Annotated in this window: 60 protein-coding genes and 2 pseudogenes (2 of these 62 cut by a window edge); 21 read left to right on the forward strand and 41 right to left on the reverse strand. The window is 51.9% G+C overall.

What is annotated here, in order from left to right:
- The 4 genes from M2403_RS15910 to M2403_RS15925 form a co-directional block, all read right to left on the reverse strand.
- A protein-coding gene (locus M2403_RS15910; protein WP_152326783.1) for a glycoside-pentoside-hexuronide (GPH):cation symporter crosses the window boundary here: on the reverse strand, positions 1-682 show its beginning. 698 nt of this gene lie to the left of the window's left edge; the window shows 682 of its 1,380 coding nt (coding positions 1-682); it begins with the start codon at positions 680-682; the stop codon falls past the left edge of the window.
- A 286-nt stretch (positions 683-968) separates the two neighbouring features.
- Complete coding sequence (locus tag M2403_RS15915) at positions 969-1,196, reverse strand: non-oxidative hydroxyarylic acid decarboxylases subunit D (RefSeq protein ID WP_152326782.1); 228 nt, start codon at positions 1,194-1,196, stop codon at positions 969-971.
- 29 nt (positions 1,197-1,225) lie between these two features.
- Positions 1,226-2,656, reverse strand: coding sequence for a non-oxidative hydroxyarylic acid decarboxylases subunit C (locus M2403_RS15920; protein WP_152326781.1), 1,431 nt, complete (start codon positions 2,654-2,656; stop codon positions 1,226-1,228).
- Between the two features lie 59 nt (positions 2,657-2,715).
- Positions 2,716-3,303 (reverse strand): non-oxidative hydroxyarylic acid decarboxylases subunit B, encoded by a 588-nt coding sequence (locus M2403_RS15925; RefSeq protein ID WP_152326780.1) that lies wholly within the window; start codon positions 3,301-3,303, stop codon positions 2,716-2,718.
- 156 nt (positions 3,304-3,459) lie between these two features.
- Here M2403_RS15925 and M2403_RS15930 point away from each other — a divergent pair, with 156 nt between their 5' ends.
- Positions 3,460-3,873 (forward strand): MarR family winged helix-turn-helix transcriptional regulator, encoded by a 414-nt coding sequence (locus M2403_RS15930; RefSeq protein ID WP_217153673.1) that lies wholly within the window; start codon positions 3,460-3,462, stop codon positions 3,871-3,873.
- Positions 3,874-3,884: 11 nt separating this feature from the next.
- On the forward strand, positions 3,885-4,418 hold the full coding sequence (gene idi / locus M2403_RS15935; RefSeq protein WP_165059818.1) for an isopentenyl-diphosphate Delta-isomerase: 534 nt from the start codon (positions 3,885-3,887) through the stop codon (positions 4,416-4,418).
- On the opposite strand, the gene M2403_RS15940 is transcribed toward idi, so the two are convergent.
- From M2403_RS15940 to M2403_RS15950, 3 genes are all read right to left on the reverse strand, one after another.
- A complete protein-coding gene (locus M2403_RS15940) occupies positions 4,371-4,907 on the reverse strand; it encodes an adenylate kinase (RefSeq protein WP_152326777.1) in 537 nt (178 codons plus the stop codon). The genes idi and M2403_RS15940 overlap by 48 nt on opposite strands.
- A 257-nt stretch (positions 4,908-5,164) precedes the next feature.
- A complete protein-coding gene (locus M2403_RS15945) occupies positions 5,165-5,440 on the reverse strand; it encodes a cupin domain-containing protein (protein ID WP_152326776.1) in 276 nt (91 codons plus the stop codon).
- A gap of 149 nt (positions 5,441-5,589) precedes the next feature.
- Entirely contained in the window at positions 5,590-6,447 is an 858-nt protein-coding gene (locus M2403_RS15950) for an SDR family oxidoreductase (RefSeq protein WP_208950521.1), read from the reverse strand.
- Positions 6,448-6,557: 110 nt separating this feature from the next.
- On the opposite strand from M2403_RS15950, the gene M2403_RS15955 reads away from it, so the two are divergent.
- From M2403_RS15955 to M2403_RS15965, 3 genes are all read left to right on the forward strand, one after another.
- Positions 6,558-6,977 (forward strand): helix-turn-helix domain-containing protein, encoded by a 420-nt coding sequence (locus tag M2403_RS15955; RefSeq protein ID WP_152326774.1) that lies wholly within the window; start codon positions 6,558-6,560, stop codon positions 6,975-6,977.
- A 114-nt stretch (positions 6,978-7,091) separates the two neighbouring features.
- Positions 7,092-7,658, forward strand: a complete 567-nt coding sequence (locus M2403_RS15960) for an antibiotic biosynthesis monooxygenase (protein WP_152326773.1) — start codon at positions 7,092-7,094, stop codon at positions 7,656-7,658.
- Positions 7,659-7,672: 14 nt separating this feature from the next.
- A complete protein-coding gene (locus M2403_RS15965; RefSeq protein ID WP_259230012.1) occupies positions 7,673-9,544 on the forward strand; it encodes an amidohydrolase in 1,872 nt (623 codons plus the stop codon).
- A 56-nt stretch (positions 9,545-9,600) separates the two neighbouring features.
- Here the strand turns inward: M2403_RS15965 and M2403_RS15970 are convergent, their stop codons facing one another.
- From M2403_RS15970 to M2403_RS15995, 6 genes are all read right to left on the reverse strand, one after another.
- On the reverse strand, positions 9,601-10,839 hold the full coding sequence (locus M2403_RS15970; RefSeq protein ID WP_152326771.1) for an MFS transporter: 1,239 nt from the start codon (positions 10,837-10,839) through the stop codon (positions 9,601-9,603).
- A gap of 62 nt (positions 10,840-10,901) precedes the next feature.
- Entirely contained in the window at positions 10,902-12,158 is a 1,257-nt protein-coding gene (locus M2403_RS15975; protein WP_152326770.1) for an acetyl-CoA carboxylase biotin carboxylase subunit family protein, read from the reverse strand.
- A 47-nt stretch (positions 12,159-12,205) separates the two neighbouring features.
- Entirely contained in the window at positions 12,206-12,937 is a 732-nt protein-coding gene (locus M2403_RS15980) for an SDR family NAD(P)-dependent oxidoreductase (protein WP_217153677.1), read from the reverse strand.
- Entirely contained in the window at positions 12,934-13,665 is a 732-nt protein-coding gene (hilB, locus tag M2403_RS15985; RefSeq protein ID WP_259230014.1) for a 3(1)-hydroxy-L-isoleucine 4-dioxygenase HilB, read from the reverse strand. The genes M2403_RS15980 and hilB overlap by 4 nt, the downstream gene beginning before the upstream one ends.
- 62 nt (positions 13,666-13,727) lie before the next feature.
- Positions 13,728-14,621, reverse strand: coding sequence for an L-isoleucine 3(1)-dioxygenase (gene hilA / locus M2403_RS15990; RefSeq protein ID WP_259230015.1), 894 nt, complete (start codon positions 14,619-14,621; stop codon positions 13,728-13,730).
- Positions 14,622-14,700: 79 nt separating this feature from the next.
- Positions 14,701-15,672, reverse strand: a complete 972-nt coding sequence (locus M2403_RS15995; RefSeq protein WP_152326766.1) for an amino acid ABC transporter substrate-binding protein — start codon at positions 15,670-15,672, stop codon at positions 14,701-14,703.
- 119 nt (positions 15,673-15,791) lie between these two features.
- Here M2403_RS15995 and M2403_RS16000 point away from each other — a divergent pair, with 119 nt between their 5' ends.
- Entirely contained in the window at positions 15,792-16,712 is a 921-nt protein-coding gene (locus tag M2403_RS16000; RefSeq protein ID WP_165059830.1) for a LysR family transcriptional regulator, read from the forward strand.
- A 138-nt stretch (positions 16,713-16,850) separates the two neighbouring features.
- Here the strand turns inward: M2403_RS16000 and cfa are convergent, their stop codons facing one another.
- From cfa to M2403_RS16020, 4 genes are read right to left on the reverse strand one after another with little or no spacing between them, the layout of a single operon-like run.
- Positions 16,851-17,993: a cyclopropane fatty acyl phospholipid synthase gene (gene cfa / locus M2403_RS16005; RefSeq protein ID WP_259230016.1), complete on the reverse strand. Its 1,143-nt coding sequence runs from the start codon at positions 17,991-17,993 to the stop codon at positions 16,851-16,853.
- Positions 17,994-18,024: 31 nt separating this feature from the next.
- Positions 18,025-18,369 (reverse strand): hypothetical protein, encoded by a 345-nt coding sequence (locus M2403_RS16010; RefSeq protein WP_259230019.1) that lies wholly within the window; start codon positions 18,367-18,369, stop codon positions 18,025-18,027.
- Between the two features lie 36 nt (positions 18,370-18,405).
- Positions 18,406-18,837, reverse strand: coding sequence for a PACE efflux transporter (locus M2403_RS16015; RefSeq protein WP_259230021.1), 432 nt, complete (start codon positions 18,835-18,837; stop codon positions 18,406-18,408).
- A 43-nt stretch (positions 18,838-18,880) separates the two neighbouring features.
- Positions 18,881-19,300: a hypothetical protein gene (locus M2403_RS16020; protein ID WP_259230023.1), complete on the reverse strand. Its 420-nt coding sequence runs from the start codon at positions 19,298-19,300 to the stop codon at positions 18,881-18,883.
- Between the two features lie 465 nt (positions 19,301-19,765).
- On the opposite strand from M2403_RS16020, the gene M2403_RS16025 reads away from it, so the two are divergent.
- Positions 19,766-20,557 carry an AraC family transcriptional regulator gene (locus M2403_RS16025; protein ID WP_259230025.1) on the forward strand — a complete coding sequence of 264 codons (792 nt, stop codon included), beginning with the start codon at positions 19,766-19,768 and terminating at the stop codon, positions 20,555-20,557.
- A gap of 146 nt (positions 20,558-20,703) precedes the next feature.
- On the opposite strand, the gene chbG is transcribed toward M2403_RS16025, so the two are convergent.
- The 6 genes from chbG to M2403_RS16055 all read right to left on the reverse strand — a co-directional run bounded on the left by chbG (position 20,704) and on the right by M2403_RS16055 (position 25,996).
- Positions 20,704-21,465: a chitin disaccharide deacetylase gene (gene chbG / locus M2403_RS16030; RefSeq protein ID WP_259230026.1), complete on the reverse strand. Its 762-nt coding sequence runs from the start codon at positions 21,463-21,465 to the stop codon at positions 20,704-20,706.
- Between the two features lie 47 nt (positions 21,466-21,512).
- Positions 21,513-22,856, reverse strand: a complete 1,344-nt coding sequence (locus M2403_RS16035; RefSeq protein ID WP_152326758.1) for a 6-phospho-beta-glucosidase — start codon at positions 22,854-22,856, stop codon at positions 21,513-21,515.
- A 76-nt stretch (positions 22,857-22,932) separates the two neighbouring features.
- Positions 22,933-23,769: a transcriptional regulator ChbR gene (gene chbR, locus M2403_RS16040; protein ID WP_259230027.1), complete on the reverse strand. Its 837-nt coding sequence runs from the start codon at positions 23,767-23,769 to the stop codon at positions 22,933-22,935.
- A gap of 14 nt (positions 23,770-23,783) precedes the next feature.
- Complete coding sequence (gene chbA, locus M2403_RS16045) at positions 23,784-24,131, reverse strand: PTS N,N'-diacetylchitobiose transporter subunit IIA (protein ID WP_152326756.1); 348 nt, start codon at positions 24,129-24,131, stop codon at positions 23,784-23,786.
- A 63-nt stretch (positions 24,132-24,194) separates the two neighbouring features.
- Positions 24,195-25,553: a PTS N,N'-diacetylchitobiose transporter subunit IIC gene (gene chbC / locus M2403_RS16050; protein ID WP_152326755.1), complete on the reverse strand. Its 1,359-nt coding sequence runs from the start codon at positions 25,551-25,553 to the stop codon at positions 24,195-24,197.
- A gap of 122 nt (positions 25,554-25,675) precedes the next feature.
- Positions 25,676-25,996, reverse strand: coding sequence for a PTS sugar transporter subunit IIB (locus tag M2403_RS16055; RefSeq protein ID WP_152326754.1), 321 nt, complete (start codon positions 25,994-25,996; stop codon positions 25,676-25,678).
- Positions 25,997-26,424: 428 nt separating this feature from the next.
- On the opposite strand from M2403_RS16055, the gene M2403_RS16060 reads away from it, so the two are divergent.
- The 4 genes from M2403_RS16060 to M2403_RS16075 all read left to right on the forward strand — a co-directional run bounded on the left by M2403_RS16060 (position 26,425) and on the right by M2403_RS16075 (position 31,838).
- Positions 26,425-27,447, forward strand: a complete 1,023-nt coding sequence (locus M2403_RS16060; RefSeq protein ID WP_152326753.1) for a LacI family DNA-binding transcriptional regulator — start codon at positions 26,425-26,427, stop codon at positions 27,445-27,447.
- A gap of 563 nt (positions 27,448-28,010) precedes the next feature.
- A complete protein-coding gene (locus tag M2403_RS16065) occupies positions 28,011-28,736 on the forward strand; it encodes a gluconate 2-dehydrogenase subunit 3 family protein (protein WP_152326752.1) in 726 nt (241 codons plus the stop codon).
- Positions 28,737-28,781: 45 nt separating this feature from the next.
- Positions 28,782-30,551: a GMC family oxidoreductase gene (locus M2403_RS16070; RefSeq protein WP_208950700.1), complete on the forward strand. Its 1,770-nt coding sequence runs from the start codon at positions 28,782-28,784 to the stop codon at positions 30,549-30,551.
- 15 nt (positions 30,552-30,566) lie between these two features.
- Positions 30,567-31,838 carry a cytochrome c gene (locus tag M2403_RS16075; protein WP_374101274.1) on the forward strand — a complete coding sequence of 424 codons (1,272 nt, stop codon included), beginning with the start codon at positions 30,567-30,569 and terminating at the stop codon, positions 31,836-31,838.
- A 55-nt stretch (positions 31,839-31,893) separates the two neighbouring features.
- Here the strand turns inward: M2403_RS16075 and M2403_RS16080 are convergent, their stop codons facing one another.
- Together M2403_RS16080 and M2403_RS16085 are read right to left on the reverse strand one after the other, a co-directional pair.
- Positions 31,894-32,283 carry a DUF4440 domain-containing protein gene (locus M2403_RS16080; RefSeq protein WP_208950702.1) on the reverse strand — a complete coding sequence of 130 codons (390 nt, stop codon included), beginning with the start codon at positions 32,281-32,283 and terminating at the stop codon, positions 31,894-31,896.
- A pseudogene (locus M2403_RS16085) lies at positions 32,280-32,606 on the reverse strand (MFS transporter); the annotation flags it as partial. The gene M2403_RS16080 and the pseudogene M2403_RS16085, both read right to left, overlap by 4 nt.
- Positions 32,607-32,623: 17 nt before the next feature.
- Between M2403_RS16085 and M2403_RS16090 the strand changes: the two are divergent.
- A pseudogene (locus M2403_RS16090) lies at positions 32,624-32,980 on the forward strand (LysR substrate-binding domain-containing protein); the annotation flags it as partial.
- Between the two features lie 15 nt (positions 32,981-32,995).
- On the opposite strand, the gene fic reads toward M2403_RS16090, so the two are convergent.
- Positions 32,996-34,096, reverse strand: a complete 1,101-nt coding sequence (gene fic, locus M2403_RS16095) for a protein adenylyltransferase Fic (RefSeq protein ID WP_259230041.1) — start codon at positions 34,094-34,096, stop codon at positions 32,996-32,998.
- 215 nt (positions 34,097-34,311) lie between these two features.
- On the opposite strand from fic, the gene M2403_RS16100 reads away from it, so the two are divergent.
- Positions 34,312-34,839: a GNAT family N-acetyltransferase gene (locus M2403_RS16100; RefSeq protein WP_259230043.1), complete on the forward strand. Its 528-nt coding sequence runs from the start codon at positions 34,312-34,314 to the stop codon at positions 34,837-34,839.
- 3 nt (positions 34,840-34,842) lie between these two features.
- On the opposite strand, the gene M2403_RS16105 is transcribed toward M2403_RS16100, so the two are convergent.
- The gene (locus M2403_RS16105) at positions 34,843-35,478 is read right to left on the reverse strand and encodes a Vat family streptogramin A O-acetyltransferase (RefSeq protein WP_259230045.1); all 636 of its coding nucleotides are present in this window, start codon (positions 35,476-35,478) and stop codon (positions 34,843-34,845) included.
- A 124-nt stretch (positions 35,479-35,602) separates the two neighbouring features.
- On the opposite strand from M2403_RS16105, the gene tehB reads away from it, so the two are divergent.
- Together tehB and M2403_RS16115 are read left to right on the forward strand one after the other, a co-directional pair.
- Positions 35,603-36,202, forward strand: coding sequence for a tellurite resistance methyltransferase TehB (gene tehB, locus M2403_RS16110; RefSeq protein ID WP_259230046.1), 600 nt, complete (start codon positions 35,603-35,605; stop codon positions 36,200-36,202).
- 248 nt (positions 36,203-36,450) lie between these two features.
- Positions 36,451-36,864 carry a hypothetical protein gene (locus M2403_RS16115; RefSeq protein WP_165059852.1) on the forward strand — a complete coding sequence of 138 codons (414 nt, stop codon included), beginning with the start codon at positions 36,451-36,453 and terminating at the stop codon, positions 36,862-36,864.
- Between the two features lie 504 nt (positions 36,865-37,368).
- Here M2403_RS16115 and M2403_RS16120 read toward each other — a convergent pair.
- The 7 genes from M2403_RS16120 to M2403_RS16150 form a co-directional block, all read right to left on the reverse strand.
- Positions 37,369-38,790 carry a gamma-aminobutyraldehyde dehydrogenase gene (locus M2403_RS16120; protein WP_259230175.1) on the reverse strand — a complete coding sequence of 474 codons (1,422 nt, stop codon included), beginning with the start codon at positions 38,788-38,790 and terminating at the stop codon, positions 37,369-37,371.
- Positions 38,791-38,802: 12 nt separating this feature from the next.
- Positions 38,803-39,609 carry an ABC transporter permease gene (locus M2403_RS16125; RefSeq protein WP_217153693.1) on the reverse strand — a complete coding sequence of 269 codons (807 nt, stop codon included), beginning with the start codon at positions 39,607-39,609 and terminating at the stop codon, positions 38,803-38,805.
- On the reverse strand, positions 39,599-40,531 hold the full coding sequence (locus tag M2403_RS16130) for an ABC transporter permease (RefSeq protein WP_193333166.1): 933 nt from the start codon (positions 40,529-40,531) through the stop codon (positions 39,599-39,601). Before M2403_RS16130 ends, M2403_RS16125 begins: the two co-directional genes overlap by 11 nt.
- A 15-nt stretch (positions 40,532-40,546) precedes the next feature.
- Positions 40,547-41,569: an ABC transporter ATP-binding protein gene (locus M2403_RS16135; protein ID WP_152326739.1), complete on the reverse strand. Its 1,023-nt coding sequence runs from the start codon at positions 41,567-41,569 to the stop codon at positions 40,547-40,549.
- Positions 41,570-41,595: 26 nt separating this feature from the next.
- Positions 41,596-42,735, reverse strand: a complete 1,140-nt coding sequence (gene ydcS / locus M2403_RS16140) for a putative ABC transporter substrate-binding protein YdcS (protein ID WP_259230050.1) — start codon at positions 42,733-42,735, stop codon at positions 41,596-41,598.
- 34 nt (positions 42,736-42,769) lie between these two features.
- The gene (locus M2403_RS16145) at positions 42,770-44,233 is read right to left on the reverse strand and encodes a gamma-aminobutyraldehyde dehydrogenase (protein WP_259230052.1); all 1,464 of its coding nucleotides are present in this window, start codon (positions 44,231-44,233) and stop codon (positions 42,770-42,772) included.
- A 147-nt stretch (positions 44,234-44,380) separates the two neighbouring features.
- Entirely contained in the window at positions 44,381-45,289 is a 909-nt protein-coding gene (locus tag M2403_RS16150; protein WP_152326736.1) for a LysR substrate-binding domain-containing protein, read from the reverse strand.
- A 206-nt stretch (positions 45,290-45,495) separates the two neighbouring features.
- On the opposite strand from M2403_RS16150, the gene M2403_RS16155 reads away from it, so the two are divergent.
- Together M2403_RS16155 and M2403_RS16160 are read left to right on the forward strand one after the other, a co-directional pair.
- The gene (locus M2403_RS16155; RefSeq protein WP_259230057.1) at positions 45,496-45,729 is read left to right on the forward strand and encodes a type II toxin-antitoxin system Phd/YefM family antitoxin; all 234 of its coding nucleotides are present in this window, start codon (positions 45,496-45,498) and stop codon (positions 45,727-45,729) included.
- A gap of 88 nt (positions 45,730-45,817) precedes the next feature.
- Positions 45,818-46,114 (forward strand): type II toxin-antitoxin system RelE/ParE family toxin, encoded by a 297-nt coding sequence (locus M2403_RS16160; RefSeq protein ID WP_259230059.1) that lies wholly within the window; start codon positions 45,818-45,820, stop codon positions 46,112-46,114.
- Positions 46,115-46,172: 58 nt separating this feature from the next.
- Here M2403_RS16160 and M2403_RS16165 read toward each other — a convergent pair whose 3' ends face one another.
- Positions 46,173-46,604 (reverse strand): OsmC family protein, encoded by a 432-nt coding sequence (locus M2403_RS16165; protein WP_152326735.1) that lies wholly within the window; start codon positions 46,602-46,604, stop codon positions 46,173-46,175.
- A gap of 145 nt (positions 46,605-46,749) precedes the next feature.
- Here M2403_RS16165 and M2403_RS16170 point away from each other — a divergent pair, with 145 nt between their 5' ends.
- Entirely contained in the window at positions 46,750-46,929 is a 180-nt protein-coding gene (locus M2403_RS16170; protein WP_152326734.1) for a DUF2158 domain-containing protein, read from the forward strand.
- 86 nt (positions 46,930-47,015) lie between these two features.
- On the opposite strand, the gene metQ is transcribed toward M2403_RS16170, so the two are convergent.
- From metQ to M2403_RS16185, 3 genes are all read right to left on the reverse strand, one after another.
- Positions 47,016-47,828, reverse strand: coding sequence for a methionine ABC transporter substrate-binding lipoprotein MetQ (gene metQ / locus M2403_RS16175; protein WP_217153697.1), 813 nt, complete (start codon positions 47,826-47,828; stop codon positions 47,016-47,018).
- A 291-nt stretch (positions 47,829-48,119) separates the two neighbouring features.
- Positions 48,120-48,329, reverse strand: a complete 210-nt coding sequence (locus M2403_RS16180; RefSeq protein WP_152326732.1) for a hypothetical protein — start codon at positions 48,327-48,329, stop codon at positions 48,120-48,122.
- 206 nt (positions 48,330-48,535) lie between these two features.
- Positions 48,536-49,747, reverse strand: a complete 1,212-nt coding sequence (locus M2403_RS16185) for an MFS transporter (protein ID WP_217153699.1) — start codon at positions 49,745-49,747, stop codon at positions 48,536-48,538.
- 433 nt (positions 49,748-50,180) lie between these two features.
- Between M2403_RS16185 and tssD the strand changes: the two genes are divergently transcribed.
- Genes tssD through M2403_RS16200 form a run of 3 tightly spaced genes read left to right on the forward strand, consistent with a single transcriptional unit; the run spans position 50,181 to position 51,445 of the window.
- On the forward strand, positions 50,181-50,666 hold the full coding sequence (gene tssD, locus M2403_RS16190) for a type VI secretion system tube protein TssD (protein WP_259230065.1): 486 nt from the start codon (positions 50,181-50,183) through the stop codon (positions 50,664-50,666).
- A 6-nt stretch (positions 50,667-50,672) separates the two neighbouring features.
- Complete coding sequence (locus M2403_RS16195) at positions 50,673-51,113, forward strand: STM2901 family protein (RefSeq protein WP_165059866.1); 441 nt, start codon at positions 50,673-50,675, stop codon at positions 51,111-51,113.
- A complete protein-coding gene (locus M2403_RS16200; RefSeq protein WP_165059868.1) occupies positions 51,107-51,445 on the forward strand; it encodes a DUF1493 family protein in 339 nt (112 codons plus the stop codon). The genes M2403_RS16195 and M2403_RS16200 overlap by 7 nt, the downstream gene beginning before the upstream one ends.
- 45 nt (positions 51,446-51,490) lie before the next feature.
- On the opposite strand, the gene M2403_RS16205 is transcribed toward M2403_RS16200, so the two are convergent.
- The 3 genes in view from M2403_RS16205 to M2403_RS16215 are tightly spaced (at most 2 nt apart) and all read right to left on the reverse strand, a layout consistent with a single transcriptional unit that may run on beyond the window.
- Positions 51,491-53,290: an ABC transporter ATP-binding protein gene (locus M2403_RS16205; protein WP_259230067.1), complete on the reverse strand. Its 1,800-nt coding sequence runs from the start codon at positions 53,288-53,290 to the stop codon at positions 51,491-51,493.
- Between the two features lie 2 nt (positions 53,291-53,292).
- Positions 53,293-54,210: an ABC transporter permease gene (locus tag M2403_RS16210; RefSeq protein WP_259230070.1), complete on the reverse strand. Its 918-nt coding sequence runs from the start codon at positions 54,208-54,210 to the stop codon at positions 53,293-53,295.
- Positions 54,210-55,114: the 3' portion of an ABC transporter permease gene (locus M2403_RS16215; RefSeq protein ID WP_259230071.1), read on the reverse strand. Its footprint extends 70 nt past the window's final position; 905 of the gene's 975 nt are visible here — the last part of the coding sequence; the start codon falls outside the window, past its right edge — the gene reads right to left on this strand; it ends in the stop codon at positions 54,210-54,212. The genes M2403_RS16210 and M2403_RS16215 overlap by 1 nt, the downstream gene beginning before the upstream one ends.

Genomic DNA, 55,114 nt, shown 5'->3' on the forward strand with positions numbered 1-55,114 from the left:
CGTTACGCACCAGGTCGCGCAGATCTGAGAGGAAATTCGCATGCGTCGGCGGCGCGCTGATACGTTCCTTTGTATTGAGAAAGCAGAGTAAAAACATGACCACAGCGATCGAGGCCATGATTGCCATTGCGCCGAAATACCCGTCGAGTTTATTGCCGCCGCCCATCATTTCTGCCAGCGGCATCATCAGGAATGTCGACATCGCGCCACCGAGCGTGGCGAGGAAAAAACGGTAAGACTGTAGCGAAATACGCTGGCTGTTATCCGGCGTAATGATCGCGCCCATCGAACAGTAAGGGATATTGATGGCGGTATACATCAGCATCATCACGCAGTACGTGACGCTGGCGTACACCATCTTGCCGGTCAGCGTGAGGGATTCCGGCACGGCATACACCAGTAAACAACTCGCGCCAAACGGGAGCGCCAGCCAGAGAATATAAGGTCTGAACTTGCCGAAACGCGTTTGCGTGCGGTCAGCGATCAGCCCCATCGCCGGGTCAACAATCGCATCGGCCACGCGGGCCACAAGGAACATAGTACCGACAAACACCGCCGGTAAACCCACCACATCGGTATAGTAAAACGTCAGGAAAATAATCACGTTATCCAGACCTATATGGCTCGCCATATCCCCCAGACCGTAACTGATTTTTTCTTTTACGGATAATTTCGCTGTCATTTTTCGTCCTGTCTTTTATCGGGTTAAACTCAAAAAGTCAGTCCGTCCGGTGGCCTGAGGACTTGTTATAAAGTGGTTAAAAGCGAGTCACAATTATGAGATATGATTAATTTCTTATGATTTTTAATTTATGTGATACCGGTAACATGCGGGGAATAATGAAGGTACCGCGCAGCGGCAAGTTTTCGCGGCAATAGCTGTTGTTCCTGAAACATAGCCAGCGAGCGACAGCGCCGGTTGTAAAAAGACGCGGAGATTCCAAAGAGGCCCCGTCCGGGGCCCAATACTATTCCCCTAAAAGCGGCGGCACCGACGGCACCATCGGTGCATTATCAATATCCGCTTGCGTCATCCGGAACGCCTCCGGGTAATGCTCCCGGCTGGTGCGCCGTAACGGCTCCGTTGACCGCCAGGTGTATAAACAACGCTGGCACTGATGCACCGTCCAGACCCCTTTCACCGGCGACACCGCCATCAGCTCGATATGCTCACCGGCACAACGTGGACAAATCATAATCACTCCTTAACTCAGTCAGTTAGTGCTCAGGCCTGACGGCCCGCCAGCAGGGAATTCAGTTTCACAACCCAGTCTTTGGTTTCTGGCAAATCACGTACCGGCTGGCTGTAATGCCCGCGGTTATCCGGCGCGACCGGCGTGGTAGCATCGATGATCAGTTTGTCGGTGATCCCCGCCGGAGACGAACCCGGATCCAGCTCCAGCACGGACATGTTCGGCAACTGAACCAGGTCACCCGCCGGATTCACTTTCGCGGAAAGCGCCCACATCACCTGCGGCAGGTTGAACGGATCGACATCCTCATCCACCATAATCACCATTTTCACGTAGCCCAGCCCGTGCGGCGTGGTCATGGCGCGTAAACCGACCGCGCGCGCAAAGCCGCCATAGCGTTTCTTGGTGGAGATGATCGCCAGCAGCCCGTGCGTGTACATGGCGTTAACGGCCTGAACTTCCGGGAATTCAGCTTTGAGTTGCTGATACAGCGGCACGCAGGTCGCCGGGCCCATCAGGTAATCGATTTCTGTCCACGGCATCCCGAGATACAGGGATTCAAATACCGGTTTGGTGCGGTACGACACTTTATCAATGCGCACCACGGTCATGTTGCGGCCACCGGAATAGTGCCCGGTGAACTCCCCGAACGGCCCTTCGATTTCACGTTTACGGCCTTCGATAACCCCTTCGAGGATCACTTCTGAACCCCACGGAACGTCGAAACCGGTCAGTGGCGCGGTGGCGATCGGGTACGGCGCCTGACGCAGCGCACCGGCCATTTCGTATTCAGACTGGTCGTATTTCAGCGGCGTTGCGCCCATCAGCGTAATGATCGGGTCGTTGCCAAGTGTGATAACAATCGGTAAATCTTCGCCGCGCTCTTCGGCTTTATGCAGATGCAGCGCGATATCGTGCATCGGCACCGGCTGGAGGCCGAGTTTGCGTTTGCCCTTCACTTCCATCCGGTAAATGCCGACATTTTGTTTGTCAAAACTGTCCGGGTCAGTCGGGTCGCGGGAAACGACGCAGGCTTTGTCGAGATAGAAACCACCGTCGCCGTCGTTCAGGCGGAAAAGCGGCAGGATGTCGAACAGGTTAATGTCTTCGCCATCGACGGTGTTTTGCGCCCAGGGCGGATTATCGCGGCGCTCCGGTTTCACCGGGAAGGTATCCCAGCGGCGGATGTATTCGGCAATCTGTTCGTTGGTCGATGTATTGGGCGGCAACCCCATCGCAATCGCATGGTTTTGCCAGGAACCGAGCGTATTCAGGGCGATACGGGCGTCGGTAAACCCTTCCACATTGTCAAAATACAGCGCGGGCGCGCCTTCGCCGATACGACCGGTGGCGTTCGCCGCCGCGGCCAGATCGGGCTCTGCTTTCACCTGTTCGGTGATTTTCAGCAGTTGTCCGTTTTCATCCAGTGCGCTCATAAAGCTGCGCAGATCATCAAAAGCCATCTCGACTCTCCTGTTTCGGTGAAGGATTACTACATGTTTTAAAACTTAAAAATTGAGCGCTATAACGTGACGTCGTCACTTTTTGGCGATAACCCGGCCCAGCGTTTTGCGCGGTGATATTCAAGGCCAAACTGGTCAAGTACGCGGGTCACGATATGGTCGGTAACATCCTGAATTGTCTCGGGATGGTTGTAATAAGCAGGCATCGGCGGCACGATCGCCACGCCCATTTGCGACAGCGCGAGCAGGTTTTCGAGGTGAATGGTGCTGAGGGGCGTTTCACGCGGAACCAGCACCAGCTTGCGGTTTTCTTTCAGCACGACATCTGCCGCACGGCCGACCAACCCTTCGGCATAACCGGCGCGGATCCCGGCCAGCGTTTTCATGCTGCACGGGATAATAATCATGCCGTCGGTTTTGAATGAACCGGAGGAAATCGTGGCCGCCTGATCGGCAGAATTATGTGTAAAATCAGCCATTTCAGCGACTTCACGAGCGGTATAAGGCGTTTCCAGCTCAAGGGTCGTTTTCGCCCATTTCGACATCACCAGGTGCGTTTCCACTCCGTCGATTTCCCGCAGCGCTTTCAGCAGCGCGACGCCCAAAGGTGCGCCCGTCGCGCCGGTCATCCCCACAATCAGTCTCATACCACCCTCACTCACGTTAACCTTTTTTGAACATATTGTTCGTATACGAACTATTTTTACCTTATACTCATTTTCAAATCCCCGCAATGGTCTGTCGCATTCGAGATCCATAGATTGCTAAGATAGGGCGAAACCATAAGAAAGCCGGGAACGATGATGAGCACACAATTGAGACAGGAAGCCTTTCACCTGATGCGTAAGGTATTCCAGCAACACACCGCGAGATGGCAGCAATGCATTCCGGATCTGACCAAACCTCAGTACGCGGTATTGCGCTCAATTGCTGAAAACCCGGGCATTGAACAGGTGCAGCTGACCGACGTTGCCATCAGCAGCAAGGCCACGCTGGCGGAAATGCTTTCACGACTTGAGTCGCGCGGTTTGTTAATCCGTGAGGCGGATCCGGCGGACAAACGCCGGCGTTTTATTACTCTGACCGGGGAAGGTAAAGCGGTTCTGGCCAAAACCCAGCCGCGCGGCCAGCAGGTAGACACTGAGTTTTTGGCAAGACTTTCTCCTGATGATCAACAGCAGTTGGTTCGCCTGCTGAAAGCGATGATGGAGGAGTAACGGAGAGTTTTATGATTGAAGAAGTCGTGTTGCTTGATGTTAAAAATCAACCGGCCGGTACCATGGATAAAGCGCTGGTGCACAACGCTCAGACGCCATTGCATCTGGCTTTTTCCTGCTACATCCACAACGATCGCGGCGAGTTGCTGATCACGCGCCGCTCCCTGAACAAAATCGCGTGGCCCGGTGTCTGGACGAACTCCGCCTGCGGGCACCCGCTTCCCGGCGAATCGTTGCAGGCAGCCGTTTACCGTCGATGCCAGTATGAACTGGGTTTATCGGTTGAAAAAATCACCTCGCTGATCGGAGAATTCCAGTACATCGCGACCGATGCATCCGGGATTGTTGAGAACGAGTTCTGCCCGATTTTTTCCGCATTTTGCCGTATGGTTCCCGAGCCACGCGACACGGAAGTCATGGATTTTCAATGGGTAAAACCGGAAGATTTGCTGAACAGCGTGCGTGCAACACCCTGGGCGTTCAGCCCGTGGATGGTGTTACAGCTGGGTCAGATTACGGAGAAAAACCTGAGCCTGCTGGGGTGAACGTAAACGCACAAAACGAACATGCTGCCAGTCAGGATCCTCAAGCAATGCCTGATACTGGCGGCGGTTTTTGGCGAAGGTTTTCAGCGTCCACAAAATAATGGAATCCCGGCTGAAAAAACTTTTGCGGAACGTCTCACGATTTCCCGTTCCTGCCCAGAGTTCCTGCTGATGCCATGCGCGTGTGGCGGCACGTTTCACCGCCTGAAACAACGTCCGCCCGAACGAGTAATCCACCCAAATAATCAGATCTATTTCCCGCCATTTCACGGGCTGCGTGCGTTTATAATTGCCGTCCAGCACCCACCCTTCGCTGGCGGAAAGTCTTTCGCCGAGCCGGGCGAAAAATTCCTCATCCGGCGTGCCCTGCCAGTCTGGCCGCCAGAACAATGCGTCCAGTTCGACATACGGAATGTTCAGCTTCTGAGAAATACCGCGCGCCAGTGTTGATTTCCCGCTTCCGCTGGTACCAATGACATTGATTTTCACTGAAGAATTCTCCGTTCGCTGTTTTTCTGGCCAAAAAGGGCGCGTATTCTGCCGCGAAATTAACCCGATGTATAGCGAGGGATCGTTGAAAATTTGTTGCCACAATGAGCAGAAAACAGATTCATCCTACACACAACCTTCACATTAAATGATTATTATAGAGCTCATCTGTAGCCTGCTACAGAGGACTTAAGGTTTTCCCCTTGTAACTCATTCCAATGCCCGTTTCCCCTGACGGGCATTCTTTTATCTGCGATTTACTGCAAGCTTTTACGCCCCGAAAGGTAGCGGACGCCCTGATCGCCGAACTCTTCCTCGTGCATTTCATTGGGTTGAAGATGAAAAATCTCTCCGGCGCAATAAGTTCTGAACCCGTTTTGGGTGGTAATAGTGATTTCACCGCTGAGGATAAAAGCCATGGCTTCGAACGGGTGAGCGTGTTTTTCAAGACGGATTAGCGGTTCCCGCTCGACCAGTACCGGCTCGTCAAAACCATTATCGACGAGCAGCAGCCTGAATTCATTTTCTGTCATAGGATCACCTGAGGGTTAGTGCGGACTTTCTGATAATACCAGATGGGAGTTAGCTTAACAGACGGCGGGAACGGGGATCAGGTAGAAAGAAAAACGGCCCGCAAAATTGCAGGCCGCTGAGTAATACATAATGAACAACATTTAACAAATCAAAGGGCTTTCAACGTCGCGGCAATCACGTCTTTTGCCGGTGTCGTCGGGCGACCGATCAGTTTGCTCAATGTATGGGAATCATCAAACAGGCCGCCAATCGCTGCGCCAGCATCAGAATCTGCCAGCATATTTGCCAGCCAGTCCGGCAAACCTGCGCCGATCAGCGCTTTCGCAAATTCCGCTTCCGGCAGGTTAACGTAATCCACTTTTTTACCGGACTGCTTCGCAATTTCTGCGGAGAATTCAGCCAGCGTATACGCCTCATCACCGGCTAATTCGTAAACCTTACCCGCCTGATTATCGAGGGTCAGCACTGCGGCGGCGGCTTCGGCATAATCCTGACGTGCGGCAGAAGCGATACGCCCTTCGCCGACTGCGCCGATAAACGCATTGTGTGCCAGTGCAGGCGCTACGCTTGCCGCGTAGTTTTCGGTGTACCAGCCGTTGCGCAGCAGTACGTGAGGCACGCCGGATTCGCGCAGTGCTTTTTCCGTCGCGCGGTGTTCCACGCCCAGGCCCAGCGGGCTTTTATCTGCATGCAGCAGGCTGGTGTATGCCAGTAACTTAACGCCTGCGCGTTTTGCGGCAGCAATCACCGCGTTGTGCTGCGCTTCACGCTGGCCGACTTCGCTGGAAGAAATCAGCAGCAGTTTTTCCACGCCTTTAAATGCGGAATCCAGTGTTGCAGGCTGGCTGTAATCGGCCTGACGCACTTCCACACCTAAATCAGCCAGGTCTTTGGCTTTTTCCGGGCTGCGCACGGCAGCAATAATCTGATTAGCAGGCACTTTTTTCAAAAGTGCGGCAATAACGAGGCGGCCTAACTGGCCGGTAGCACCGGTGATTGCAATCATTTTGTTTCTCCAAAAAGTGTTTTATTCAACATGAGGCCCGAAAGACGCTGGCTCTGAAAACATCCTATGCGATATACTAACTTTTCGTAAGTACGCACCAAAAGGTTAGTATGAAAATAATTCCTTCCGACAAAACGACTGAGCGTCTTCCCCTCACGGAACAGATCCGCCGGGGCGAAGTGCTCGACCCAAACTGCCCTTCCCGCGAAATCCTCCGGCACATCACCAGCCGCTGGGGTTTACTGATTTTGCTCGCCCTGAGTGACGACACGCTGCGTTTCAGCGAACTGCGCCGCAAAGTCGGGGGCGTCAGTGAGAAAATGCTGGCGCAGACATTACAGTCGCTGGAAGAAGATGGCTTTATTGACCGCCGTTCATTTCCGGTCGTGCCGCCGCACGTTGAGTATAGTCTGACCCCGCTGGGTATCGAGGTGAAGGATCAGGTTTCCGGGCTGGCGAACTGGTTGGAATCGAATTTGCACCGCGTCATGAAGCAGCGCAGCCTGCGCGTGGTTGGCGAAAATGAATAACAAAAAAACTTAACAAGAAGGCCAAAATTCTCACCTATCATTGATTCAACTCGCCAACTAATATCATTTCATTGACCCGATAAATGATTTTATTTTCAACAGGTGAGGTGGTTAATGTCCCAGTCTCAAACCCACAAGCAACACGTCACGCTTGTCATTACGCACAAAGTTGCGCCTGCCCGTGAAGCAGAGTACGAAACCTGGCTGAATAAAATCATGCCGCAGGCGAGTACTTTTCCGGGCCATCTGGGTGTCAACGTTATCCGCCCGAGCCGCAGCGGCGATGCCTACACCATTCTGGTTCGCTTCGACACGCTGGAAAATCTCAACGCCTGGCACAAATCAGACCTGCGCAAGCAACTGGTGGATGAAGTCAGCCCGCTGCTTTTACAAAGCGACAGCACGGAAGTGCGTCCCGGTGCCGAATTCTGGTTCACCCCGCCCAGCGCCACGGTTCGTCCTCCGGCACGCTGGAAGCAATATCTGCTAACCCTGCTGGTAATTTACCCGTCAACGCACATCGTTCCCTGGTTTTGGGGTCTCTTTTTGCCGCAGCTCAAAGGCACGGAGGGCGGCCATTTACTCAATGACGCGTCCGTCGTTGCGCTGGTGGTATTCCTCTGGATGCCGATTATTACCCGAGTTTTCCATTCATGGCTGACGCGCACAACCGCGCAATGACAGGAGCTTTTCTAATGACTCGTTTTGCTTCCCTGATCTTAACCAACGGTAAATTCCACACGGTCGACCGCGAAAAACCACTGGCGAACGCTGTGGCAATAAAAGACGGCAAATTCCTTGCCGTCGGCACAGAAAATGAAGTGATGCAGTTCGCCGATGCGGGTACGCAGGTGGTTGATTTGCAAGGTCACACGGCGGTTCCCGGCCTTAACGACTCGCACCTTCACCTGATCCGCGGCGGTCTGAATTACAATCTCGAATTACGCTGGGAAGGCGTACCTTCTCTGGCCGATGCGCTGCGGATGCTCAAAGATCAGGCCATGCGCACCCCAGGCCCGCAGTGGGTTCGCGTCGTGGGCGGCTGGACTGAATTTCAGTTCGCCGAACGCCGCATGCCTACGCTTGATGAAATCAATCAGGCTGCGCCGGATACGCCGGTTTTCATCCTGCATCTCTATGATCGTGCCCTGCTCAACCGCGCCGCACTGAAAGTGGTCGGTTACACCAAAGACACGCCAAACCCGCCAGGCGGTGAAATTCAGCGTGACAGCAACGGCAATCCGACAGGCATGCTGATTGCCAAACCGAACGCGATGATTTTGTACTCGACGCTGGCAAAAGGTCCGAAACTACCGCTGGAACAACAGGTGAACTCCACGCGCCAGTTTATGCGCGAACTGAACCGCCTCGGGCTGACCAGCGCCATCGATGCGGGCGGCGGCTTCCAGAACTATCCTGAGGATTATCAGATCATTGATGAACTTCATCAGAAAAATCAGCTGACCGTGCGCATCGCCTACAACCTGTTTACCCAGCGTCCGCAGCATGAGCTGGATGATTTCAAACTGTGGACTGATATGCTCAAACCCGGTCAGGGCACAGATTTCTACCGGCACAACGGCGCAGGCGAAATGTTAGTGTTCTCAGCGGCGGATTTTGAAGATTTCCTGCAACCGCGCCCGGATTTACCGCCGGGTACCGAAGTTGAGCTGGAGCGCGTAGTGCGTCATCTGGTGGAGCACCGCTGGCCGTTCCGCCTGCATGCTACGTATGACGAATCCATCAGCCGTATGCTGGATGTGTTTGAAAAAGTGAACCAGGACATTCCGTTTAACGGCCTGCACTGGTTCTTCGACCACGCAGAAACCATCACCGAACGGAATATCGAGCGCGTCAAAGCACTCGGCGGCGGCATTGCAGTACAACATCGAATGGCGTTTCAGGGGGAATATTTCGCAGACCGTTATGGCATTGAAGCCACCAAACACACGCCGCCGGTGGCGAAAATGTTGTCCGCCGGACTGCCTGTCGGGCTGGGCACCGACGCCACCCGCGTCGCAAGCTACAATCCGTGGACGGCGCTGTACTGGCTGGTTTCCGGCCGCACCGTCGGCGGAATGGCGATGTACGATGATGACGCCAGAATAGACCGCGAAACCGCGCTGATGCTGTGGACGCAGGGCAGCTCATGGTTTTCCAGCGAGCAGGGTAAAAAAGGACAGATTAAAGCCGGACAATTGGCGGATCTGGCGGTGCTTTCTGAAGATTTCTTCAGCGTGCAGGAAGAACGCATTAAGGGCATCGAATCGGTGATGACCGTGGTTGACGGCAAAGTGGTTTACGCGGCAGGCAGTTTCTCGCCGCTTGCCCCACCTGCAATTCCGGTTTTACCAGACTGGTCACCGGTCACGAAAGTGCCGGGCCATTACCGGTCAGCGCCGCCGGAAGGTGCCGCGCGCGTCGGGCTGGTACGTCAGGCTCATCAGTGCGCCGGACCCTGTGGCGTGCATAAACACAGTCACGATATCGCCCGCGGTTCGGATGTGCCGGTTTCTGACGACAACGCCTTCTGGGGCGCATTGGGATGTTCGTGTTTCTCTTTCTGATGGTGTTGTTTTAGCAAATACACCCCTTACCCGGCCGGGTAAGGGGTCATTACGTTTTAAACCTGCGGCTGCGCAATCACTGGCGGTAACCAGCTGCGGTAGCCAAAGGCGCGGCGACCGACGACGATCAGCACCAGCCCTAATGCCAGCGCGAAAGCCAGGATAATGGCGATGATTTGCAGTGGCATAAAACTGCCCGCCAGCGCCGTTACCGCCAGACCACTGACCGGCACCGAACACATATTCATCAGACCAATCAGCCCCATGGTTTTGCCCAGATGCTCTTGTGGAATAATCTGGCTGCGTAAGGTACGCAGGTAAACGCTGAATGCGCCGTCGAAGGCCATCAGCACCGCATAACCCACCAGATACATCGCGAAATCGAGTGACAGCGACATCAGCGCGCCAGACAAAATCATCCCGCAAAATGACAGCGTTCCCAGCGTCGAGAGACCAAACCGTTTGGCAATACGCGGCACAAAGATAAACGTCACAATGGTAACCAGCGCGGCAGAAGTTTGTAATACGCCAAAATAGCTTTCCGGCAGGTGGAATTCTTTGAGGATCACCGCCGCACTCACCACCAGCGCCGCCCCGTAGACCAGATTCACCACCCAGGTCAGCGCACACAGATGCAGCAATATTTTATTCTGCTTAAGCACCTGAATCGCCGTCAGGTTCGACTCCACAATCGAGCGGAAACTCATCTTCTCAGCAACCACCAGATCGTGTGTTTCGAGGAACAGATAGTTGATGGCCGAGATGGCAAACAGCACGGCGGCACAGGCTAAAATTGCCCCGACGCCGCCGTACACCGAAATGGCCACCGCCAGCGCCGGGCCGAGCACTTGCGTAATCTGATCTACGCCTTGCAGCATGGAATGCGCTTTCGGCAAAGTACTGGCCGGAATATGGCGCGGCAACAGCGCTTCAGTGGCGACAAAGTTGAGCACATAGGCGACTGACAGCAGTGCCATCATGACGGCCAGCACCGGAAACGTGGCGCTGGGATGAAAAGTCAGGGTCAGGAAGGCCACTACCATCAATACCGAACGCCCTGCTTCTACGTTGAAGAAGATAAAGCGCGGTTTGATGCGGTCTGCCAGAAAACCAGACAGCGGGAAAAACAGAATGCGCGGCAGCCATTCAATGACGAAAGCCAGCGAAGAAAAGGTCAGAGATCCGGTGGCTTTCAGAATCGCCAGCGGAACGGCAAACAGCAGGAACTGATCGCACAGTGACCCGGCAAAGCGGGAAAAGACAAAACGTTTTAATCCAAAACGATCACTGTTCATATCATCACTATCCTTAAAAGAGTTCAGGGGCCACCGGCGCAGGCACGGCGGCCCGGTTAATATCAGGCCTGACGGAGCGTAAACAGCGAACGCGCGTACTGATCGGCAATCGTTAAATGCTCATCAAAACCCGGTTCCGCGGCACGCTGTGGCCAGAAATACTCCACCGAACCTTCACGGGTTTTCCACGACACCAGCTTTTTCGACGTATCCAGCGGCTTAGCCGTGATCTGCATATTCACGACGTGGTCTGGCAGGCTGGCGGGCAAAGTGACTTTTTCTATCACACCTTCGTCGGCTTTAATGAAAGCCACGGCGCTGAGACCGCGAGGCTTCAGGGTGTCAGGCAGGGGTTTAAGTTTGTTCAGATGGCTGAGCACGTGCAGTTCATAAGGATTGATGCCGTAAGTTCTTTCCACCAGATCCATGATGGTATCGCCACCGGTGCGCGCGCCCACTTCAATGATTTTGATTTCACCCGCCGGAGTAATACGCGCTTCAAAGTGCGCCACACCGTAGCGGATCCCCAGCGCATGGCAGGCACGTTCGGCGATGTCACGCAGTTTCTGATTGTCACTGTGCAGCGACGGCATGCTGTGGCCCACTTCGACGAAATTCGGCTCTTCGCCCAGGTATTTGTCGGTCACGGCCATCGCGCGATGATAGTCGCCCTGATTGATCACCTCGACGCTGACTTCCTGCCAGGCCGGAACATATTCCTCGACCTGGAAGAGATCTTCCGGCGCAAAAGATTCACCGTTCAGTGAAATCACATCGGTTACACATTTGCCGAATACTTCTTCGATTTCGTCTTCGCGGCTGATTTTTAATACGCCCAGGCTGCCCGCCATTTCACGCGGCTTAATCACCACCGGCAGACCAATCTCTGCGATCAGTTTTTTGAGTTCGTTTAAGGTGCGAAACGCTGCGAAGCGAGGCACCGGCAGGCCAGCGGCTTGCAGGATTTGCTTCATGACAAACTTGTCGCGGCAGTTGGTGATCGTCTGGCTGTCGTTCCCGTGCAGCTGGTAATGCCCGGTCAGCAGGCTGGCGGCGCGCACCGTGAAGTCGTTCATCGGGATCACCGCCGCAGGGGTTTCACCGGTCTGGCGTTCATGAGTCTGGACCGCGCGCAGCACAGCCTCAGCGTCCGCGACGTCGCCCGGCAAAAAACCGTCGAAGAATTTGATTGTCGGCGTGGTGCGGTTTTTCGCCATGGTCAGAACCCGCATGCCGCCAGAAGCCCGCAAGGCACCGGCTAAAACACGCTCACGTAAAGCAAACTCACCGCCGAGGATCAGAATATAGGTGTTGTTCATGTTAAAACTCCTGCAAGTCATAAGTGGCCGTTATGCCGGCCATCGGATTAAAGCTCTTTACCAATCGTCCAGCCGCCATCGATAACCAGTGTTGAACCGGTCACAAATCGCGCTTCTGGCGAGGTGAGATACATCGCCGCTTGTGCCACATCCTGCGTTTCGCCCAGCACCGGCAGGTACTGACCGCGCTGGATCTTCTCCATCTGCGCCGGATTGTCGTAATAAGGCTCCGTCAGCGGCGTGCGGATAACCCCGGGCGCAATGGCATTCACCCGGATCTGATGTCTGCCGTATTCCAGCGCCAGTTGTTTCGTCAGGCCGATCACCGCGTGTTTTGATGAGACATACGCGGTGCGATCCGGCTCGCCCATCAGCCCCGATACCGAGGCGATATTGACGGCATTGCCCGGCAAGTTTTGGCGAACCAGTTGCTGGCAAAAGGCGCGCCCGGCAACGAAGCTGGCGGTCACGTTGACGGCAAAAACGCGTTCCCACAGCGACAGCGATAACTCATCTATACGGCAGATTTCGCGGGTGCCGGCACAGTTAATTAAGACGTTATTTCCGCTGGCGTACTCTGCCGTTTCAAACAAGGCATCGAGGCGTACGGAGTCGGTAATATCCAGCTGATGGTGAGAGTAGTCAGGTTCATCGGTGAAAACGGACGGGGCACTGTCAATGCCTTCGACCACGTAACCGGCAGCCAGATAAGCCGTCACCATCGATTTGCCGATCCCACTGGATGCGCCAGTAATAAAAGCTTTATGTTTCAGGCTCATGCCGCCTCTCCCTCAGTACGCTGGAACGTGACCAGGATAATGTCGCGCACCGCAGTCTCTCCGGGTTCGCGGCAACCGACCGGCGTCACGGCATGGTATTTGTCGTGATTCACCACCAGCGTGTCGAACAAGTTCTCAAGGCGCAGCACCCGCTCAATGTTTTTAGGGTTCGGCGCAATCAGATTGTCGCCACCGAGCATGTTGGCGGAGGCGTGGATCAGATGTACGAACACCACGTCTTCATCATCTTTATGCAGCCACACGGGCGAGCTGTAGGCGGGTGCGTCGCACTGTGCTTCGTAGCGGAACAGATGAATGCCGACGGTCAGTTCTTCGAGCGCCCCGATACGTTCATAGGCTTCAACAAAAGCGATATCGTCTTGCAAAATTGCCTGCATCAGACGGTTTGCGGTGATATTTTCCGCCAACAAAGGATATTGACGAATAATACCGCCGGTATCCGGATTGTATTTTTTAGTTTGCTTATAGGCTGTGAAATGACCGAAAAACAGTTTCCCTTCTGCATCGCGACGGCATTGCGCATATCCGCGCCAGCGGTTGCCCGGAGAATAAGGATCCAGCGTCAGACTTTCGTACGCCAGTTTCAGCTGTTCCAGATCAGAAAGAAAAATATCTTTATTTTCGTAATGGGTATCAGGCAATGCCTGATAATAACTGCCGGGAATAAAAGCGTATCCTCCGGCGGCAAGATGATTAACATGTTTCATATCAGACTCATTATTAATTCAGAATACAGAGAGAATAAATTGCCGCTGTTAATGCATTCCGGCTATGTCCAATACACCACTTTGCTATTATTAAGTCTGCCAATAAAGCGCCCGGCGGTAAGGCGACTTCCCTGACTCACACTGCTTACACCGTGCAAATGACAGGCGTTCATAAAGTAAATATCACCGGCGTTCAGTTGCACGGATAACGACTCCACGCCCTGGAGCAGATGGGGTGGATATGGATAACCGGTGTCCGTCACACCAAAGCGTGCACGGCAAAGTTCGTCCGGGTCGAGGTTCCACATTTTCAGCTCGCCGCCGCCCTGCGCCGCTTCCAGACACACGTTGAAAGCAGTCACTGTCATTGCATTGGCAATTTCGAAATTATCCTGAAGCGCAAACTTAAGCTGGGCGCGGTCTTCATGCGGCATCAGCGACATAGCACCGTTATCCAGCCAGCGCCGGAATGTGGCAAAACAGGCGTAAGTATTTTTATAACGCGCCGGACCAAAGTGAATGCTTTCCTCGAGGAATAAATCTTCCAGCGTGCGGTTGAGGAACAGGGATTCTGTGGCATATGTGTCGGTCACCGACATCAGTTCGGCGACGCTGGCATTCACCCGGTTCACTTCCGCCATATATTGTTCGCCATTACGTGAGAACTGCGTAGCGCCAATCTGGTTGGTCAGTACAAAACCGTCATCCGCACGGTTTCCACCGCCGTTACGATTCACCATCTTATTGAAGTTTTCAGCCACATCCTGGCAAATCTGTTTATTCGCGAAATTACGAATAACATATAAAACATTGCCCTGATGATGGCCATGCAGAATAATATTTCTGATAACGCTGGCATCGACATTATCGGGCTGCGTCTCTAAATAACCGAAATTATTTTTCACCAAGCCAGACAAAATCATTTCTTGCTGTTTTTCAGCCAATAGTTCACTCATGATGTTCCTGCCAAAGAATATTTAAAGGATAACCGCGCAAAAATAACGTAATAGAATTAAGGTAAATATAAATCAGAGACTATATAAATAAAGGCGAATACAACATCCCACCCTGCGACCATAAATTATTATCCCGACGCGCCTGATTCAGCTCTGAGTATTTCCCCAGATTGCGCTGGAATATCTCGCCGTAGTTGCCTACCTGATGAATAATCTCACGAATAAATTCAGGGCGCAGGCCCAGATTCTTACAATTCTGTTCTGACGGGTACAGGAAGGTCTTCAGATAACCCGTCGCCTCCTGACTCATTTCATGAATATTTTTGCTGCTGACTTGCAGGTTTTCCGCTTCAATCAGCGCACGCATGATCCAGGTTACCGCTTTCAGCCACTGCGGGTCATTCGATGCAACCGCCGGTGACATGGTTTCCAGTGAGATACGATCTTGCAAGATAATGTGCGCCTCTTTGTCCGTCAGCTGAGCGCGTTCACCGGCCAGCAGATAGGAGTCGAGACAATAGATATTGCATTCACCATGCTGATAAGCCTGGCGTGCCTGAGACGGCGAATCAAACAGACTGATTTCGCAGGACAGGTTTAGATTTCCAAAATAGCGCTTCAGATTTTCTTCGGTTGTTGAACCGCGCATGGCCGCTATCCGGCGCTTGCGGGTATAACTTGCCTGTTCGACCGGCTCGAGCAAATTACTGGCCGGCGTCATCAGTACTTCACCGTCAAACAGCATCGGGTGAACGAAAGTGACCTCTGATTCCGCCTCACGCTGGAAGGTAATACTGGAGTTAAACGAACCCAGATCAATCACCCCATCACGCAGCGCCCTGAAGCGGTCACCAGACTGCAAGGGCATGTAATGGATTTTTCCTGCATCGCCAAACACAGCGACCGCCACTGCCCGGGCTAAATCAATGTCGAAACCTTCCCAGCAATTCTTGACTGCGTTACGAAACGACAACCCTCTAAAACCCAGACTAACGCCAACATTTAGCACATCACGCTGGCGGATCATTTCAATTACCGTTTGGTTTGACATAGCTAACCCATTAAATAAATTGACTATTATGGCCGATTTGCACCAGATGATACCTCTGTTGAACATCATACGGCTTGATGCTAATTTGGCTAGATATCCCAGAAACAAAAGAGCTATGCGTGAAGAACACAAGTGAGTTAGCAGAACTGCTTCCCAGTTTGTCCGTTTTTATTCAGGTGGTTGAAAAAGGAAGCTTTTCATCGGCAGGAAGGGAGACTTCGCTGGCGCCCTCGTCAGTAAGCCGGATGATTGACAGGCTGGAAAAACGCCTCAATGTGGTGTTATTTACCCGCTCCACGCGATCGGTCACGACGACCGAGGTCGGGCTCGAGATCTACCGGCAGGCGCAGGCCGTATTATCCGCCACGCAGGCGCTCTTCTCTCAGGCAGACAGTTTCAGTGATACCCCTCAGGGGGTTTTGCGTATCACCGCGCCGAATACGCTGGGTAAAATTCTGCTCACCCCGTTTCTGCCCGCGTTTTTGCGCCGTTACCCGGAGATTAATGTCGAGCTGACGTTGTCTGACCGGGTCAGTAATCTGGCGCAGGACGCTTACGACCTGGCACTGCGTGTCACCGAAAGCCCGCCGGAAAATATGGTGGCCCGCGCCCTGATGCCGATCGATTACGTATTGGTTTGCGCCGCTGATTACGACGAAGTGCTGCCGGATTTCCCCGCCGGACTCATCAAACACAACATTTTTTTCCCTGATGAACGGCAATTTCGCGGCGCATGGCGCTTCTGGCAGAATGAAATCATGGAAAGTGTGACGCTGGTTCCGCGGCTGATGATCAATAACAGCGACGCCATGATCGACGCCATTCTGCAAGGCGTCGGCATTGCGCTGATCCCCACTTTTATCGCCAACCGGTATATCGCCAGCGGTAAATTGCGCCGCGTTTTACCTGACTGGCGCGTGGAAAACCCCCTGCCACGCAACACTTACGCGATCACCCTGCCCAACAAACTCCTGCCGCTTAAAACGCGGGTATTTATCGATGATTTTATGCAATGGATTAAAGCGGAAGGACGGATTTAGGTCAGACTCAAGGCGCCTCTTGCAATGGCCAATATTCAGCGGATAGGCAATATTGCAGACTGGGTTGATCGGTCGCCGTTACGCTGCAGTTGGCCTGTGGCGAGCTGTCGGTTTCAACCCAGAATTTTTGCATTATTATTAACGGGGGACGATCAAACCGCCTTCTAACCCTCTTGTAAAGACGACCTGCCAGAGCTGAATATCGCGAGATCTGAAAGCGCCTGCACATGAATTTAAATAATAGGTAAACATCCTTTTAAACCTTTCTGAATAATTTCCTTCGATATGCTTCCAGGAGGCCAGAAATCGTTCATTCCATGCCATCAGCGTTTTGTCATAATCTGGACCGAAATTATGTACATCTTCGATAACAAAATATCTTTCACTGGCTGAGGCGATATGTGCAAGAGAAGGCAGGCATCCGTTAGGGAAAATATACTTATTAATCCAGGGATCGACGTTGACCTCTGTTTTGTTAGCACCAATCGTGTGCAATAAGAAAATACCTTCTGGTTTTAGGTTTTTATCCACCACGTCGAAGTAAGTCGCATAATTTTTAGGTCCTACATGTTCAAACATTCCGACAGAAACGATGCGGTCAAATTTCCTGTCAAGCTCCCTGTAATCCTGGAGCAGAATTTCGACATCAAAACTGGCGCAGCGCACTTCCGCCATTTTTTGCTGTTCAGCTGATATCGTAATCCCTGTGACTTTCGCACCATAATGTTCAGCAGCGTATGCCGCCAGCCCTCCCCAGCCACAACCAATATCCAGCAGACTCATCCCTTTTTCTAACTTCAACTTCTCACAAATCAATTTAAGTTTATTTTGCTGTGCCTGATATAAATTATCTGCGTTTTTCCAGTAACCACAAGAGTATTGCATCCAGGGATCGAGCATCAGACAAAAAAGGTCATTACCAAGATCGTAGTGTTCTTTACCAACTTTCAGGGCTCCTTTTTTTGATTGAAAATTTATGAAGCGGGCCCCGGCCACTCTGATAATATCTTTCAAATTATCCGGTACGCGGGACTGTAAATCTGCATTAATGATTTTAGTAAAAAACACATCAAGTCGCGCACAATCCCACCACCCGTCCATGTAACTTTCACCCAATGCCAGCGATCCCCTTTTTAAAACACGTTTATAGAATTTTGGGTTTTTGACATGAATATCATGCTTCTCACCCCCGTCAATCTCGATCCCTGCGTCATCAAGGAGCTCGCGGCAGATTCTCTGCCATTCGTTATAGTCCTTAGGTACGATCATATTTTTTTTCATTAGCGTGCCTTTTGAATAAAACCCCTAAAATTCATGATTTCTTCTTGCAATTATAAATAAAATCCCTGGATCGCTGTGTTATCTGCTGTATTTCCTTTGTTGTTAATCCCTGCCGATAAAGATGCATAATTTTTTCTTTATCTGACTCGACATTTTTATATCTGTCTGGATGGGACTTTAGTTTCTCCGTCCGAATGTCGGCTTTTTGTTGAATAGCGCACGTAAGACGATTCAAGCTACGCATCGCCTGATCTCTGTCGTGCTTACTTAACTTTGGATTAATCGAAATATCCTGCCAGATTGATATTGCTCTTCGTAAGAGCCCTTTACTTTCCAGAGTACTGGCCTTGAATTTTAATAAATCCACACCATTCATATTTGCAACCTCTTCAATTCAATTAGAATCATTAATCTATTCATTCGCCAAAAATCTCCAACGTATATAGTCATAGACCCAGTTAAAAATTAACGTATAAGGTAAGAAAATAAATATTAACCCTATTTCAACCCAAAATGCCTCCGTCATCGTTAACTCAAGTAAAAACATCGCGACAGGAGTGAGTGAAAGAACAAGTACGGTTTCAAAGATGACGGCATGCAAAACTCTGATCGGGAAGCTTCTCTCAAATAAAAACTGCTTCTGAATCTCATCAAAAATCTTATTGAATACGTAATTCCAGACCGTTGCAGTTAAAGCAGAGATGAATGATAACGTTCCGGACTGTATCAAAGAAACTTTCAGACTGTAGGCGAGGAAAATGGCTATCACAACATTCCCAAGTACTTCGAAAAGAACAGCATGTAAAATCCTTTCCGGCGTACTCTTATTCAACTCCACTTTCATCTCATTGCGCCTCAAATTACACCAATAAATTTCTATTAATACGTTAGCTTGCTGATAACATCGCCACCATTCCAGCCCCAAACGCTAAACCCACTACAGCCGTCACAACCACCACGGTGGTAACTACACCTGTACCGACAGCAGCAGCTGTTTTTCCTTTGGATATTTCTTTACGCTTAAGTGAAACGAGATCCGACAAATTAATCACGAGTCCATCATCACTGACTAATGTTTGTGGTGTTGTTCTTTTCACAGTGAGTGTACCGCTACTTCCGTTACGCAATGAATATTGCACAACATCACCTCCGTACAAAGGTGGATCAATTTTATAATAGGTATAATCAGACGAAGCAGAAAAAGTGTGGACTTGTTGTTGACTCAATTCGAGTGACTTATAGCTTGAACAACCGGACACAGACAGTATTGCAACGATGACAGAAGAAAGTAATAAAGTATGTTTCATAATTTCTCTGATTTAATAAAATGACGTTACCGCATGCAGATAAAGAAAAAATCATTAAAAAATGCGGGAAATTAATAGATAAATATATCCAGACGATCGCATTCCCACCACCCGCCTATATAACTTTCACCCAGACCCTGTAGCATAATGCGCTTGAAGAAGCCGTGATGGCGTATCTGATACCCCAGGGACGGATTCCTTCTATCTGAATATCAGCTTTCTGTAAAAGGTTCTTTCCCATGAGTGGCCATGGGCCATACCTTGCATGCTGAGTAACGGAGTAGAAGTACTTCAAAAATCACCTATTTAATCAATGTGTTGCACAATTCATTGCGGACAGAAATTTCATTACCCACAACAATTCATGGGAATTATTATTATCTATAAATGTTGTAAATGTATTATCATGACAGGACAATCTTTATCGATAAGAAGTCTAAGCAAGATGTTCTCGGGGAATCGGCAATGAAAGCCTCAGCGAAAAGAAATTGGGTTTCATCGCAGGACTATCCAATGCCCAAGGTGCGCCGTCCTGTTCATTTTCGCTCTTATTTAATTAAATCAAATACGGGCGTCTTACCACATACTCATGAATTTGCACAATTTCACTGCGCCCGAAAGGGAAATATGCGTCTTGAGACTGCCGATAATTGCTGGATTGTCCCTTCACATTATGGTATCTGGATCCCCGCTTATATGGAGCATACCGTGTGGGCCATGGATGATGTATTCCTTGAAAGTCTGGATATCGAAACAGATGTCATAGACGAGACCATCACCATGTGTAAAGCCGTGACCATCAGTGACGTTGCAAAAGAACTCATCCATTATGCATCCGAAACCATTCCGGAGTTATACGATGAACATGGGAAAGACGGCAAGCTGGTCAGTGTCTTGCTGGATATTATCTTTAATTTACCGCAAGTGGATTTTGTCCTTCCCTGGCCGCAAAGTCCGGCGCTAAACGAAATGTGCCGTACTATATTGGAATCACCCGGTTCTGAGCATTTTATTGAATTCTGGTCAGCCAGAGTGGGCATGTCTACGCGGAACTTTTCAAGAAAGTTTAAAAAGGAAACCGGTTTATCATTTAGTCTCTGGAAACAGAAAATGCGGATATTTGAGTCTGTGATCATGCTTAAACAAAGTAAAAGCGTCACGACAATAGCGCTCGAAATGGGGTACTCAAGCACAGCAGCGTTCAGCTATTCATTCAAAAGTGTTTTGGGCGTCCCTCCTACTGAATATTCCGTGTAAAGCAGGCCCCCGCCGATATCGTGTTTACCCAGATAGCATAACGAATGTGCGTAGAATGAAATTTGGACTGCCCCCCAATCCTTGCGTTTCCGGCAAACATCAGGGAGGCCTTAACTCGTTAACATTGAAGGGTTTGCTACAAAAACCTATAAATCCTTAAACGTCCCCAGCCTGAACCTGCGCTCTGCAATCGCCTGTTTCAGCGATGCGGACGTCAGAACATCCAGCTCAGCCAGCCGCGGATAGCAATATTTGCTCGCCAGGATCGTGTTATCGATAAACGAAGGATGGCACATGATTTCCACGGACTCGTCGCCGCGCGCGGTGGCCTGATCCAGCGTATTCAGAAACAGCGCTTCTGAAATCGCTTCGCCGTAGAAAGTGCTGTCGAAACCCTGCGTGCTTTTCGCGCCGCGCAGAACAATTTCGCCCTTCCTGATTTCATCGCGGTCGATGCGTATCGCCACGCCTTGTTCTTTCGCAAAAGCTTCCACAATCGGGAAAATCGGTGCAAGCATATGCACATGGTGATGGCTGTCGATATGCGTGGGAAGACGGCCAAAAAGTTCTACAAACCGTGCAAACTGGGCTTTCAGCTCCTGCTTAATTTCATCAAGAGGCAGCGTGCCCTGCTCCGCCATTTCCCAGATCCATTTTCCCAGTTCACCGTTCTCGCGCACCAGACCGGGCATCGGCGAAAGCGGTTTTCCCAGCGTCAGGACAAAATGCATCCCGACGGCCAGCCCCGGATTTGCCGCACTCAGCGTCGCAGCGTGCCCGATGGTTGGCATATTCATCATCGCCGTGGTGGACGTCACGACGCCATTGCTGAACGCGTCGATAATCCCGTAATTCTGCGCTTTGCACAGCCCGAAATCGTCGGCGTTCACAATCAGTAATTTATCCATAAGCGTCCCTTTTTAACGCGCCCTCCTTTTTACGGGAGGGCGGCGGATTATTTCAGCGCGGCAATGGTATCGGCAAAGTTGGGCAGCAGCGCTTCATGGGCGAGCAACATTTCCCGCGCCAGTATTTCAGCATCTTTATCGGAATGAATCAGCGGGCTGAGGTTCAGCGCCAGCAGGACATCATTGAATTTTCCGCTCAGTGCCGCCTCGCTGGCCGCGATTTCGAAGCCTTTAATCGTGTAGATCAGGCCGAGCACTTTATCGTCAAAATGCGTGACCCGCGGATGCGGTTTCGCGCCGTCGCGGCCAATCGTGCAGGTCATTTCCACTGCCCAGTCCGCCGGAATATTATCAATATGGCCGTTGTGCGGGAAGTTGACGTACTGCTCGGTCTGCTTGTCGTTGTAAATCGCGCTGATCACTTCGCAGGCCGCGTCGGAATAATACGCGCCGCCGCGCAGTTCCAGCTCTTTCGGTTTGACGTTCAGCTCCGGATTTTTGTACAGATCGAAGAGTTGTTTCTCGACTTTCTGTACCACGGTTGCCCGCGCGCCGCCCTTGTAAAATTCGCCCATTTCAATCGCCAGCATCTCTTTCTGCTTGAAGTAATACAGCAGATACGAGCATGGCAGAAGGTTCAGCGAGCGGATCAACCCTTCGCTAAATGGTAAATCAAAGATGTTTTTCACCGAACCGGCGGTCAGTGTGCCGGACGCTACGCCGTCGAGCAGCTCTGCAAAACGGGATTCGCCGTTAACCAGCACGTCTTTGATGAACACCATGTGGTTCAGGCCAAAGAGGTCGATCGACAAATCGTCTTCAGCTGACAGTTTCAGCACATCCTGAATGAACATTTTCATGCCAACAGGAATGTTGCAGACGCCGATGAATTTTTTGAATTGGGTGTGACGGAATACCGCTTCTGTCACCATGCCCGCCGGGTTAGTGAAGTTAATCACCCAGGCATCAGGGCAGATTTCTTCGACATCTTTGATGATGTCAAAAATCACCGGAATTGTGCGTAAGCCTTTGAATAAGCCACCTGCCCCGTTGGTTTCCTGCCCCAGATAACCGTGGCTCAGCGGGATACGTTCATCCAGCTCACGCGCCTTTAATTGCCCGACGCGCAGCTGCGTAGTGACGAAATCAGCCCCGGCCAGCGCTTCACGGCGATCCAGCGTTTTATGTATTTCAATTGACACACCCGCGCGTTCAACCATACGCACGCACAGATCGTAAATAATATCCTGTTTGGCTTTTCCGCCTTCAACATCGACCAGCCACAATTCGGTAATCGGTAACTCGTCGTAACGCTTAATAAAGCCTTCAAGTAATTCAGGGGTATAACTGCTTCCGCCACCAATGGTGACCACTTTCAGTTTTTTACGCATAGGGACTCCCGTGCAATAATAATGCACTGTAAATTACAAAACCGATTAATTTAAAAATCCAAATAAAAATGGATATTTAGTTAATGCTGAATAATTTCTTTCTGTAATAATTCGGCGTAAATGAAGTCAGCTTTTTGAAATTCTTAATAAACATACTCGGGCTGCTGTAACCGGACTCAAATGCAATATCGGTGACGGAGTAGTTCGTAATTTCCAGCTGCTTCTTCGCAAAATCAATACGAATCTCATTGATAATCTGCATCGGCGTTTTGCCGTAATGGCGCTGCGTGGCACGGGTCAGATATTCCTGAGACTTACCGGATAACTGCACCATATTGGATAATGCCTTGTCTCCGAAACGCGATTTATCATGCATTTTCTCAACCGCCATCGTCAGCCAGCCCGGAATATCCGCGGTCACTTCCGATTCACGATGGTGGCGCAGACGGTTAACGATATAAAACGTTACCATCTCAAGAAATTCATTAAACTCGCCGTTACGAAAGTTAAGGGACGCCGTGACGGACTCAATATAATTTAGAAATTCGTGGTTTATTTTATAAACCTGCGACGCAATAAACTGTGCCGGTAACAGGGTCAGATAATGCTGCTCAAAAAAAGCTTTACTGATGCCGACATTCAGTATTCTTGTCGCGCCAAATTCATAAAAACTTTGATGATTCGAACCCAGAGGAATAAAAACAAAATCTCCGCGCTCCAGCAATACCCTTTTCCCGTTGACGTTCTGGTAATACCGCCCCGTCAGCACAACGGTAAATTCGTAGTAATCATGTTCATGCAGCCCGGAAATACTCTCTACTTTGTTGTAGATGAACATGTGGAAATTTTGACCGTCGAAGAGTTGATTTTCGCGCGCTGTCTTGATTTCCATGCTCAATACCTGTGGCTGCATCCTGGATCCCTACGTTATTTTATTTTCTCATGAAGCTCAATGAGTTCTGCAATCAGTTCGCGGGCCAGCATCGACGTCATCAGATGATCCTGCGCATGGACCAGCACCAGGCTAACTTTGGTTTTCCCTTCACCCTGATCACCTTCAATCAGTTTGGTCTGCACCAGATGCGCCTCGTTCAGCGCCATTTTTGACTGCGCCATCACCGCGCGCGCTTGCTCAAAATCGCCCTCTTTGGCTTTTTTCAGCGCCGCGTACGCCAGGCTGCGCGCCTGTCCGGAGTTAATAATTAACCCCATCACCACTTCTTCCAGATCCTGCAATTCAGTTTCAGTCTCAACAATGCTGTCTAAATCAAACATATTTATCTCTCCTTGAAAGTCCGCTGAATGGCGGGGCTGCTTTCGCCCCGCTTTCAGGTCAGATTAGAATTTCAGTGCGGCTGCAATATCTTCTTCGCTTTCTTCTTCTTCAATAATCGCCTGTGCCTTGTTGGAAAGAATCACGAAAGGCATGTAAACCAACGTGGCGACACCGAGGTTGAACAAGGCGACCAGCAGCGCCGCAATGCTGCCGTTACTGTTAAAGAAAGCACCCAAACCGGTCGGCATGGTCCACGGTGCAAGGTTGGTGACCGGCGGAATGATGCCCATGCTGTAGGCCGCCAGCGTGATAGCGGCCAGAATCGGCTGCACCAGCACGAACGGGATGAACATGACCGGGTTCATGATAATCGGCAGACCAAACAGAATCGGCTCATTAATCTGGAAGATACCTGACGGCAGTGCCAGCTTCGCCACCTGACGGTGATCCGCACGGCGTGATGCAATGAAGATGGCGATAATCAGACCCAGCGTTGCCCCGGAACCGCCTAACAGAATATAGGAGTCGAGCATCGGTTTGGCCCAGAAGTGGAAGGTCTTGCCCGCTTCAATCGCCGCACTCACAGAACCGTACTCGGTATACAGCGCGATGTTTTCCAGCGCCCACGGAGTCATGATGCCGTTATCCAGCGCGGTCAGCGCCAGAGAACCATGCACACCAAAGAACCACAGCAGTGAGTTGAAAATTACATACGCCCAGCCCACCACGCTTCCCATTGACGCCAGAGGTTTGGAAATGGAATCCATAATAATCTGGTGGAAGTTGTGGCCATATAATCCGAGCAACCAGGAAATTACCCCGAAAATAAACAGAATAATAAAGCCCGGAATTAACGCGGAGAAAGAACGCGAAACGGAAGTCGGGACGCTGGCGGGCAAGGTAATGACCCAGTTGCGGCGAATAACAAACGTGAACATTTCGGCGACAACAAGCCCGATTACCATCCCCGAAATAATATTCGCGCCGCCCAGCCAGTTTGCGCCAACGGCATACGCTTCACCGACGCTATAAGGTGTAACGGTCATAAATGCGGCAACGGCTAATAATCCCGCCGAAAGTGAATCGACCTTCCGCTCTTCGGCTAACGCCATGCCGATAAAGAACGGCGCCATCAGCGACATTATTCCGAGCGTACCGTTATAAACGTTAATGCCGATAGTTTTTAATCCCGCCAGTGTTTCAATGGTTGACGGGTCTAAACGAACGCCTAAGGAATAAAAGAAGGAACCGGCACCAAAGTTCAGGAATACGTTATTAATTAAAACGAACATGGCGCCAGCCAGTGTCAGCGGCATTAATTTGATGAAGCCATTTTTGATGGCATTAATGTGGGGCTGCTTACCTATTTTTACCGCAAACGGGAGAAGTATCTTTTCAAGTGAATCAATGGCTTTGCTCATTGGCATTTTCCTTTAAAGCCGCCTTCCGGCGGCAAGGTATGAAATTCGCTCTTTGACTGGAGTTCTCTTTGACTTAAAAATGCTAATCACTGCTAATTTAAAATTGACGCAAAAGTTAAAACTTACTGCACTGCTGCTTTTTTGATCGCAGCAACCGCTGCTTTCAATACACCCAATCCATCAATTTTGCCGTAGAGGGCAGAATCAATCACTTCAACCGGCTTGCCCGGTAATACCTTCTTAATTTCTTCCAGCATATAACCAATTTGCGGGCCGAGGAGGATCACATCCGCTGCGCTGCCTTTTTCGGCCGCCAGGGTTTCAGGGAATGCTTCAATAATGACAGGCACTTCGTATTTCTCGGCCTGAACCTTCATTTTAGAAACCAGCAGAGAAGTGGACATTCCGGCGGAACAAAACAAATAAATGACTTTCTTTTCCATAATGAAAACCCTCGTATCCCGTATAGAGTGCAGGTCTGACAACGGATCTTTCTTTATCTGTCATTATTCAGTGTCAGCAGATAAAGAGAGATTGTTAATTGTTTCTGCTTGAGAGAAGTATACGGCAACACTTCCGGCAGGGATAATTCCGAACTTATAGAAATTGTCTCTCCTTGACCATCGCCCATGACTCCCTTCACGTTTTGGGCAAATAATTCGCGGAAATAATTAAGCTCCCCGTTTACAGGGGCACGACGACTGGTCGCTGAGGAGCAGAGGAAAGGATCAGAATTTCCCCCTCAAATTGATCTCTGTCTGATAACAGCGTTTTAACACTTTGGGTCTATCGCCCCTCATTTTCTTGTGAGAAACTGGTAATGATTGCGCAAACATTCGTAGTTTGAACTTGCAACCCAGTGAGCAATACCTTGAATAATATAATAAAGAATCACACAGGTCGTTCCCGTTCGGCCACGCTTGAAGATGTTGCCAGAGAAGCCGGTCTTTCACCGATGACGGTCAGCCGGGCGCTGAATAATCCCAAAGTTGTGCGCCCCGCAACCATCGCCCGAGTGATGGAAGCCGTGAACGTGACCGGGTATATCCCCAATATGCTGGCCGGCGGGCTGGCCACCAGCCGCACTAAGCTGATCGCTGTGGTTGTGCCGCAGATTAACAACAATATGTTTGTCGATACCGTTCAGGCGATCAGCGATGAACTGGCCGCGCGCGGCTACCATATGCTGCTGTGTATTGTCGGTTACGAACCGGACGCAGAAACCGAGATTGTCGCCACCCTGCTTTCGCGCCGTCCGGACGGCATCGTTCTGACCGGTATTCATCATTCGTCAGATCTGAAACGAATCATCCTCAACGCCACTATTCCTGTCGTGGAAATTTGGGATTTGACCCCGACGCCGATTGATATGCTGATCGGTTTTTCCCATGAAAAGGTCGGCAATGCGATTGGCGAATACTTCCTTGAGAAAGGCTTCACGCGTTTTGGTTTTATCTGTGCCTCGGACAGACGCGCCGTGGTGCGCAAGAATGGCGCGATCTCCGTCTTACGTTCACAGCCCGGCACAGAAATCCGCGAAATGATGGTGTCGCTGCCTGCCAATATGGAAGTCGGACGGGCAGCGCTGAAAGAGATGCTTTCCCGCGGCGAGCGTTTCGACGCGATCATTTGCAGTTCCGACACGCTGGCTCAGGGCGTGATCATGGAAGCGGAAGCCCGGGGGCTGCGCGTACCCGACGATTTCTCGGTGATGGGTTTTGCCGATTTGAATTTCGCGGCTCATAACAGGCCTTCGATCACGACCGTCAGCGTAGATAAATGGGCGCTGGGGATCCGGGCAGCCACTATGCTGGCGGACAGAATTGAAGGGATTAAGGTTGAAGAACCGATTGTGGATACGGGGTACAGATTGGTGATCAGGGAGTCCGCTTAATTTTTGGGCTCGCCGCCCAAACAGCTTTGAAGCAGCGGCCTGGCGTAAATTTCGGTTTTTCAATTGCGGTTATCACTCAGCGGCTCGCGCCGAAACCGACCAAAGAGGCCCAGGAAGGAGCCTCTTAAGGCCAGTTTGGGCGGCAAGCCCAAGGTTTTGACCTTAATAAAAACATTAAATGTTAATTTAAATCCTCTTCCAAATTTTATTCCATTTTCTAAATGTTAAAAATGTTAGGTAACATTCATATCAACAAATAACATTAACTTTCCTCCCGGAATTATATTGACCTAAATTTAACCGGAATTATCCGGCGTTATTCTTTGATAAGAAATGCTAAATTTCTGAAACTACACACCCAAACCAAATAATCATAACTCACTGTTTTATAGAAAATTTAAACTCACCACTGATATAGGGGAACATAAGGAATATCTCCTCCTCACATTCCTTGTGGAAATTAGTCATTTATTTTAAATGTAGCGGTGATATTATAAATTTGTACCCAAAAATAATAACAATTAACCCAAACTTAACATCAGGCATGTGAGAGTCGTAATTCTATGCTCCTTCAAAAAAAAACTACCCGTCGCAAGTTTTTACTTGGGTCGCTGATGGCGTTGCCTGTCGGCACCATCATGATGAAAGGACTGTCAGCGGCACAAGCTGCGGAAATGGCTGCCCCGGACTTACTCGATTATAAACCGATCTTTTTCAGCGCCGGTGAGTGGCAGTTTATTATGGCCGCCGCTGACCGCCTGATCCCCGCTGGCGGTAAAGGCAAAGCGCCGGGCGCACTCGAAACCAACGTGCCGATTTTTATCGATCAGCAAATGCACGGCGATTTCGGTGAAGAAATCTACATGCAGGGGCCGTTCAACGTGCATGCTCCGGCCACGATGGGGTATCAGATCCCCTTCCGCCCGCAGCAAATCTACAAAACCGGCATTCGCATCGCGAACAGCTGGTGTCAGCAAAATCATCAGAAAGCCTTCCATGAACTTAGCGATCAGGACAAAGACAGTGTGCTGACTCAATTGCAGAAAAACGGCATTAAGTTTGCGGACGCGGGCGAAGAGAATCTCGTCGCTTCGCAATTCTTCAGTGAACTGCTTTCCGACACCAAACACGGTTATCTGGCAGATCCGATCTACGGCGGAAACAAAGGGATGAAGGCGTGGATCGCCATCGGATTCCCCGGCGCACGCGCCAGTTTCACCGAGTGGGTTAAGCAGCACAACGTCCCGTATCCGCTGGGGCCTGTGAGCCTGCAGGGCGCACGTGCCTGAGTGCCTCGCCCTATTCCCCTTTTCTGATGACTGACAGGATTTAAGATGGCAAAAGTAACGAAACCAGAAGTCGACGTCGTTGTCGTCGGCCTCGGCTGGGCCGGCTCGCTGATGAGTATCGAGCTGGCAATGGCCGGTCTGACCGTTCGCGCACTCGAACGCGGCGGCGATCGCGGCTATGAAGAATTTGCATACCCGAAACCGGCAGACGAATATGCCTATGCGGTGCGCAACAAAGTCATGGCGACACCGGCAGAAGCCGCCGTCACCGTGCGGTACAACATGAGTGAAACCGCGCTGCCGACCCGTAAATGGGGCGCGTTTGCGCCGGGTACCGGCGTTGGCGGTTCCGGTCTGCACTGGACGGCGGTTCTGATCCGCCCGACGCCGACCGATTTAAAACTCAAAACCTACGCCGACGAAGCCTACAAGCCGGGTATCCTGCAGGAAGACATGCGCATCATGGATTTCCCGTTCACCTGGGATGAAATCGAACCGTATTACACCAAGTTTGAGCACATCTGCGGTCAGTCCGGTAAAACCGGCAACCTGCGCGGCCAGATTATGGAGGGCGGTGACCCGTTTGAAGGGCCACGCTCCGAGCCGTATCCGCTGCCAGCGCTGGAAGACACGCTCAACAGCAGCATGTTTGCTGAAGTCACCAAAAAAATGGGCTATCACCCGTTCCCGAACCCGTCGGCCTGTGTGTCCCGCGCATGGACCAACCCCTACGGCAATCAGATAGCACCGTGTAATTACTGCGGTTATTGCAGTAAATATCCGTGCCTGAACTACTCGAAAGCCTCGCCGCAAACCGCTGTAATGGACGCACTGAAACGCATGGATAACTTCTCTTATGAAGTTCATGCCAACGTGCTTAAAGTCGAATTGCACGATGACAAGAAAACCGCCAAAGGCGTTGTCTACATGGACGCAGACGGCAACGAGTGCTTCCAGCCGGCGAAAATCGTGGTACTCAGCAGCTTCCAGTTCTGCAACGTGCGCCTGATGCTGCTTTCCGGGATCGGGAAACCTTACAACCCGATCACCGAAGAAGGCGTGATTGGCCGTAACTATGCGTTCCTGAGTAACGGCGGTTCGACGCTGTTCTTCAAAGACAAAAACTTCAATCCGTTTGCAACCGCAGGCGCCACCGGCCAGATGTTCAACGACATCTCTCCGGGCAATTTCGACGGCCCTGCTCTGGGCTTCATCGGCGGCGCAAAAATCCACAGTTCTCAGGCCACCGGTACGCCAATCAGCACGTCTCTGCCAAAAGGCACGCCTGCGTGGGGCACCGGCTGGAAAGAAGGGATGGAAGAATGGTACGGCCATTCGATGAAAATCAGCATCACCACCACCTGCCAGTCTTACCGCGACATTTATCTGGATCTCGATCCGAACTACAAAGATGAATACGGCTATCCGTTGCTGCGCATGACCTTCGACTGGAAGCAGAACGAGCTTAAATTGCAGCAATATCTGAAAGGCATCGTCGGCAATATCACCAAAGAGCTGAACCCGGACAGCTACAGCGAAAGCTTCCTGCCGATGGACGCGCACTTTGACCTGACCAAATACGTTTCCACGCACAATGTGGGCGGCGCGGTGATGGGCGATAACCCGAAAACCTCGGCGCTGAACAAGTTCCTGCAAAGCTGGGATGTGCATAACGTGTTTGTGCCGGGCGGTAACGCATTCCCGCAAAACTTCCAGGCCAACCCGACCGACACCATCGGGGCGATCACCCTGATGGCGGCGCAGGCGATTAAAGATCAGTACCTGAAAAACCCTGGTCCACTGGTTCAGGCATAAGCGGAGATGAACAGGATGAAACTCAAAAGTTTATTTATCGCTAATGCCCTGCTGCTGGGTGCAGGATTTATGGCGAATGCGCAGGCGGAGACCAACCCACAGTCCGGTAACGCGGCGCTGATCAAACAGGGCGAATACGTGGCGCGTCTGGGCGACTGCGGCGCGTGCCATACGGTCGCGGGCAAACCGGCGTTTTCAGGCGGACTGGCGATCAATTCGAATCTGGGCACCATTTATTCGACCAACATTACACCGGATAAAGACCACGGCATCGGCGGTTATACCGAAGCCCAGTTCTCGGACGCGGTGCGTAAAGGCGTTCTGCCGGACGGTACGCGTTTGTATCCGGCGATGCCTTATCCGGATTACGCCAAAATCAATGATGAAGATATGCACGCGCTTTACGTTTACTTTATGCAGGGCGTAAAACCGAGCGCGGAACAGCCACCGGAAACGGATCTGAGCTTTCCGTTCAGCCAGCGCTGGGGCATGCGTTTCTGGAACTGGGCGTTCGCGTCTGATAAACCTTTCCAGCCCATCGGCGGCGCTTCTGAGCAGGTGAACCGTGGTGCGTATCTGGTGGAAAGTCTGGGGCACTGCGGCAGTTGTCATACTCCGCGCGGTTTCGGTATGAACGAGAAAGCGCTGGACAGCAGCGACTCTGATTTCCTGGCGGGCGGCAGCCTGAATAACTGGGACGTCCCTTCCCTGCGCGGCGTCGCGCACTGGAACGAGCAGGAAATCGTCGATTATCTGGGCAAAGGACGTAATGACAAAGCGGCGGTGGGCGGCGAGATGACGTCTGTGGTGGAAAACAGTACCGCACACATGACCGATGACGATCTGAAAGCCATTGCGGCGTACATCAAGTTCCTGGGCGGCAACCCGCCGGTTCCGGCAGAGGATACGCAGAAAGCCAGCGCGACCGAAGCCAAACTGACCGCGGCGAAAAACCTCAGCGAAGGCGAGCGTCTGTATCTGGATAACTGCGGTGCCTGCCACTTCGTGACCGGTAAAGGCGCACCGGGCGTGTTCCCGCAGCTGGATCAGGCCACGATTGTGAATGCCAAAGACCCGACCGGATTGATCCACACCATCCTCGCCGGAGCTCAGCAGCCGTCCACCGCACGCGCACCGTCCACGCTGGCGATGCCGGGCTTTGCCAACCGTCTGACTGATGAAGAAGCGGCGCAACTGTCGACCTTTATCCGTCAGGGCTGGGGCAACAACGCACCGGCGGTGACGGCAAAAGATGTCAGTGAAGTCAGAAAAACTCTGACGAAGTAATCCCTTTTGTAAGCACAAACGGCTTTCCTCACGGAAAGCCGTTTTTTTTACCTAATCAGGCCGCCGCCGTTTCATGCAAATGACGCCACAGAATCATTCCTTCTGCATCCACCACAAATAACACCGTGGAATAACGCAGCGTTTCCGGCTGGCCGGGCAACTGCTGGCGTTCCTGATACGCAACGACGGCGCCTTTTTCACTTTCCGCAACCAGCACCGGCTTTTCGACCTCAATCTTCAGTCCGCTTTTCGCGCCCCGCTGCGCCCTGAAAAACGCACACAATGCCGGATGGTCCAGCCGGTGGCCGGTGATCGTCACCATCGAATAGGCCGGACTAAAGCGCGCCAGCAGTTCATCACAAACCTGCTCGGGTGCGCCGGAGTCCGAAAACCAGCGCTGGATTAACTCATGCGCTTCAAACACTTCTTTCACAAAACGATTCATCTGCTCTCCTTTTGAAGTTCTCGCTGATTCGGTTCCTGCACAATTTCACGGCCAGGTAACCGCAGACACAGCAACACCGGAACAATAACGCTGACGGCAGCAAGAATGAACGCCAGCCTGAACGCCGATTGCGGAAGGTAAATCTGCAAAATATTGAGCATTACGCTGACCAGCGTCACGCCCAGACAAAAACTTAGCTGGCGGTTGATGTTCCAGAGCGCACTGGCATCAGCCAGTTTCTTCGTCTGAATATGTAAGAACGCGCCACTTTGCGCCGTGCTGCTGCACAAACTGCTGCCCGCTCCCATCAGCGTGAACGCGGCAAACGGGAAAGATTCAAACGCCGGAACAACTGGCTCAGGCTTCATGGATTGCGCACAGCCGTTTGCCGCTGCCGATGAGCTGGCCGGTGACAAATACTCATCGAGAGAAGATACCTTTCCGGGTTTCCTCGCCTCCGGCCGTGACCGCCGACAGCGCATCGGCGTTATTAGCTTTTGCGCTCGCAGGAGCAGGCGTCGCGTTGCTGCCCGACTGGCTGGTGCAACCGGAAATCGACGCACAGCGTTTATGCTATTTGCTGCCCGATCACCGTTTCCCGCCGCAGGGTATTTTTGCGTTGTATCCCAACACCCGCCATGTGCCGGAGAAGGTAAGGCGCTTTATTGATTTTTTGCAAAAACAGATGGTGGAGTGATAAAACAATGACCCCTTAATAAGGGATAATCTTGTTTTCTTCCTGAGTCATCAGATTAATCAGTTTCGGATGTACATACAGTTTTTCACGCCCGACGGCTATTTCATGCAAAACGTTTATCTCACACAGTTGTTTAAGATACACCGATGCGGTCTGCCGCCGGGCGATGCCCAGTTCAGTCAGGTTTGAGATCCGGCAATAAGGCTGTTCAAAAATAACCTGCACCAGTTCATGGCTGTAAATTTTGGGGAGAAAATCGCGGATGTGCCGGGTGGTAATGTCGATAAGTACCCGCACGGAGGCGATTTTCTCCGTCGTCCATTTAGAGGTTTCCTCAACAGCAGCCAGCATAAATAAAATCCACGGTTCCCACTCTCCTGACAACGTTATCCCACGAAGCAACTGATAGTAATCAGCTTTGTGAGCGACGATGTACCGGCTCAGGTAAAGGATTGGTAAAGTCAGCAACTCTTTTTCAAGCAGAAAGAGAATGTTGAGAATGCGACCTGTCCGACCATTTCCATCGGTAAAAGGATGTATCGCCTCAAACTGATAATGCAGAATCGCCATTTTTATCAGAGGATCCAACTCATCCTGCGTATGGATAAACGTCTCCCAGTTGCTCAGCAACGTTCGTATATTCTCTTCACCAGCCGGAGGGGTATAAATCACTTTATGATCATGGCTTTTAAGCGTCGTTCCGGTCACTTTGCGAATATCCATCTCGCAATTTTTTAGCGTACTGCAAATTCCCACGGCCGTAGAAACACAAAGTGGGCGCTGAGACAGATGCCTGAATCCATCATAAAGAGCTGTACGATAGCGCAGTGCCTCTTTGGTCGCGTGGTCTGCCTGACTGTCTTCCTGCGAGAACTGAAACAAGCGATCAGAAGTGGTGACAATATTTTCAATTTCCGAGGAATCTTTTGCTTCGAGCAAAGGGATGAGGTTGATCAGCAATCCCTGATTTGGCAACAAATTTCCGGCTTGTTTCAGTTCCGCCAGAGCTGCTCTGGCTGTAATACAGGCTTTCAGGACAGGCATAGTTTCTACCTGCGAATGATCGGGAGGAAGCAGAGGGAGATAGTTATAAGGTTTTTCCGGATCCCATTTCATATGTCTATTAATCTCCTTTTAATCGACAGGTCTGCAAGATGTGTCGATAGCATAAACATATCGCTTAAACATGTCGACAAAATGGGTTTTTATCGACATGTTTTACTCGGGAACATAACACGCCTGACTTAATGACTACATAGTGGCAGATATATTGGCACAGTTTCCCGCTCAGACTAAGCTCTACAACAGCTAACAGAAGGAAAACGCTAACTATGATCCTCGAAACATCGCGGTTAATTCTCCGGCCTGTAGAGGCTGATGATATCGGTTCATTTTTCGCTATTTACGGCGATCCGCAGACAAATCTTTTTAATCCACGTGGCCCGATTAAAGACATGGCGGCGGCGAAGGAAAAACTCGGCGGCTGGTTACAGGAATGGCCCGAGCACGGTTTCGGACATTGGGCGATTACGCTGAGCCATCAGCCAGATGACATTATCGGTTTTGGAGGTCTGGGGGTCCGTGAAGGTTACGAGAATCACCGGGTGTTTCTCGGTTATCGCTTTGCGACCAGCGCGTGGGGAAAAGGGCTGGCAACGGAATTTGCCAGCGCAGCGCTTAACGCCGGTTTTGAGAAACTGGGCATTAAGCGGATTTCTGCCACCGTGCGCGAAAACCATCTGGCGTCGCAGCGCGTACTGGAGAAAATCGGCATGCAGAAAGTCGGTTTTGAAGGTGATCCGGTACACGGTGTCGGGAGCTATCTTTACCGGCAAACGGATCAGCGTTCAGTCCGCTGACGTTTATGGTAAGCAGGTGATCAGCGCATCAACGTCGCCTGCGGTGATCAACGCCAGATGGGCAGATATCTTCTCAACCGGCCAGTTCCACCAGGCGATCTGCTCCAGGCGTGCGATTGTCTCACTGTCGAAACGGTATCTGATGACCTTAGCAGGATTACCTCCCACGATGGCGTAAGCAGGGACATCGCCGGTGACCACAGATTTCGATGAAACAATGGCGCCGTTCCCGACCTTAACGCCGGGCATAAACAGGGCTTCATAGCCAATCCAGACGTCATGCCCGATCACCGTATCGCCTTTAAAAGGCAGGTCTTCTGCCGCTGGCGTCACCTTTTCCCATCCGTTGCCAAAAATTTGAAACGGATAGGTCGAAATGCCCGAGAGCTTGTGATTCGACCCGTTCATGATGAATTTCACCCCGCGGGCCAGGGCACAGAACTTTCCAATCACCAGCTTATCGCCAATAAACGGAAAGTGATAAAGCACGTTGCGCTCGAAATCTTCTGAATTAACGGGATCGTCGTAGTAGGTGTAGTCGCCAATAATAATATCGGGATTGCTGACGGTGTTTTTGATGAAGCAGATCTGAGGAAAACCTGCCATCGGATGCTTGTTATCGGGGGACGGACCCAACATGTTATCTCCTTATATAAATGACCCGGCGGGACAGGACGCTGCCCCCCACTAAGAGTCATGGTGCCAGCACTCTATTTTAGAGGATAATCGCGGGTAATCGATTCACTATTCAGGAAATCAGCGAATGACACAGCAACCCGCACCAGAAGACTATTACACGGAAAAATACGGCCTGACCCGTACCCATTCAGAAATTATCAACGCGGTTAATTACGTTCAGCCGGGTAAAGCGCTGGATTTAGGCTGCGGAAGCGGGCGTAACTCACTGTATCTGAATCTGAAAGGCTTTGATGTCACCGGTTGGGATAATAACCCGATGAGCGTGGCGAAAGTGAATGACATTATTGCCGCTGAATCTCTGCAACACATCAGTATCACCGAGCAGGATCTGAACACGCACCGTTTCAGCGGCGAATATGATTTCATTTTCTCCACCGTGGTGATGATGTTCCTGGAACGAAACAGCATTCCGCACATCATCAAAGACATGCACGCGGCGACCAGGCCCGGCGGCTACAACCTGATTGTCGCGGCCATGGACAGCCCGGATTATCCGTGTCCGCTGCCTTTCCCGTTTACCTTCAAACCGGAAGAGTTGCGTAATTATTACGAAGGCTGGGAAATCGTGAAATACAACGAAGACGTCGGCGAGTTGCATAAACGCGACGAAAACGGCAACCGTTACAAACTGCGGTTTGCCACATTGCTGGCGAAAAAACGTTAAAAGCATTAAAACGTTTATTGCCAATAAAGAGCCGGCAGAGAAATCTCCGGCTCTTTTTTATTTCCGTCTACGCTCAGCAATTCAGGACTTTCGTTAACCTGTTTCACTCTGCCCACGACGTGAACAATCTTGCCAGAATGTCAAAGTGTGTGTGATAATACGTCGCGTTATTTACGACAAAAACAACGTAAAATCAAATTGTTAAGGTTTTGGCGGCTGTTGAGCGATGCGTAACGGAGCATCCGGACATGGCTTCTATCTTTCGTTTACTGCCGCAGCGGCAACATTCAGAGACATCTATGAACTGGGACGTAATGAAGTGGTTAATTGGTATTTATCTGGGCTGTTTTTTGGGACTCCTCAAAATGGCCTATTCAGATCCCAAGTTCTACCTTGATTATATTGATAAAAAATTCTCGTACGTCTGTTATACCTGTTTCATTGTCTGCGGTGCGCTATGGGCAGGGCTCTTTTTGTCCCGGGGTTATGTCATGGACAACATTGATTTAATTTCTGAACAGCAGACATTAATAGATAAAGAATATAATTACGTCACTTCTTATCTGCTTTCCATGATCATCGGCTCCGGAATTTCGTTCGCGGCCAGCATTCTGTTTATCGACATTGCCCGCAAAAAAATCGCAGCGTCCGGCGAGGCATAACGCCCGCCCGCCTGCTTCGGGAATAGATTCAATAATATGAGCTATCATTAGGGTTTAACTGATGAGGGCTCATACATGACTTCAGTTGCCAGTCTCACCGGCGGGATAATATTCATACTCATCGGGATTGTGATGATCTGGATACTGTTCCGAAACCACCGAAGCAAGACCAACAACAAGTTGCTGACTCCCGGCAACTGCTTACTCGCTGCTCTGACGGTCGTCTCGTTCATTATCGCCATCATATTCCTGAGCAGTTCATCGTAGATTCCGCTTCAGAAACGCAAAAAGGCCGCCTGATGGCGGCCTTCTCATTAATTTTTACCCCACCCGGCGCTTATCTCCGGCACTCTCATTGGCTTAGCTCTTGAAGGGGCGAACTCATCTTCTCAGATTCCTCCTAATAGTATTTAACAATAATTGCCATTTTGACTATTAGCCTGATAACAAATGATTTTGAAGATGTGCTGCGCCTGAATAACTGCTACGAACAATGTGAGCACGTTATTCGTGTTTTATCATCACATGCCTGATCGCCGTGTAGTCTTCCAGTCCGTACATCGACATGTCTTTGCCGTAGCCGGATTGTTTCTGGCCGCCGTGTGGCATTTCACTGACCAGCATGAAGTGCGTATTCACCCAGGTACAACCATATTGCAGGCGGGCGCTCAGGCGATGGGCGCGACCGATGTTTTGCGTCCAGACAGAAGAGGCCAGCCCATAGTTCGATTCGTTTGCCCAGTCCAGAACCTGATCTTCGGTGTCGAATTCGGTGATGCTGACCACCGGTCCGAATACTTCTTGCTGAACGATTTCATCATCCTGCCGCGCCCCCGCCAGAACGGTGGGCTGGAAGTAATACCCTTCGCCGGAGACGCGTTCGCCGCCGGTCACGACCTCAATATGCGGCACTTGTTTTGCGCGCAGTACAAAACCTTCGACACGATCGAGATGCGCCGCAGAAACCAGCGGGCCCATTTCGCTGTTTTCATCAGTGCCTAATTTCAGCGTGGAAACCGCTTCGCCCAGCGCCGCGACCAGCCGGGCATAAACGCCTTTCTGCGCGTAAATGCGGCAGGCGGCGGTACAGTCTTGCCCGGCGTTGTAGAAGCCAAACGTGCGTACGCCTTCAACTACCTTATCGATATCCGCGTCATCAAACACAATCACCGGCGCTTTGCCGCCGAGTTCCATGTGGGTACGTTTGATACCGCTGGTGGCTTGCGCAACAATCCTTTCGCCCGTCGCGACCGAACCGGTCAGGGAGATCATGCGCACTTTATCGTGATGTGTCAGCGCGTTACCCACCGTCTGACCGTCACCAAACAGCACGTTCAGCACGCCCGCCGGAAAAAGATCTTGTGCCAGTTCGCCCAGCTTCAGCGCCGTCAGTGGCGTGATTTCAGACGGTTTGATCACCACACAATTGCCCGCCGCCAGTGCGGGCGCGATTTTCCACGCCGCCATCATCAGCGGATAGTTCCACGGCGCGATAGACGCTACCACGCCCAGCGGGTCGCGGCGGATCATGGAGGTATGTCCGGTCAGATACTCGCCACTCGCCAGCCCGTTCAGACAACGGCTGGCACCGGCAAAGTAACGGAACACGTCGGCTACCGCCGGAATTTCATCGCCCAGCGCCAGATGATAAGGTTTACCGCAGTTCAGCGATTCGAGTTCCGCTAGGGTTTCAGCACTGGCTTCGATACGATCGGCCAGCGCCAGTAACAACTCAGAACGGCTTTTCGGCGTGGTCTGCCCCCAGCCGGTAAATGCGCGGTGCGCCATATCGACGGCCTGTTTGGTCTGCTGTTCGCTGGCCTGCGCCAGGCGCACAATTTCCTGTCCGTTATGCGGGTTGAAAACCGGCAATGACGTCCCTTCTCCGGCAACCAGCTCACCATTAATCAGCATGTTCGTTTGCATCATTTTTCCTTATTATTTGCCGTCACCGGCCACATCAGACCCGTTTCTTGTCAGATACCACGCCCCTAAAATCGGGAACATGGTCAGTACCATCAGGCTCAGTGCGACGACGTTCGTCACCGGCACTTCGCGTGGCCTGCCCAGCTGGTTGAGAAGCCAGATAGGCAATGTCCGTTCGTGACCGGCGGTGAATGTCGTCACAATGATTTCATCGAAAGACAGTGCGAACGCGAGCATTCCGCCCGCCAGCAGCGCCGTGCTGAGGTTGGGCAAAATGATGTAGCGGAAGGTCTGCCAGCCGTCGGCCCCGAGATCCATAGACGCTTCAATCAGGCTGTGGGTGATCCGCCGGAACCGCGCGATGACGTTGTTATACACAATCACCATGCAGAACGTGGCGTGACCGATAACAATGGTCAGCATGCCCGGTTCGATCTGCGCGGCGTGAAAGGCGTTGAGCAGCGCCAGCCCGGTGATGATCCCCGGCAGCGCGATCGGCAACATGAACAATAATGTGATGCTGTTTTTGCCGTAGAAATCGCGCCGGTACAGCGCCGCCGCTGCCAGCGTGCCGAGCACCATCGCAATCACCGTGGCGTAACAGGCGATTTGCACCGAGAGCCAGACGGCGTCGAGAATGTCGTGACGCCCTGCCGCCACAGCGAACCAGTGCAACGTAAAGCCTTTCGGCGGAAAACTGAACGCCGCGTCTTCGGTGTTAAAGGCGTAAATCGCGATGATCAGCAGCGGGAAATGCAGGAAAACCAGCCCGCCCCACGCGGAAAGTTTCAGTAACCAGGGTGCGCGTTTAGAGTGCATCGAAAGCTCCCAGTCGTTTAACCATCGACAGATAAAGCGCGATCAGCACGATAGGCACCAGCGTAAACGCGGCGGCCATCGGCATGTTGCCGATCGAACCTTGTTGTGAATACACCATATTGCCGATGTAATACCCCGGCGGCCCCACCAGTTGCGGGATGATGTAATCGCCCAGCGTCAGCGAGAAAGTGAAAATCGACCCGGCGGCAATGCCCGGCACGGCCAGCGGAAAAATCACGTAGCGCAAGGTTTGCCACGGCTTAGCGCCTAAATCTTCCGATGCCTGGATCAGCGACGGCGGCAGGCGTTCCAGCGCGGCCTGAATCGGCAAAATCATAAACGGCAGCCAGATGTAGACGAAGACCCAGAAGCGCCCCATTCCGGACGTCGATAACGTGTTACCGCCAATTCCTGGCAGGCTCAGCACCGCCGTCAGCAGCGGTTCCAGCCCGAGATGCTCCAGGAACCATTGCAGCACGCCGCCTTTGGAAAGCAGCAGCGTCCATGCGTACGCTTTGACGATATAGCTCGCCCACATCGGCATCATAATGGCGATATAAAAGAACGCCTTTTTCTTGCCAGTGATGTAGCGCGCCATGTAATACGCAATCGGAAACGCCAGCACCGCGCTGAAAAATGACACCAGCAGCGCCATCGTCACGGTGCGGAGAATAATGTCGGCATTCACCGGATCAAACAGCGCCTTCAAGTTAGCCAGCGTCAGCGTGTTGGACACCGTCATGGTGAAGTCGTCGAAGGTATAAAAACCCTGCCACAACAACGCAAACAGCGAACCTAAATACACCGCACCGAACCACAGCAGCGGCGGCACCAGCAGCAGCGCCAGATAAAATCCGGGGCGACGATGCAGGAATGTCACCAGCGCCCGGCCACGCCGCGATCGCTTCTCGTAAGGAGTCATGCTGATATCCATCGTTTAACCCTCAACCAGCGCCACCATGGCATCTTTGTCCCAACAGGCCACCACCGGTTGCCCCTGATGGAAGGTGTTTTTCGCGCTGACCGGAAGGTTATTTGCCTCACTGACAAACAGCTTTTCACCGCCTTCGAGCGCCAGTTCGTAGCGCGTTGCGGCGCCCTGGAAATGAATATCTTTGAGGATGGCGCTGACCTGAACCGAATCCGTTCCGGCCGCCGGTTGCGGCGTCAGGCGGATATGTTCAGGGCGGATGGAACGGCTGCCGGGAAGGCCGGTGAGCTTCAGGGAAAGTTCGGAAGTCAGCACGTTTGCGGTGCCGACAAACTGCGCGACAAATGCGGTGCGCGGGTTGAGATACAGCTCGCGCGGCGTATCGACCTGTTCGATGCGGCCATTGTTAAACACCGCGACACGGTCCGACATCGACAGCGCTTCGCTCTGATCGTGGGTAACAAAAATAAAGGTGATGCCCAGCTCACGCTGTAGCTTTTTCAACTCACCCTGCATCTGCTCACGCAGTTTGAGATCCAGCGCGCCAAGCGGTTCATCGAGCAACAGTACGCTCGGCTGATTCACCAGTGCCCGAGCCAGCGCCACGCGCTGACGCTGACCGCCGGATAAAAATGCCGGTTTCCGGGCAGCGGTAAAACCGAGCGCCACGCGTTCCAGCGCTTCCATCGCCTTGTGCGTTCGCTCCTTTTTCCCCACGCCTTTGACCATGAGGCCATAAGCAACATTCTCGAGCACCGTCATGTGCGGAAACAGCGCGTAATCCTGGAAAACGGTGTTCACGTCGCGCTCATACGGCGCAAGCTGCGACGCTTCCTGCCCGTGAATGCGGATGGATCCTGATGTCAGCGTTTCAAAACCTGCGATCAGCCGCAGGCAAGTGGTTTTCCCCGAGCCCGAAGGCCCGAGCATAGAAAAGAACTCGCCGTCCTGAATATCAATCGACACATTATCGACGGCTTTGGTTTCCCCGAATATTCGGGAAACATTGATAAATTGTACGGCGGCCATAGTCAGCTCCTGTAAATTGACAGTGATTAACGACCACCCATGATCGAAATATAATCCTGAGTCCAGCGTGAATAGGAGACGTACTTACCGTTCTCCGACTGCGGCGTTTTCCAGAATGAAATCGAGGCGAATTTGTCGAAACCGTTGGTCTGACAGCCTTCTGCGCCTAACAACGGGCTGGCTTTACATCCGGCGGGCACCGCAGGTACGGAACCAAACCAGGCGGCGACGTCGCCCTGCACTTTCGGCTCCAGCGACCAGTTCATCCATTGATACGCGCAGTTCGGATGTTCGGAATCAGCGGCTAACATGGTGGTATCCGCCCAGCCGGTGACACCTTCTTTCGGGAACACCGTGGCAATCGGCTGCTTCTCACCTTTCAGGGAGTTGGCCTGATACGGCCATGAAGAACTGGCAACAACACCTTCGTTTTTGAAATCGCTCATCTGCACAGACGCATCGTGCCAGTAACGGTGGATCAGCGGATGCTGGGCGCGCAGCAGTTTCAGCACGGCCTGATACTGGGTTTCGTTGAGCTGATACGGATCGTCGATTTTCAGCTCCGGCTGGGTACTTTTCAGATACAGCGCGGCATCCGCGATGGCGATCGGGCCGTCATAGGCCTGCACGCGTCCCTGATTGGGTTTGCCGTCAGGCAGATTTTGCGGAACGAAAATGACCGCCCAGCTGTCCGGCGGCGTCGGGAAGGCTTTCGTGTTATACATCAGCAGGTTTGGCCCCCACTGATACGGCGTACCGTACACTTTCCCGCCAACGTTAAACCATGCACCCTTCGTCAGACGCGGGTCGATACTCTTCCAGTTCGGGATAAGCGCCGGATTAATCGGCTGTACGCGTTTACCGTAAATCAGGCGTAACGACGCATCGCCGGACGCCGTCACCAGGTCATAGCCGCCTTTCGCCATCAGGCTGACCATTTCATCGGACGTTGCCGCGGTTTTCACGTTCACCTTGCAGCTGGTTTGCTTTTCAAACCGGGTCACCCAGTCGTAATTTTTGTCGCTTTCACCGCGCTCGATATACCCCGGCCAGGCCACAATATTTAACTGACCTTCGCCTTTACCAATACTTGCCGGTGTTTCCGCGGCCAGAGCGGTATTTAAAAAACTCAGCAGGCCCAAACAAATAGCAGATAGCTTTTTCATCGGTTACTCCTGTCCTGTCGTCATTGATATGTTTTTAGAATTGTGGTTTGAACTTCGCCATGATGTGTCTGACTACGCTGTAATCCTGTAATGAATAACTGGAAAGATCGTTGCCGTACCCGGAGCGTTTTAATCCGCCATGGGGCATTTCGCTGACTAAAGAAAAGTGGGTATTAATCCAGGTAGTGCCGTACTGCAGGTGGGAAGAGATTTGCATTGCAAGGTCGATATTTTGTGTCCAGACCGACGATGCCAGTCCGTATTCTGATTCGTTTGCCCAGCTGACGACCTGCGCAATAGTGTCGAACCGCGTGACGCTCACGACCGGCCCGAACACTTCGCGCTGTACGATTTCATCACTTTGCAGACAGCCTGCCAGCAACGTCGGCTGGTAATAAAATCCGGGGCCGGAATGCGACGCCGCGCCGGTAATACGCTCGATGTGCGGCTGGCTCAGTGCCCGCTCTACAAAACTCGACACGCGATCCCGCTGGCGGCTGCTGATGAGCGGCCCCATAAAGTTTTCGCTGTCGTTTTTGCGCGCGAAAGATAACTGCGAGACTGCCTCGCCCAGTTTTTCTACCAGACGTTCATAAATTCCGGCCTGCGCATAGACGCGGCAGGCGGACGTACAATCCTGCCCCGCGTTGTAATATCCCCACTTGCTGACCGCCTCCACCACATCGTCAATATCGGCGTCATTACACACAATCACCGGCGCTTTACCGCCCAGTTCCAGATGCGTGCGTTTCACGGTTTTGACCGCGGCCTGAAGGATGCGCTGGCCGGTGACGATATCGCCGGTCAGGGAAATCAGGCGAACATGCGGATGGCTGACCAGCGCATTACCGACGCCCTCGCCGCTGCCGGTGATCACGTTCAGCACGCCGGGCGGCAGGATTTCCTGTAAAGCCGGCAGCAGCGCAAGAATGGTCAGCGGCGTATGTTCAGAAGGTTTAAAAACAACGGTATTTCCCGCGGCCAGCGCGGGGGCAATTTTCCACGCCGACATCATCAGCGGGTAATTCCACGGCGCAATCGAGGCTACGACGCCCAGCGGATCGCGACGAACCATTGACGTGTGGCCGGGCAGATATTCACCGGAAAGCTGCCCCTGCTGACACCGGATGGCACCGGCAAAAAAACGGAAAACATCCACGGCGGCGGGCAGATCGTCATTGAGCGCCTGATGCAGCGGTTTACCGCAGTTCAGGGCTTCGAGACGCGCCAGCTGAGGCGCCTGCTTTTCAATAGCATCGGCAATACGCAACAGGATCGTGGCACGTTCGGCGGGCGTGGTACGTGACCAGCGGATAAATGCCTGACTGGCGGCGTTAACAGCCATATCCACCTGCGCCAGTGACGTTTCCGCCACTTCTGCAATCACTTCGCCAGTGGCGGGATTATAAATACTCTGTGTTGCGCCCTCGCCATGCAGAAGGTCACCGTTGATCGCGTGTTTATCAGAGAAACTGGCAACAAATTCTGCATCTGACATCGTACTGGCCCTCAGAGAAGTCAGTCATCGTGAATTAACAAAAATGTTATTTTTTAGTAACAATTCGTCTATTCACATTAGGTAATTTCTCTGAGGGCAACAAATAGCAATTACTGAAGGCTGCGTTCGGAAAAAACGAAGGCTCCGTTAAGCAGGGCGTCGCTTGGCGCTGTTTTCGCGCGCAATGGTGAGAAACGGCGTCACCAGTTCCGGCCGCGCACTGCCGCGCCGCCAGGCCAGCCCGATATCCAGCGGTTCGATGGAATCCTCCAGTTTACTGGCTTCGATCATATTGCCTTCCAGCGACCACGCGCGGTACGCCATGTCCGGCTGAACGGACACGCCAAGCCCCGCTGCGACCAGGCTGCGCACGGCTTCGGTCGAGGCGGTTTTCATTGCGATATTCGGTTTTAGTCCCGCCCGTGCCCACAGCCGCTGCGCGTGCTTTTCCATTTCATCCACATTGAGCTGGATCAGTGGTTCGTCAGCGATATCGGCCAGCGAAATGCTTTCGCGCTCCAGCAGCGGATGCAGCGGCGGCAGCCATAAGCGATAAGAGGAGTGGGTCAGAACTTCGGTCTGAAGCGCATCGCGGTCTTCAAGATTTGAGAGGATCAGCACACCAATGTCGATCTCGCCGCTGACCAGCAGATGCTCGATGTACTGGCGCTCATCCTCGACGACTTTCACCTCGACATTCGGGTAATAGGCGTTGAACTGCTTGAGTAAATCCACCAGAAAATAGCCGGCCACCAGGCTGGTGACGCCCAGTGTGATTTGCCCGGTCACGCTTTCGGTTCCCAGCTGCAGGCTGCGTTTGGCGTTATCGACGGTTGCGAGGATCAGATACGACTGGCGCAAAAACTGGTGCCCCTGATGCGTCAGCGTCATCCCTTTGGCATGGCGGTCAAACAGACGCGCCTCTGTTTCCGTCTCAAGTTGTTGAATCGCCTGTGTCAGCGAGGACTGCGAAACAAAAGAGGCCTGTGCAGCGGCCGATATCGATCCGGTTTCAGCAACGGCAATAAAATGGCGGATCTGGCGTAACGTCAACATAGCGCGATCAGGACCTCTACATATAATCGAATGCAGTCGTTCAGCATTCGGTTTAAGGGAATGATCAAGTAATGGCAGGCGGCGGATTTTTGTCAAACCGGGGGAGCGGGGTTTTGCGAGACGTGCGGGAGAATGGGAAACTTACTTTGCAAGCAGTCTTTAAAAGAACTCTATCCAGACCGTAAAACTTGGCTGAGAAATTAAACATGCAAATACAGACTATCAGCTCCGTAAAGAGGCATGCTGCTGTACTTGATTTATCACAACCGATACTGGTCACTCAGAATGGTGAACCGGCTTACGTGATTGAATCCTTTGAAGACAGACAAAAAAGGGATGAAACCCTTGCTTTACTCAAGCTGCTTACCCTGGCAGAAAATGATAAAGCAGAAGGCCGGACATTCACGAGAGAACAGTTGTTAGCAGATCTTGCCAGATGAATCTCTCATCTGATCTGCTGATTATTGGGATCACCTTATGTCTGCAACGAAAAGTAAAATTACGATTGAGTACCTGTAAACAGTAGAATTGTCTACTGATGAAATTGCGTCGTTCCAGACTTCACAGGGAAACGATGCGCTAAAAAACATCAACGCAGTCTTGGATGAGTTTGAAGCAAAAGTGAAAATCTTTCCTTTATCCTGCCCGGTTGCACCCGATCTCGCCGCGCTGGGTATCATCAAATATCGCGAAGGTAATACATTCAATGGCTACCGCATCATTTATACCTATGATGAACCGGCAAACCTTATCTCCGTGTACGTGCTTCTTTCGCAGCGGCAAAATGTTCAGGAACTGTTGTTCAAAAAGTTGAACATGGGTTAACAACAGAAAAGCCACGCAAACTTCGCGTGGCTTTCAGATTCAAAACTTCAGTCTTTCATCAATTTTCCAGCTGATAAGTCAGCGTGATTTCCGCGTTCAGCACCTGAGAAACCGGGCAACCGGCTTTGGCTTTTTTGATGATTTCGTCAAATTTGTCTTTATCGATACCCGGCAGCTTGATTTTGCTGTCGAGCGCAATCTTAGTGATGGCAAATCCGCCGTCCACTTTATCCAGTGACACGTCCGCAACGGTATCGATGCTTTCTGGCGTGTGCCCTGCTTCGCCGAGCATCAGCGATAACGCCATCGAGAAGCACGCGGAATGCGCAGCACCAATCAGTTCTTCGGGATTGGTACCGACTTTGCCTTCAAAGCGGGTGTTAAATCCGTACGGCTGATCCTTCAGGGCCCCACTTTCAGACGAGATGTAACCTTTACCGTGTTTAATATCGCCTTCCCAGTGTGCCGAACCTTTCTTATGAATGGTCATGTTTTTCCTCCGTTTTGTATTACATTGGCTATAAGTATAGCTTTAACGCTGTAATTCGCGAGGATCGCCTGGCTATGCGTCTTTAACGCGGTTTTTCGCAAAGTACGGCATTCATTCACCCTCACAAAAAAATAGAGAGGAAAACATGTTTAAACCTCAGGATCTGGTTCAGTCAAAAACCGGCGGACCGCAAATGATTGTGCTGCGCGTGGAAGGCGAAACGTTATGGTGCGCGCGCACGGATGATTTTTCAAAAAAAGAGATCGAAGTGAGCGCTGATTCCGTAAATCTGTATCACTTAGACGGTGATTTCGGCGTCTGCTGAAAACCTTTTTTTGATTTTGCAGATACAAAAAATCCTGAGATTGCAAAATCTCAGGATTCAATGATTACTTATCCGTGACTGTGTACTTACCAGCCTTTTACCGCGTCACCGTGATAGATGGCGTCCGCCGCTTTAACTGTTGCATCAGTCTGATAAGCTTCAACCAGTTCTTTTACAGCCTGACTGTCTTTGTTATCTTCCCGCGCCACAATAATGTTCACGTAAGGCGAATCTTTGTCTTCCACGAACAGACCGTTTTTGCCCGGCGTCAGGCCAACCTGACCGGAATACGTGGTATTGATCACCGCCAGTTCGATTTTGTCATCGTCAATTGCGCGGGTCAGCTGCGGAGCTTCAATCTCAACAATCTTGAGATGTTTCGGGTTCTCAATGATATCCAGCGACGTTGGCAACAAACCCACGCCGTCTTTCAGTTTGATCAGCCCTTGTTTTTGCAGCAGCAACAGCGAGCGGCCAAGGTTAGTCGGGTCGTTCGGCACGGCAACCTGCGCGCCATCGCTCAGCTGATCGATGGATTTGATTTTACGTGAATACGCAGCTATCGGATAAACAAAGGTTTTACCCACTTCCACCAGTTTATAGCCACGTTCTTTCACTTGTTTGTCGAGATACGGGCGGTGCTGGAAGGAATTGACGTCAATATCGCCGCTGCTCAGTGCAGAGTTAGGCAGCACGAAATCGTTGAAGGTCACCACTTCTACGTCCAGATTGTATTTATCTTTGGCCGTTTTCTTAATGGTTTCCCACATCTGCTGATCGATACCTGCACTGATGCCTACTTTAATGTGGTTCTCTTGAGATTTTTGGTCACAAGCGGTCAGCGCCAGAGCGCCAACCAGCGATAACGCCAGGAGTGTAATTTTTATTGCGGTACGCATGGGGTTTACTCTTTCCGTGAATAAAGAAGTGTTCAAATTGAAGCCGTAGCTTTACAGACACAGTGTTTCAAAACGTTTTCACATGAGCAAATACGAAAAAGAAATAACCTAATGCAAAAAGGGGATTTTCGGGCGGGAATTTATACGTTAATTCAATAAAACGATAACCAGAATGTTGTGAATTTGTTGTTTTACCTTTATACAACCTGTTTCAATAAAAACAAAACATGGCCTAGGATTATTCTTAAGACCATGTTTTTTCTGGGGTATATCATTACAAGTAAAATAATATTATCTTACATTCAATTCCGTTGCCCACGCAGAAACCGTATCAGGAGAAATATAATTTACTTCGTAAATACAACCACTTGATGAAGATGTTAAATAGCCAATGCAGGGGAAAGAATCAGGATGCAATTCAACAAGAGCCTGCTGGATTTCTTCATCGCTCATTAAAGGGGAGATCGGGGCATCTGAAAACCGGAAGTAGTCTTCAAACATCCACGATATATAGTCCCTTTCACTCCTCAACACTCTCATATAACGCACTCCCTCCGGTTAAATCCCATTAAAAAAATAGCAGGGCGGTGGAATTCGTGCGAACAATAATTGAACTGAAATTGCCTTAAATCAAATAAAGCCCGCCGGAGGCAGGCTTCTGAGAGGTCAGGATCGCTTACGTGGAAAGATTTCCTGATCGCAAACGATCATTCTTTGGCGGAACGCAGTGCAACGGGCTGCGGGTGTGACAGGAAAATGGTGATGCCCGCCAGCAGCGTGAGCGCGCCGCCGAGAAGAAACGCACTGCTGACACCGGCGTTGTCCGCGAGGATCCCACCAAACAACGCGCCCAGCGCCAGCGAGGTCTGAAATACGCAAACCAGTAATGCCGAACCGGTTTCAAACAAAGCGGGCGATGCCTGATAAGTCCAGATATTCAGACACACCGGCAGCGCACCAAACGCCAACCCCCAGAGGATCACCAGCGCGCTGGCCAGCGGCAACGGCAGGTTTAGCAGTGACAACGCCAGCACCGAAAGGCTCAGCAGCAACATGTTCAGCATGAAGGCTTTCTTCACGCCAAATTCACGCACGGTGATTTCCGTCGTCAGCGTGCCTATCAGCCCTGCAACCCCGTAGCCCATCAGCAATAAGGAAATATCGCTGGCAGGCAGTTTCAGGTTAAAGCGCAGCCAGGGTTCGAGATAGGTGTAAGCCGCGAAATGGCCGCCCGCCATAAAGACGCCGATGATCAACGCATAACGGATCCCCGCCACTTTCGTCACGCCGAGCATTGCGCGCAGGCCGATGGACTGCTGCGCGGGTAAAGAAGGCAGCGCCAGCCATTGCAGCACGAAGAAAACCAGCGCCAGCGCCGAATTGAGGGTAAACGCCATCCGCCAGCCGTACAGATCGCCGATAAACGCCCCTGCCGGAACGCCCGCCACGGTTCCGACGGCCACACCGGCGGTGATCAGCGAAATGGCGCGTGCGCCCTGCTCTTCCGCCACCAGCCTGCGCCCGGACGGAATAGCAAACGACCAGAAACCGCCGACACCGATGCCCAGAATGATGCGTCCGATCAGTAAAACGTTGAACGATTCCGCCATTACCGCGATGCCGTTTGCCAGAATCACTGACGCCGAGAGCAGTAAAAGCAGATTCCGGCGATCCATTTTTTTGGCGAAAAGCATAATCAGCGGCGCAGAAATTGCCGCAACCAGCCCCGGCAACATCACCGCCAGCCCGGCGTGGCCTTCCGTCACGCCCAGAGATTGCGCAATCGGCGACAGCAGGCCGATAGGCAGAAATTCAGTGTTAACCAGAACAAAGGTGCCGCAGGCCAGTGAAAAGACCGCCAGCCAGCGGCGAAAAGCAGACGTCTCTGGCCGGGTGTCCAGCGATGAGCACTCAGTCATTATTGTTATCCTTAGTGAGGTGAATTATTACGGACATGTATATTGATCGTAATAAAACGTGATCGCCGTCACCGGGTCAAGATTATTTATAACGACCGTTAGGGTATTTCTAATGACCATTTGGACTAAGCCAGAGCCCGCCTGCGATGCGGCTTACAGAGGGATCTTATGCCGCCGGTTTGCAGGGCACATACAGATAACGCGGACAGAAAATCTCTCCACATATAAAGTATGTTGTAACTAAGTTGCGTAACGAGCGGATCCCGGCTGGCATCCGCAGAAATGTGCTGAGTAAAAGTGACTGGTTTCTTCGGGGATAAGTTATCGATTTCATGTACTACTCTTCTGAAAATAACATGAATAATCAATCACTAATTGTTAACAGGCGCGGGGAAGCATACGGTGTTGTCACACAAATAACAGGGAGTTAAATATGGCAATTCCAGCTTACTTATGGCTCAAAGACGATGGCGGAGCACTGATTAAGGGGTCAGTAGATGCCAGAGGTCGCGAGCACTCAATCGAAATCACATCGTTCAATCATTCCCTCAGTATTCCCACTGATAGTGGCACGGGAAAACTCACGGGTACGCGGGTACATGGAGCAATGCAGGTTGAGAAGGATTTTGATTCCTCCTCACCTTATCTATACAAAGCTGTGGCCACCGGCCAGACCCTGAACTCAGCAGAATTGAAATGGTACTGGATCAATGACGCGGGTCATGAAGTTGAATATTTCAACATGTTCATGGAAGGCGTGAAGATCGTCTCTGTCGTCCCGATGATGCATGACACAAAAACGGTGATAAATGTTGGCCATAAGGAAGCCATTCAACTGCGCTATCAGAAAATCACATGGAAATATTTGGATGGAAACATCCAGTACAGTGATGCATGGAATGAGCGCATAACCGGGTAACAAAATATGGATACTACCGAACAAACCAGTGGCTACTACTTCAACGGGTTATCTAATTTATCACCAGGGGAACTGTTCTTTTGGGTTTTTCTGGATGAAACCGGCAAACAGGTAGGGATTACCGATTTTGCAAACCTTGCTCTGATTGTTCTCGGCCAGCCCATGAAAGCGACACGTGCCAAACCTCTTGGCGCAACACCTGGAACCTCGATATTAAGTTATCATCTGAGGCAATGGCTTAATATAGAGGTTAAGCAATGGCCTACTCTAACTAACGGGAGTATCCGGCGGTTAAAATTCTCCTACGTAACAAATCTCGGGGCATTTGTTGGCCGATGGATCCCTTTTGTTGGTTGGGTAATACTCGCGGATGATGTTGCTACAATTGCCTGCAAAACCACTAACCGTTTTAACACCATTGCCAATGAGAAAGATCGCCTATGGTAAGTAATGAGGAAATCATAAATTGGTACAATGAGCGTTATAACAAACCGGGTTATTTCTCTAAAAAACGCAGGCCGGTCACTATTGATACCAGCCTTTCTACCGGCCGTTATGTCTGGGCGTGTGAAACCGGGGACGACATCATGAAAGAATATTTCGAGAAATTCCAGGTTGAACCTCAGGGGTTTGATTTCTTGAAGTACTGGCCAATTGAGGCGTCTGGCCTGTCAATTTTTGCGTTATGCACCTGCGGAGATGATTACGAGGAGCCACTACCATTAACGCTCAAAATGTTGGCTGAATCAGCGCGTGCGGGAAAGTGGCTATATGGCTAAAAAATTAATTTTAATTCTCTCTTCTTATCTGATCGGATATTTCATTCAAACCTGCACAAAATGCCCCGCGCTGACTTCGCGGTAATGCCGGGCGGGCGGCAGATAACTGGCGCTGCGCAGCGGGCTGGCGAGTTCTTCCGGCGCGATGGCTCGTTTACGGCGGACATCCGGGTCGGGCACCGGCACGGCGGCCAGCAGTTTGCGGGTATAGGCGTGCTGCGGGTTTTCGAAGATGTCTGCGCGCGAACCCATTTCCACGATTTCCCCCAGGTACATCACCGCCACGCGGTGGCTGATGCGTTCCACGACGGCCATATCATGCGAGATAAACAGATACGCCAGCCCGAGTTCCTGCTGGAGATCGAGCATCAGATTGATCACCTGCGCTTTTACGGAGACGTCCAGCGCCGAGACGGCTTCATCGGCGATAATCATTTTAGGTTCCAGCGCCAGTGCGCGCGCGATGCAGATCCGCTGACGCTGGCCGCCTGAAAACTGATGCGGAAATCGGGACGCCATATTGCTTTGCAGCCCGACCTGTTCGAGCAGCTGCGCGACGCGGCGTTTTGCCCCTTCTGCATTGTGCAGGCCGAGGCTCATCATTGGTTCAGCAATTGCCTGGCCGATTCGCATCCGCGGATTCAGGCTTTCATATGGATCCTGAAAAATCATCTGCGCCTGCGTGCGGATTTCCGTCAGATGCGCCGGATCTGCCCGGCGGATATCCTGACCGGTGATCAGCACGTCGCCGGAGGTGGCTTCGGTGAGGCGCAAAATCGTGCGGCCGGTGGTCGATTTTCCACAGCCCGATTCCCCGACCAGCGAGAGCGTTTCGCCCGGTTGCAGGCTGAACGAGAGATCTTCAACCGCATGGACGCGCGCCGTCACGCGCCGCAGCAGGCCGGATTTCACATCAAAACGCGTGATCAGGTTTTTTACGTCGAGCACTGGCGGCCCGTCGCGTATCGTGTTGACCGGTTCGGCGACCGGCAGCAGTGCTCCGGTGCGCGTGTCCGTCAGCGGAAAACGGGTGGGCAGCGTCGTACCTTCCATCGCGCCGAGCCGTGGCACCGCAGAAAGCAGCGCGCGGGTATAAGCGTGTTGCGGCAGATGAAAAATTTCGCGCGTTGAGGCTTGTTCCACCGCTTCGCCGCGATGCATCACCAGCGTGCGGTCAGCGACTTCCGCCACCACGCCCATGTCGTGCGTGATGAACAACACCGACATCCCCTCTTCTTCCTGAAGCGATTTTATCAGCGCCAGAATTTGCGCCTGAATAGTGACATCCAGCGCCGTGGTCGGTTCGTCTGCAATTAATAAACGCGGATTACAGGCCAGCGCGATGGCAATCACCACCCGCTGGCGCATGCCGCCGGAAAAGCTCAGCGGATATTCATTGAGCCGGGAGGTGGCTGCCGGAATACGCACTTTTTCCAGCAACCGGACAGCTTCGGCGCGCGCGGTGGCGTCATCCATGCCGCGATGGCGTTTGAGCACTTCGGTAATCTGGACACCGATTTTCAGCACCGGATTCAGGCTGGTCATCGGTTCCTGAAAAATCATTCCGATGCGATTTCCGCGAATACTCTGCATCTGGCGCGCGTTCAGGCTGAGCAAATCCTGCCCGCCGAACTGGATTTTTCCCGAATAGCGGGCCTGTTTTTCATCCAGCAAACGCATGACCGACATCGCCGTCACGCTTTTCCCGGAGCCGGATTCGCCCACCAGTGCCAGCGTTTCTTTCGGGCCAATCGAGAAGGAAAGATCCCGCACGACGTTCAGCCATTCGCCGTCTGCGCTGAAAGCAGTATTAAGGCTTTCGACCTGTAAAACCGGATTGTGCATCTTCAATCCTTATTCCGGGGGTTAAGGATGTCGCGCAGCGCATCACCGACTAAGTTGATGGCGACAATCAGCACCAGCAACGTCACGCCGGGGAAGACGCTGATCCAGTAGTCGCCGGACATCAGGTAATCAAAGCCGTTGGCGATGAGTAAGCCCAGCGATGGTTCGGTCACCGGCAGGCCGATGCCAAGAAACGAGAGCGTGGCCTCAAGCATGATCGCGTAGGCAATGCGCATGGTTGCGACCACAATCAGCGGCGGCAGACAGTTGGGCAAAATGTGGCGAAACAGAATGCGCGGGTTCGACAGCGCCATGCTGCGTGCGGCGTCCACGTAACTTTTGCGGCGTTCAAGCAGCGCCGAACCGCGCACCGTGCGCGCGTAGTACGCCCACTGCGTGACGATCAGCGCCAGAATAATTTTATCGACGCCCTGCCCGAGCACCGCCAGCAAAATCAGCGCGATTAAGATCGGCGGGAAACTCAGCTGGATATCGACAACGCGCATGATCAGCGCATCGGTTTTGCCGCCGGCATACGCACTGGTCAGCCCCAGCGCTGCGCCAATAGTCAGGGCGATCAGCGCACTTGAAACGCCGACCAGCAGGCTGGTTCGCATGCCATAAAGAATGGCGCTCAGTAAATCGCGCCCCTGATCGTCCGTGCCCAGCCAGTAGATCATGCCGCTCATGCTGGCCGTGCCCGGTTTGAGGCGACCATCCATAATGTCGAGTTGCGATAAATCGTACGGGTTTTGCGGCGAAATCCACGGCGCGAGCACTGCCAGCAAAATGGCAATCCCTAAAATAATCAGGCCGCAAAGGGAGAATTTATTGCGCAGCAGCGCGCGCGCAGTGTGATAAAACGCCGAATGCGCTTTGCCCTGCACGACGTTTCGCGTATGTACTGAATCAGATGTCATCAGCTTTCGCCTCCCAGCCGCACACGCGGATCGACCAGCACGTACAACACATCCACCAGCAGGTTGATCAGGCTGAACATCACTACTGTGATCATCAGATATGCCAGAATCACCGGCCGGTCGAGCACCGCAATCGAGTCAATAATCAGTTTGCCCATTCCCGGCCAGGCGTAAATGGTTTCAGTAACGACGGCAAACGCAATCAGTGATCCCAGCTCCAGACCGATGACGGTAATGAGCGGGATCAGCGTATTTTTCAGAACGTGAACCAGCACGATGCGGCTTTCAGAAAGCCCTTTGGCGCGGGCAAAACGGATGAAATCCTGTTGCAGGCATTCGAGCACACCGGCGCGGGTCAGGCGGATAATCAGTGAGATCTTGAACAATGCGAGATTGAACGCAGGCAGGACCAGATGAGCGAGGCCGTCAGCGGTAAACAGGCTGACGGGTACGCCAAAAACGTCCATCGTTGCACCACGCCCCGACGCGGGCAGAACGCCCAGTTTGACGCTGAAAAACATAATCATCATCAGCCCGATCCAGAATGTGGGCAGGCTGAAACCTAAAATCGAGACGGTCATGATGGATTTGGAAAGCCAGCCGTCCGGGCGCAAACCGGCATACACGCCGAGCGGGATCCCAATCACCAGCGCCAGCACAAACGCCACCAGCGCCAGTTCGAGCGTGGCGGGCATCCGCTGAAAAATCAGGTGCAGCGCGGGCTGGTTGTAGATAAAGGAGTTGCCCATGTCGCCGTGCAGCGCGTTAACCAGAAACAGGCCGTACTGTTCCCACACCGGTTTGTCGAGGCCGAAAGACTGGATCACGCTGAGCCGTTCGGCGGGCGTTGCGGTGGTGCTGAGCAGCAGATCCACCGGATTTCCCACCAGATAAACGCCGCCAA

This window comes from Rahnella sp. BIGb0603, assembly GCF_024808755.1.
Classification (GTDB): Bacteria; Pseudomonadota; Gammaproteobacteria; order Enterobacterales; family Enterobacteriaceae; genus Rahnella; species Rahnella contaminans.

Excerpts from the sequence above, each read along its gene's own strand:
- M2403_RS16130 (WP_193333166.1), bottom strand. The coding sequence starts at position 40,531 with ATGACTCCTTACGAGAAGCGATCGCGGCGTGGCCGGGCGCTGGTGACA.
- metQ (WP_217153697.1), bottom strand. The coding sequence starts at position 47,828 with ATGCGTACCGCAATAAAAATTACACTCCTGGCGTTATCGCTGGTTGGC.
- M2403_RS16100 (WP_259230043.1), top strand. The coding sequence starts at position 34,312 with ATGATCCTCGAAACATCGCGGTTAATTCTCCGGCCTGTAGAGGCTGAT.
- M2403_RS16165 (WP_152326735.1), bottom strand. The coding sequence starts at position 46,604 with ATGACCATTCATAAGAAAGGTTCGGCACACTGGGAAGGCGATATTAAA.
- idi (WP_165059818.1), top strand. The coding sequence starts at position 3,885 with ATGATTGAAGAAGTCGTGTTGCTTGATGTTAAAAATCAACCGGCCGGT.
- tehB (WP_259230046.1), top strand. The coding sequence starts at position 35,603 with ATGACACAGCAACCCGCACCAGAAGACTATTACACGGAAAAATACGGC.
- M2403_RS16135 (WP_152326739.1), bottom strand. The coding sequence starts at position 41,569 with ATGGCCGCCGTACAATTTATCAATGTTTCCCGAATATTCGGGGAAACC.
- M2403_RS15975 (WP_152326770.1), bottom strand. The coding sequence starts at position 12,158 with ATGAACAACACCTATATTCTGATCCTCGGCGGTGAGTTTGCTTTACGT.
- M2403_RS16210 (WP_259230070.1), bottom strand. The coding sequence starts at position 54,210 with ATGACATCTGATTCAGTACATACGCGAAACGTCGTGCAGGGCAAAGCG.
- M2403_RS15980 (WP_217153677.1), bottom strand. The coding sequence starts at position 12,937 with ATGAGCCTGAAACATAAAGCTTTTATTACTGGCGCATCCAGTGGGATC.
- fic (WP_259230041.1), bottom strand. The coding sequence starts at position 34,096 with ATGAAATGGGATCCGGAAAAACCTTATAACTATCTCCCTCTGCTTCCT.
- M2403_RS16180 (WP_152326732.1), bottom strand. The coding sequence starts at position 48,329 with ATGTTTGAAGACTACTTCCGGTTTTCAGATGCCCCGATCTCCCCTTTA.
- M2403_RS16070 (WP_208950700.1), top strand. The coding sequence starts at position 28,782 with ATGGCAAAAGTAACGAAACCAGAAGTCGACGTCGTTGTCGTCGGCCTC.
- M2403_RS15960 (WP_152326773.1), top strand. The coding sequence starts at position 7,092 with ATGTCCCAGTCTCAAACCCACAAGCAACACGTCACGCTTGTCATTACG.
- M2403_RS15955 (WP_152326774.1), top strand. The coding sequence starts at position 6,558 with ATGAAAATAATTCCTTCCGACAAAACGACTGAGCGTCTTCCCCTCACG.
- M2403_RS16105 (WP_259230045.1), bottom strand. The coding sequence starts at position 35,478 with ATGTTGGGTCCGTCCCCCGATAACAAGCATCCGATGGCAGGTTTTCCT.
- M2403_RS16055 (WP_152326754.1), bottom strand. The coding sequence starts at position 25,996 with ATGGAAAAGAAAGTCATTTATTTGTTTTGTTCCGCCGGAATGTCCACT.
- M2403_RS16025 (WP_259230025.1), top strand. The coding sequence starts at position 19,766 with ATGAAAGCCTCAGCGAAAAGAAATTGGGTTTCATCGCAGGACTATCCA.
- chbC (WP_152326755.1), bottom strand. The coding sequence starts at position 25,553 with ATGAGCAAAGCCATTGATTCACTTGAAAAGATACTTCTCCCGTTTGCG.
- M2403_RS16065 (WP_152326752.1), top strand. The coding sequence starts at position 28,011 with ATGCTCCTTCAAAAAAAAACTACCCGTCGCAAGTTTTTACTTGGGTCG.
- M2403_RS16200 (WP_165059868.1), top strand. The coding sequence starts at position 51,107 with ATGGTAAGTAATGAGGAAATCATAAATTGGTACAATGAGCGTTATAAC.
- M2403_RS16195 (WP_165059866.1), top strand. The coding sequence starts at position 50,673 with ATGGATACTACCGAACAAACCAGTGGCTACTACTTCAACGGGTTATCT.
- M2403_RS16205 (WP_259230067.1), bottom strand. The coding sequence starts at position 53,290 with ATGCACAATCCGGTTTTACAGGTCGAAAGCCTTAATACTGCTTTCAGC.
- M2403_RS16170 (WP_152326734.1), top strand. The coding sequence starts at position 46,750 with ATGTTTAAACCTCAGGATCTGGTTCAGTCAAAAACCGGCGGACCGCAA.
- M2403_RS16120 (WP_259230175.1), bottom strand. The coding sequence starts at position 38,790 with ATGCAAACGAACATGCTGATTAATGGTGAGCTGGTTGCCGGAGAAGGG.
- M2403_RS16185 (WP_217153699.1), bottom strand. The coding sequence starts at position 49,747 with ATGACTGAGTGCTCATCGCTGGACACCCGGCCAGAGACGTCTGCTTTT.
- chbG (WP_259230026.1), bottom strand. The coding sequence starts at position 21,465 with ATGGATAAATTACTGATTGTGAACGCCGACGATTTCGGGCTGTGCAAA.
- M2403_RS16010 (WP_259230019.1), bottom strand. The coding sequence starts at position 18,369 with ATGAATGGTGTGGATTTATTAAAATTCAAGGCCAGTACTCTGGAAAGT.
- M2403_RS15995 (WP_152326766.1), bottom strand. The coding sequence starts at position 15,672 with ATGTCAAACCAAACGGTAATTGAAATGATCCGCCAGCGTGATGTGCTA.
- M2403_RS15965 (WP_259230012.1), top strand. The coding sequence starts at position 7,673 with ATGACTCGTTTTGCTTCCCTGATCTTAACCAACGGTAAATTCCACACG.
- M2403_RS16080 (WP_208950702.1), bottom strand. The coding sequence starts at position 32,283 with ATGAATCGTTTTGTGAAAGAAGTGTTTGAAGCGCATGAGTTAATCCAG.
- M2403_RS16145 (WP_259230052.1), bottom strand. The coding sequence starts at position 44,233 with ATGTCAGATGCAGAATTTGTTGCCAGTTTCTCTGATAAACACGCGATC.
- hilB (WP_259230014.1), bottom strand. The coding sequence starts at position 13,665 with ATGAAACATGTTAATCATCTTGCCGCCGGAGGATACGCTTTTATTCCC.
- M2403_RS15920 (WP_152326781.1), bottom strand. The coding sequence starts at position 2,656 with ATGGCTTTTGATGATCTGCGCAGCTTTATGAGCGCACTGGATGAAAAC.
- M2403_RS16115 (WP_165059852.1), top strand. The coding sequence starts at position 36,451 with ATGGCTTCTATCTTTCGTTTACTGCCGCAGCGGCAACATTCAGAGACA.
- M2403_RS16035 (WP_152326758.1), bottom strand. The coding sequence starts at position 22,856 with ATGCGTAAAAAACTGAAAGTGGTCACCATTGGTGGCGGAAGCAGTTAT.
- tssD (WP_259230065.1), top strand. The coding sequence starts at position 50,181 with ATGGCAATTCCAGCTTACTTATGGCTCAAAGACGATGGCGGAGCACTG.
- M2403_RS16020 (WP_259230023.1), bottom strand. The coding sequence starts at position 19,300 with ATGAAACATACTTTATTACTTTCTTCTGTCATCGTTGCAATACTGTCT.
- M2403_RS16075 (WP_374101274.1), top strand. The coding sequence starts at position 30,567 with ATGAAACTCAAAAGTTTATTTATCGCTAATGCCCTGCTGCTGGGTGCA.
- M2403_RS15970 (WP_152326771.1), bottom strand. The coding sequence starts at position 10,839 with ATGAACAGTGATCGTTTTGGATTAAAACGTTTTGTCTTTTCCCGCTTT.
- M2403_RS15915 (WP_152326782.1), bottom strand. The coding sequence starts at position 1,196 with ATGATTTGTCCACGTTGTGCCGGTGAGCATATCGAGCTGATGGCGGTG.
- M2403_RS16150 (WP_152326736.1), bottom strand. The coding sequence starts at position 45,289 with ATGTTGACGTTACGCCAGATCCGCCATTTTATTGCCGTTGCTGAAACC.
- M2403_RS16125 (WP_217153693.1), bottom strand. The coding sequence starts at position 39,609 with ATGCACTCTAAACGCGCACCCTGGTTACTGAAACTTTCCGCGTGGGGC.
- M2403_RS16155 (WP_259230057.1), top strand. The coding sequence starts at position 45,496 with ATGCAAATACAGACTATCAGCTCCGTAAAGAGGCATGCTGCTGTACTT.
- ydcS (WP_259230050.1), bottom strand. The coding sequence starts at position 42,735 with ATGAAAAAGCTATCTGCTATTTGTTTGGGCCTGCTGAGTTTTTTAAAT.
- hilA (WP_259230015.1), bottom strand. The coding sequence starts at position 14,621 with ATGAGTGAACTATTGGCTGAAAAACAGCAAGAAATGATTTTGTCTGGC.
- cfa (WP_259230016.1), bottom strand. The coding sequence starts at position 17,993 with ATGAAAAAAAATATGATCGTACCTAAGGACTATAACGAATGGCAGAGA.
- M2403_RS16015 (WP_259230021.1), bottom strand. The coding sequence starts at position 18,837 with ATGAAAGTGGAGTTGAATAAGAGTACGCCGGAAAGGATTTTACATGCT.
- chbR (WP_259230027.1), bottom strand. The coding sequence starts at position 23,769 with ATGCAGCCACAGGTATTGAGCATGGAAATCAAGACAGCGCGCGAAAAT.
- M2403_RS15950 (WP_208950521.1), bottom strand. The coding sequence starts at position 6,447 with ATGATTGCAATCACCGGTGCTACCGGCCAGTTAGGCCGCCTCGTTATT.
- M2403_RS15945 (WP_152326776.1), bottom strand. The coding sequence starts at position 5,440 with ATGACAGAAAATGAATTCAGGCTGCTGCTCGTCGATAATGGTTTTGAC.
- M2403_RS15930 (WP_217153673.1), top strand. The coding sequence starts at position 3,460 with ATGAGCACACAATTGAGACAGGAAGCCTTTCACCTGATGCGTAAGGTA.
- chbA (WP_152326756.1), bottom strand. The coding sequence starts at position 24,131 with ATGTTTGATTTAGACAGCATTGTTGAGACTGAAACTGAATTGCAGGAT.
- M2403_RS15925 (WP_152326780.1), bottom strand. The coding sequence starts at position 3,303 with ATGAGACTGATTGTGGGGATGACCGGCGCGACGGGCGCACCTTTGGGC.